We start from the raw sequence: 55,616 nt of genomic DNA, 5'->3' as shown, positions 1-55,616 counted from the left end.
GACGAGAAGCGCATGGTGACCGCGATCACCAGTGGCCGTGCCGCCAGCGACTTCGACCTGAGCCAGGTGCCGCGTGTACTGGGGGCTGGCGAGCTGCTGGAACTGCAACGTGCGACCGCGGCGATCACCGTCGATGACGAAGTGATCGACTACGCGGTGCGGATTGTGGCGGCGACCCGGCAGTGGCCGGGCGTCGCGGTCGGCGCCGGCCCACGCGGCAGCATCGCGCTGGTGCGTGCCTCGCGTGCGCAGGCGGTGCTGGCCGGCCGTGACTTCGTCACGCCCGACGACGTGCGCGACATCGCACGCCCGGCGCTGCGTCACCGCATTGCACTGGCCCCGGAGCTGCAGATCGAAGGCCAGGACGCCGACGACGTGCTGGGCGCACTGTTGGCCAAGGTGGAAGCACCGCGCCGATGAGGCCTGCCCCGCTGCTGCTGGCGCTGCTGCTGGCCTGGGCCGCCCTGGGCGGCCTGGTGCTGGGCGGGTTGCTGCCGCGCTGGAGCTGGGCGCTGGCCGCGGCGGCCATCGCGTTGCCTGCGCTGTTCGACCTGTGGCGGCAATCGCGGCGTCCGTCGCCTCAGGTACAGCGCGAACTGCCCGAAGCGCTGGCGCTGGGCGTGCGCCGCGAGGCGGCGCTGCGGCTGCAGGCCGAGCAAGCGATGACGGTGCAGGTGTTCGACCTGGTCCCCGGCGGCTGGCCGCTGGAATCGCTGCCACAGCGCGTGCGCCTGCGGGCCGGTAGCGCCTCCACGCTGCACTATCACCTGCAGCCGCTGCAGCGCGGGCACTTCCGTTTCGAAGGCGTGCACCTGCGCATGCGCTCGCCGTGGCGCCTGTGGTGGCAGCAACGCACGCTGCCGCCCGCACTGGACGTGCGGGTCTATCCGAATTTCGTGCCGCTCACGCGCTTTGCATTGTTCAGTGCCGACCAGGCCTCGCGGCTGGTCGGTGCACACGTGAAGCGCCGCCGTGGTGAAGGCACCGACTTCCACCAGATGCGCGAGTATCGCGTCGGCGACAGCCTGCGCCAGCTGGACTGGAAGGCCACCGCGCGTGCGCGCAAGCTGATCTCGCGCGAGTACCAGGACGAGAAGAACCAGCAGTTGCTGCTGATGCTCGACAGTGGCCGGCGCATGCTGGCCAGCGAAGGCGGGCTCTCGCACTTCGACCATGCCTTGAATGCCTCGCTGGTGGTGGCCTACCTGGCGCTGCGCCAGGGCGATGCCGCCGGCCTGTTCGCTGCCGGTGGCGAACGCCGCTGGGTCGCGCCGCAGCGCGGCATGGGCACGGTCGAGCACCTGCTGCGCGCCAGCTACGACCTGCAGCCACGCGCGGTGGCCACCGACTACCTGGCCGCCGCCACCGAGGTATCGCTGCGCCAGCGGCGGCGTGCGCTGGTGATGCTGGTCAGCAACGTGCGCGACGAGGACATCGAAGACCTGCTGGCGGCGGTGCGCCTGCTGCAGCGGCGCCACCTGGTGTGCGTGGCCAGCCTGCGCGAGCGCGAGCTGGACGGCGTGCTGGAGGGCGAAGTGCAGACACTGGAAGACGCCACCCAGGCCGGTGCCGCCGCGCTGTACCTGCAGCAGCGCGCGAAGGCGCACGAAGCGCTGCGCAGCGAGAAGGTGATGGTGCTGGACGTCACCGCCGACGCCCTGCCCGGCGCGCTAGTGGAGCGCTACCTGGCGGTGAAGCGCGAAGGGCGGCTCTGAGCCGAGCGCGGGCTCGGCTCTACAAGAATCGGGTTGTCTGTAGCGCCGAGCCCATGCTCGGCTGCCGGCCAGCGGCCGGCACTACCTACCCCTGCAGCAAGCGCCGCTGCAACCGCTCCACCGCACGCTGCAGCAGCACCCGGTTGCGGGCCAGCTTCATCCACTGCGGCAGGCGCGAGAACATGGATCGATGATGGCCGCGGCCCTCGCGCAGCGTCGCGCCCGCGTATTCGTGCAGTGCCTGCAGATGTTCGGCGTTGTAGGCCCACAGCAGGCCCGCGCGGGTCGATTCGACCAGGCGCAGCGGCAGACCGAAATGCGGATCGGCAGGCTCGGCGTCACGCAGGGGACGCGTCAACACCGTGACCTCGGTGCTGCGATCGCACTGTGCGCATCGGGCGGGGACGGAGGCAGGCGCGGGGATGCCGGCGGGAATCGGCCGACACACATGCAGCCACTGATGCCCGCAGAATCCACAGGGCTGGCGGCCCAGAATGCGGACTGCACCCACCCAGTCGCCGCTGTCCAATGCAGCGCTGCAAGCGGTGCAGCGGAAACGCGCGGTCCATCGATAGGGTTCCCAGCGGGCGATCACCCAACCGGGGGCATCGCAGCGGTGGCAACGCACCGCGACGCGGTCCGCGAAGGCCTGCAGGCTGCGCCCGTCATCGAAATGCCGGCCCGGCGCGGGCGTGGCACGCCCATGCCGGCCAGGCCAACGCCGCACCGTCATCAGACGTAGATCCGCGTCGGCGCCTCGTCGACGATCGCGTGCGGCACGAACCGCGCACTGTCGCGGGTGATCGCGCTGTCGTCCTCGCGGATGCCGATGCCGCAGGCGTGGTCACCCACCACCCAGCTGCCGATCAGCGGGTAACCGCCTTCGAAGCGGGTCAACGGATGGGCGCGCTGGATGATCGCCGGGCCGTCGTAGGGACCGTCGCTGCGCTGGGTGCTGCCATCGGCCAGGTGCATCTCGATGTTGGCACCTTCGCGCGAGAACAGCGGCTTGCGCACCCAGCCCGACGCCAGCGCGCTGCCGTCATCGAAGTGCGCCTCCAGCAGGTTCGGATGGCCCACGTTGCGCTGCCACAGCAGCGGCAGGATGCCCTTGTTGCTCAGCACCGCCTTCCACGCCGGCTCCAGCAGCTGCACGCCCGAACCGGGCAGCGCGCGGCCGAATTCCTCGGCAATCAGGTCTTCCAGCGGATACAGCTTGAACAGCGTGCCGATCACCGAATCATCCAGCGCGGTGAAGCGGCCATCCTCGGACAGGCCGATGTCCTCGATCGCGATGGCCTGGCCATGCAGGCCGGCCTGCGACGCGCAGTCGCGCAGGTACTCGACCGTGCCGCGGTCTTCTTCCGAGCTTCCCACCGCGCTGAAGTACAGCGGCGGCGGCAGCTGCGTGGCCAGTTCGCCGAAGCGCTCGACCAGTGCCTCATGGATCGCATTGAACTGGTCGGCATGCTGCGGCAGGCGGCCGGCGTTGCGCTGGTCTTCCAGCCACTGCCACTGGAAGAAGCTGGCCTCGAACAGCGAGGTCGGCGTGTCGTAGTTCAGCTCGTACAGCTTGGCCGGACCGGTGCCGTCGTAGGCCAGGTCCAGGCGGCCGTAAAGGTGCGGCTGGCGCTGGCGCCAGCTGTCGGCGATCCAGTCGCGGTAATGCGACGGAATCGCCAGCTGGTCCATCAACCGCTCGCTGCCGATGACATCACCGACCAGATCCAGCGCCATCTGGTGCAGCTCGGCACTGGGGTCTTCGATGTCCTGTTCGATCTGGCGCAGGGTGAACGCGTAGTACGCGCTTTCATCCCAGTAGGGCTGGCCATCGATGGTATGGAAACGGAAACCCGCTTCCTCCGCGCGTGCCCGCCACTGGGCACGCTCGGCAATCCGGATGCGCTGCATGGGTCGATCAGCCGCCGTAGCTGCCGCTGGTGCTGCGGCGTGCGCTGGTGTTGCCGAAGCCACCACGGCTGGCAGTGACCGCACGGTTCGGCTCGCTGGTGACCGGCGCCAGGCCGGCCTTGCCGGCACCGATGCCGCTGGCGGTGTTCAGGCCACCGGTGCCGCCCGGTGCCGGGCGCGCCCAGCCAGCGTTCTTGTCCTGGTATGCCGGTGCCGACGCCGGCGCCTGCGGGGCGAGGCCGCCGCGGTTGCTCAGCATCTGCGACATGAAGAAGCCCATCATCATCGGGCCGATGAACGAGGTGCCGGCCGAGGTGTGCTGCTGCACGCACTGCTCCGGCTTGTAATCCTTCTCGCAGGCTTCCTTGCTGGCGTACTTCGGCGCCGCATCGGCGGCCTGCTTCTGCGCTTCGGCAAAGGCATTGCGGCACGACGACGGATCACCGGTGGCCTCGGTGCAGGCCTCGACCGAGGTGTACAGGCCTTCCTGCACCTTCACCTCCGGCTCCTTCTGGCAGGCGGTGAACAGCAGCGGCGCAGCGCTCATCAGCAGCAGCGCGGTGGTGCGGGAACGTTTCATGGCCTTCTGCCCTGTCGACGGATCAATGCCCCAATGATGCCAAATCCTCACCAACAACCGGAATCGGCAAAGTGGGAAAGATGAACGGAATTTCATTTTCGTCGTTCCGCATCAGCCACGCATGACGTGGATCCATCGTGTCGACCAAGGTCGACACCTACCAAGGGCAGAGCGCCGGCCCCAACAGATCGCAGCAAACTGTCGAAGGCGGGGTGGGTCCGGTTGCGGGGGCGTGAGCGCCATGGATGGCGCGACCGAGGCTACATGGATGTACTTGCGCCGTCCCCCGCAACCGGACCCACCCCGCTGTCCCACGGAATGCCCGCCTTTGACGTTGACGTTGCCTCTGCGGGTGCCGGGCGCAGCCCGGCCGGACCATCTCCGGTGGTTGCAGCAGCAACCGAAAAAATTGGCCATGATCGGCTGACCCCCACGTCGTACGGCCCGCCCGTTCCGCCCGCCATGCCCGAATACCGTTCCCGCACCTCCACCGCCGGCCGCAACATGGCCGGCGCCCGCGCCCTGTGGCGTGCCACCGGCATGAAGGACGGCGACTTCCACAAGCCGATCATTGCCATCGCCAACTCCTTCACCCAGTTCGTGCCCGGCCACGTGCACCTGAAGGACCTCGGCCAGCTGGTCGCGCGCGAAATCGAACAGGTCGGTGGCGTCGCCAAGGAATTCAACACCATCGCCGTGGACGACGGCATCGCGATGGGCCACGACGGCATGCTGTATTCGCTGCCCAGCCGCGAGATCATCGCCGACGCCGTGGAGTACATGGTCAACGCGCACTGCGCCGACGCGCTGGTGTGCATCAGCAACTGCGACAAGATCACCCCCGGCATGCTGATGGCTGCGCTGCGCCTGGACATCCCGGTGGTGTTCGTCTCCGGCGGGCCGATGGAAGCGGGCAAGACAAAGCTGTCCGAGCACAAGCTGGACCTGGTCGATGCGATGGTGGTGGCCGCCGATGACAGCGCCTCCGACGAGAAAGTCGCGGCGTTCGAGCGCAGCGCCTGCCCCACCTGCGGCTCCTGCTCGGGCATGTTCACCGCCAACTCGATGAACTGCCTGACCGAAGCGCTGGGCCTGTCGCTGCCCGGCAACGGCACTACGCTGGCCACCCATGCCGACCGCGAGGCGCTGTTCCGCCGCGCCGGCCGCCTGATCGTCGAGCTCTGCCATCGCTGGTACGGCGGCGAAGACCCGAGCGCGCTGCCGCGCGGGATCGCCACCCAGGCCGCGTTCGCCAACGCGATGACCCTGGACATCGCCATGGGCGGCTCCACCAACACCATCCTGCATCTGCTGGCCGCAGCGCAGGAAGCGGAGGTCGACTTCGACCTGACCCACATCGACGCGCTGTCGCGACGCGTCCCGCAGCTGTGCAAGGTGGCGCCGAACACACCGAAGTACCACATCGAGGACGTGCACCGCGCCGGCGGCGTGTTCGGCATCCTCGGTGAACTGGATCGCGCCGGCCTGCTCGATACCACAGTGCCGACCGTGCACAGCGCCAGCCTGGCCGAAGCGCTGGAACGCTGGGACGTGGTGCGCAGTGACAACGACACCCTGCATACCTTCTTCAAGGCCGGCCCGGCCGGCATCCCCACGCATGAGGCCTTCAGCCAGGCCACGCGCTGGCCCGCGCTGGACCTGGACCGCGCCGAGGGCTGTATCCGCTCGCTGCAGCATGCGTATTCGCTGGAAGGTGGCCTGGCTGTGCTGCGCGGCAATCTGGCCGTCGATGGCTGCGTGGTGAAAACCGCCGGCGTGGACGAATCGATCCATGTGTTCGAAGGCCCCGCGCGCGTCTATGAAAGCCAGGACGCCGCCGTCGCCGGCATCCTCGCCGACGAGGTACAACCGGGCGACGTCGTGGTGATCCGTTACGAGGGCCCGAAGGGCGGCCCTGGCATGCAGGAGATGCTGTACCCGACCAGCTACCTGAAGTCGAAAGGACTGGGTAAGCAATGCGCGCTGCTCACCGACGGCCGCTTCTCCGGTGGCACCTCGGGACTGTCGATCGGCCACGTTTCGCCGGAAGCGGCCAGTGGCGGCGCGATCGGGCTTGTGGAAGACGGTGACCGCATCCGCATCGACATCCCGGCCCGCCGCATCGACCTGTTGCTGGATGAGACCACGCTGGTCCAGCGCCGCAGCGAGGCCGATGCACGCGGCTGGAAACCGCGTGCGCCGCGCCCGCGCAAGGTCACCAGCGCGTTGAAGGCCTACGCCCTGCTCGCCACCAGTGCCGACAAGGGCGCCGTACGCAACACCGCCCTGCTCGGCGATTGATCCCGATCCGGTAGTGCCGGCCGCTGGCCGGCATCTGCACGCCGCGTCCCACATCATTGAGGTTGCCGGCCAGCGGCCGGCACTACCCGTCGTGATCCGTTATGGTGGCCAGGAGGTCATCAACACGGAGGTTGAGAGGATGTTGCTTTTCTTTGCACTGGCCGCTGCCATGGGCACGTCAGCAGAACCACCCAAAGCACCCGACTGCAGCTACGACCGTGCAGCGATGCTGGCGATGGAACCGGATGCGTTCGATCAGGACCTGGAAGGTGGCTGGCGCACGCTGGCCGACCGTGGCTGCCACCGTGAAGCCGCTGATCTGCTCGCCGCCTATGCTGTGCTGCCCAAGGCTGCGGGCAACACCATGATTCTGTGGCATGAAAGCCAGATGCGTGCGGAGGCGGGCCAGTACCCGGAGGCGGTGGCGCTGATGCAGCGCACCTACAAGCCCACCGCCACCGACCCCGGTTACTGGAACGCCTACGTGGACGGCACGATCGCCTTCCTGCAGCGTGATCGTGCGGCGCTGGAGAAAGCGCGAGCAAGGTTGATTGCGATTCCTGCGCCGGAGCAGATTGCCAAGGCGCTGAAGGATGGGCGTTATCATTTCACGACCGCCGGCGGGCAGAAGGTGGATGTGCCGTGGCCGCCCAACCTGGACGTGCTCGATGGCTTCCTGCGCTGCTTTGATCGCGATTACCACAATGCGATGGGCAACCAGGCCTGCCGGAATCCGGAGGGCGATTGAGCGACAGAGGGCGTGGTCGGGTCAGAGCCCTTCCTTCGGAAGGGATCCGACCCCGTCTCAGCCGATCACGCGCTTGAACGGCGGCAGCGCGTCGATGATGCGCTTGCCGTAGCGGCGGGTCAGCAGCCGCGAATCGAGGATGATCACGCGGCCGGTGTCGGTGGAGGTGCGGATCAGGCGGCCGGCGAACTGGGTCAGCGTGCGCAGCGCGTGCGGGATGGCGATCAGGTTGAAGGCATTCAGCCCACGCCCTTCGAACCACTCGCTGAGGGTGGCGGTCTGCGGGTCGGTCGGCACCGCGAACGGCACCTGGGTGATCACCACCGTGGTGCAGGCTTCGCCGGGCAGGTCGAGGCCTTCGCCGAACGAGTTCAGGCCGAACAGTACCGAGCCTTCGCCGGCAGCGACGCGGCGCAGGTGCTCTTCGATCAGGCGGGTCTTGGACATCTCGCCCTGCACCAGCACCTGCTTGCGCCGCGCGGCCGGCATCAGGCCGGCCACCTTTTCCATCTTCCAGCGTGAGGTGAACAGCACCATCGAGCCCTTGGCCCAGTCCAACTCGGTGTCCAGGTAGCGCGCCACTTCGCGGGGATGGCCTTCGCGATCGTCGGGGGTGACCGGAAACTTCGGCACGATCAGCTCGGCCTGGTTGGGCAGGTCGAACGGCGACGACAGCGAGACCATCTCGGCCTCCTCGGGGATGCCGTTGTCGATCGCCAGCGACTGGAAATCGCCACCACCGGTCAGCGTCGCCGAGGTCATCACCACCGAATCCACTTCATCCCACAGCAGCTTGCGCAGCACGTGCGCGGCCGACACCGGCGAGCCGTGCAGCACCAGGTCGCCGTCGCGGGTGGCGGTGACCCAGCGCGCCATCGGCGGCGCGCCATCCTTGTCCTCGCGGCGCCACGCCTGCCACAGGCTGTACTGTTGCTCGATCATTTCCAGCGCCATGCCCAGGTTGCGCTGCAGGCGCTCGCGCGCGGCATCGTCCGGCTTGCCCTTGGCCACCTGCGCGGTGGCGGCGTGCGCCCAGTTGTAGAGGCTGCGGGTCTCGTCGGCCAGTGCCTCGATCGGCTCGCGCCAGGCCTCGGGCAGGCGTCCATTGGCCGCACGCCACATCGGCTCCTCGTCCGCCGGCGCCGGCATCCACACCCGCTCGATGTGATCGCGGAACGCGCGCAGCTGCTTGGCGACGTTGCTGGCCACCTCGATCGCTTCGTTCGGCAGCAGGTTGCCGAGGCGGTCCTTGTCGACCGCGCGGTAGGCACCGGCAATCAGGATCTGCAGGCGGCCGGTGCGCTTGGCCATTTCATCCAGCGCGAGGCTGGCCGCGCCCTGGTCGATCGCCACGTTGCCGATGTGATGGCCTTCGTCCAGCACCAGCAGCATGTCCGACGGCGGTGCGATCAACGGCTGGCCATTGTCGCTGTCGCCGATCGACAGCGCCGACAGCAGCAGCGCGTGGTTGGTGACCACGATCTGCGCATCGCGCACGGTGTTGCGCGAACGCAGTACCGCGCACTGCGCCGAATACGCACAACGGCGCCCGGCGCAGCCCGAAGCCGGCGTGGTGATGCGGCTGCGCAGGCCGGGGCTGATGGTCTCCGGCGCATTGTCGATATCGCCGTCCCAGCTGCCGCCGGTAAAGGCATCGGTCAGGCGCTTGGCGATGTCCATCTCGATCGGCGCCAGCGGCCGGTCGAACAGTGGTGCATCCTCCTCGAACATGCCGCCCTGCGAGCCCTCGCCCTGTGCTTCGGCCGCGTTGCGCGTGCACAGGTAGCGGGTACGGCCCTTGGCCAGCGCCACGGTTGCTTCCAGGCCGGTGGCCTTGAGGAAATTCGGGATATCCCGCTCGACCAGCTGCGACTGCAGCGCCACGGTGCCGGTGCTGATCACCAGCTTCTTCCTGGTGGCCAGCGCAATCGGTACGCCCGCGGTGAGGTAACCCAGGCTCTTGCCGACGCCGGTCGGCGCCTCGACCACGCCAACGCCGCCGCTCTTCGACAGCGCGCGCGACACCACGCCGATCATCTGGCTCTGCGAGCGGCGGGTGGAGAAGCCGGGAGTATTGGCCTGCAGCGTCGTGTACGCCTTGCGGATCGCGTCCTTCAAGGTGTCATCGAGCGTGCGCGGAGCGGCGACGGTTTCGGTCACGCCGGGAATTACCGTGGCTGGATCGGGCCGGTCATTGTCGCATGGCCGGCCATGTCCGCCGCCGCTGGCTGCCTGAACGGGGCAGCGGCGACGCCCGGCTGCTGGATGAACACACCGTACGCTGCTGGCGACGGCCCTGGGCCGTCACCGGGGTGTCACTGCACCGCGTTGCCGCGCAGCCGCAGCAGGCGCACCAGCGCCCACACCAGCAGCACCACGCCGATGGCCTCGACCATCGCCAGCGCGAAGTGCAGCACGCCGAAGATGGCGCTCATGCCCGAGATGGCGCTGAAGTTGCCACTGCTGACCAGCCACATCGGCAGGAGGCCCGCGGCCAGGCCGCCCAGGCTGGACAACAGCAACAGCAGCAGGCCGACCAGCGCGCCGGTGCGGGTGGCATCGCGCGGCGCACCGACCACCCAGACCAGGCCGACGCACAGCGCGATCAGCACCGGCAGGCGCACACCGACCATGCTCAGCACGGTCACCATCAGGGTCGTGCCGTCCATCGATCAGTCCTCGCCGGCCAACACAGCCGGGCCCTGGCGCAGCGCCTGGTAGACCTCGTCGGTCTGCGGGCGTACGCCGTGCCACTGCAGGAAGCTCTCGGCAGCCTGCTCGACCAGCATGCCCAAGCCGTCGACGGTGTTACGGCACTGCGCCGCACGGGCCCAGGCCAGGAAGGCGATGGCGGCCTCGCCGTAGTTCAGGTCGACGGCAGTGGTCATCGAATTGACCAGCGACAGCGGCAGCTTGAACTCGACGTCGCGGTCGCGGCCGGCCGAGGTGGCATTGACGATCAGTTCGAAGTCGCCCAGCTCGCGCAGGTCTTCCCAGTAGCGGCTGATCGCGCGGCCCGGCTCGCCCATCGCGTCGATCAGTTCATCGGCGCGCTCCGGTGTGCGGTTCACCACCACCAGTTCGGTGATGCCGGCATCCAGCAGCGCCGGGGCGACGCTGCGCGCCGAGCCACCGGCGCCGATCATCAGCACGCGGCGGCCACGCAGGTCCAGGCCGTGGCGGTCGGTCAGGTCGCGCACCAGGCCGATGCCATCGGTGGTGTCGCCGTGCCAGCGGTCGCCCTTGCGCAGCAGCGTGTTGACCGAGCCGGCGCGGCGCGCCCGTGCGGTCAGCGTGGTGCATGCCGAGAACGCGGCTTCCTTGTGTGGCAGGGTGACGTTGGCGCCGACACCGCCCTCGGCAGCGAAGGCCTCCAGGCCGGCCAGGAACGCCTCCGGGGCCAGGTCGATCGCGCGATAGTCGATGGCGATGCCTTCCTGGCGACCGAACGTCGCATGGATCTGCGGCGACTTCGAATGGGCGACGGGGTGTCCGAAGACGGCGTAACGGTCGGTCATGGAATCCTCAAGCTGGCTAGACTGATGCTCTGTTCGTGCATGGAACCGGATGATGCGCATCACCCCGCCCCTGCTGGTGCTTGCCGCCAGTCTACTCTCTGCCCCCGTGGCGATGGCGTTGAACGAGTACGGCATCGAAGGCATGGGCGTGGTCTCGACCCGCGCCGACGAGGGCCGCGCCGCGATCAGCGCCGATGGCCAGCGCATCGTGTTCGCCCGCCGCGGCGAAGCCGGCTGGAGCCTGTGGGAGGCACGCGTGGTCGACGGTCGTTGGCAGCAGGCACAGGCACTGCCGGTCGGCGTGGCCGGTGAAGCCCGCGATCCCTACTTCAGCCGTGACGGCCGCTGGCTGCTGTTCGCGGCCGGTCGCGAGGGCGCGCTGGCGCTGTACCGCGCTGCGCTGGCCTCCGATGGCCGGCTGGGCCCGGCGCAGCCGCTGGCCGGTGACGGCGGGCGCCGGGAAGAGCGCGGACCGGCCCTGAGCGCGGATGGCAAGCAGCTGTTGTTTGCCCGCCAGCAGGGCCATGGCGCCGGCTGGGACCTGTTCGTGGCGACGCTGGATGCGCAGGGCGTGCGTGGCCCGGCCACCGCACTGAGCGCGCTGAACAGCGCCGACGACGAGACCGACGGCGACTGGCTGGGCCATGACGGCGCCGTGGTGTTCAGCCGCGGCCACGGCAGTACCGCGCAGGTCTGGAGCAGCGGCTGTGCGTGGAGCGGTGTGGCGCTGCAGCCGCTGGGACTATCGTTCAACCAGGCCGGCGGCTGGACCGGCGCGCCGGTGATCGACAACGCCAGGCCCGGCGAGATGATGGTGGCCAGCAGCGCGGCAAAGGCGCCGCGCGCCGGTGGCGTGGACGTGTACCGGTTGGCGGTGCCGAAGGTGGCGGCGGTGGCCGGGTGCGTGCGGTAGATCCACGCCGCGCGTGGATGATCGTTTGGTAGATGCCAACCTTGGTTGGCATGCGGGAAAGTGCCAACCAAGGTTGGCACCCACCCGTCAGCGCGACAGCACCTTGGCGCGCAACTGCTCGTACTCCATCTCGCTCAGCTGGCCGTTGTCCTTGCGCTGGTTCAACGCAGCCAGCTCGGCCTGCACGCTGTCCGGCAGGGCCTGCTCACGGGCTACGTGGCGAGCGGCGGAAAGCTGCTCCGGCGGGCGCTTGCCCGCCCGCCAGGCAGCGATGAAGACACCGACGATGATGGCACCGAACACCAGGACACCGGTACCCCAGATCAGCCATTGCATCCATCCCAGTTCGGGTCCCATCGCGCAGTCCTCCGTCTATCGTGGCGCTATTGTCAGCGCTCGCGCAGCCATCGCGCCACCTGCGGCGCGAAATAGGTCAGCACGCCATCGGCACCGGCCCGCTTGAAGCCCAGCAGCGACTCCAGCACGCAGGCGCGCTCGTCCAGCCAGCCGTTGGCGAAGGCGGCCTTCATCATCGCGTACTCGCCACTGACCTGGTAGGCGAAGGTCGGCACGCCGAACGTCTCCTTCACCCGGCGCACCAGGTCCAGGTACGGCATGCCCGGCTTGACCATCACCATGTCGGCGCCCTCTTCCAGGTCCAGCGCGATCTCGCGCAGGGCCTCGTCGCCGTTGGCCGGGTCCATCTGGTAGGTCTTCTTGTCGGCCTTGCCGAGGCTGGCCGCGCTGCCCACCGCATCACGGAACGGGCCGTAGAACGCCGAGGCGTACTTGGCCGAGTAGGCCATGATGCGCACGTTGATGTGGTTGTCGGCATCCAGCGCACGGCGGATCGCGCCGATGCGGCCGTCCATCATGTCCGACGGCGAGACGATGTCCACACCGGCCTCGGCGTGCGACACCGACTGCTTGACCAGCGCTTCGACCGTGATGTCGTTCAGCACATAGCCCTTGTCGTCGATGATGCCGTCCTGGCCGTGGGTGGTGTACGGGTCCAGCGCCACGTCGGTCATCACGCCCAGTTCCGGGAAGCGCGACTTCAGCGCGCGGATCGCACGCTGCGCCAGGCCGTCCTCGGCCCACGCCGCCGACGCGTCCAGCGACTTCAGCGACGGGTCGATCACCGGGAACAGGTCGATCACCGGAATGCCCAGTTCCAGCGCTTCTTCGGCCACCTTCAGCAGCTCTTCGATCGACAGCCGCTCCACGCCCGGCATCGACGGCACTGCGGTGCGGCCCGCCAGTTCGTGCACGAACACCGGGTAGATCAGGTCGTCGGTGGTCAGCGTGTTCTCGCGCATCAGGCGGCGCGAGAACTCGTCGTGGCGCATGCGGCGCGGGCGGTAAAGCGGATGGGACATGGCAGGCTCCGAGGAGTGGCTATTGCAACAGGTAACCCTGCGGCAGCAGGGGTTCGGGCAAGGGGCGTTCGCCGAGCGCGTCGAGCTGGTCGATCTCGATCGTGCGCACCAGCGCGTCCAGCGGCAGGTCGTTCGGCTCCAGGCCGAACGGGTCTTCCATTTCTTCGCCCAGCTGGTCCAGGCCGAAGAAGGCATAGGCCAGCACCGCCGACAGCACCGGCGTGCCCCAGCCCAGCGAACTGGCCAGGCCGAACGGCAGCAGCACGCAGAACATCCACGCGCAGCGATGCAGCAGTAGGGTGTAGGCGAACGGCAGCGGCGTGGTGAGGATGCGCTCGCAGCCGGCCTGGATCGACGACATCGCGTGCAGGCGCTCCTCCAGCTGGGTGTAGAGAATCGGATCGAGCTCGCCGGCGCGCAGCGCCTGGGCCAGCTCGGCAGCGATCATCGACAGCAATGCATCCGGCACGTTCTCGCGCTGGCCCAGCTGCTCGCGTTGCGGCTTGTCCAGCCATGGCAAGGCGGCCAGGGCCACGATGCGTCCACGCAGGCGCGCGGCCAGCGCATGGGCGAACGCGGTGGTGAGGTACGCGATGCGGCGACGGCGGCCGCCGTCATCGGCCAGCAGCAGGTGCACCTGGCGGGCCAGCGAACGTGATTCGTAGACCAGCTGGCCCCACAGCTTGCGGCCTTCCCACCAGCGGTCATAGCAGGCGCTGTTGCGGAAGCTGAGGAAGATCGACAGGACCAGGCCGAGCAGGGTGAACGGCGTGACCGACACGCGTTCGATGCCGGTCGGCGGGGCCAGTTCCACCACGGCCGCCACGGCAATGGACAGGATCAGGATGGCCAGCACCTTCGGCGCGATCGCTTTGACGATCGAGCCGCGCAGGATGTACAGCAGTTGCCAGCCGTGGGGACGGGGTCGGATGATCATCGGGCAGCCGCGCCAGGCGCGGAATCACAGGCACGCGGGGGGCTCGCGCAGCCGCTCATTGTACGCCCCTGCCCGGCCACCGGCCGTGCGCCTGCGACGCCCTGTCGCACCCGGCGCCGGGATTCAGATCACGCCGCCGCCCAGGCCCAGGCGCAGGATGCCGACCACCACCACGATGCCGTTCAGCACCAGCCCGGCCCAGGCCCGACCGCGCTTGGTCGGGTGGGTAAACAGGATGCCCAGCGCGGCGATCACCGCGCCGACGGCGGCGAACGGGATCAGGAACCAGTTGCCCCAGCCAAGCAGCGGAATCAGCGCCAGGATCATCCACAACAGCGCCAGTACGCCCCACAAAAGACTGATCACGCCCATTCCGCTCTCCCGCAGTTGGTTCCTGTCTGTCCACCATAGTCGTTCACGCGGTCGCCGCCTACTGCCGTTGGCGGGGCTGTCACCCGACGCGTGCTAGCGTGCTGCCGTGGGTGCCCGGGCCCGGGTGTTGGCGCCGATTCAGAGTGGCCCACCGAAGATCGCAACCAGTCCTACAGGGGTCGTGCCATGAACATCCGTTGGGCCGCGCTGGCGGCCATCCTGCTGGTCGCCGCCGGTTGTGCCAGCACCTCCAAGGTCATGCTGGGGCGCGCCCGCGCGCCGATCGATCCGGCACTGGTGCAGATCTATTCCACGCCACCGGCCGGCTCGCAGGAAATCGCGCAGCTGGAATCGGCATCTGCCGTGGGCTTCGGCACGCAGGGCCAGACCGACGCCGCGGTGGCACGCCTGAAGCGTGAAGCGGCGGCACTGGGCGCCAATGGCGTGGTGCTGATGGGCGTGGGCAGCAGCGGCTCGCCGGTCGGCATGTCGGTGGGTGCCGGCACCTTTGGCTCGCATGTGGGGGGTGGCGTCGGCATCGGTATTCCGACCACGCAGAAGCGCGCCGCCGGCGTGGCGATCTGGGTACCCAATCCGGAACCGCCGGCACGGTTGCCGACCCAGGTGATCACGCCGCAACCGCAGCGGTGACGCGGCAGCCTCACCGCGGGTAGTGCCGGCCGCTGGCCGGCAACCTCAGGAATCCTCTCTACGCCAGGGGAATGCCGGCCAGCGGCCGGCACTACCGGAGGGGTTCAGCGCTTGTACTTCGGCACGAACACCTTGTTCACCGCATCGGCCAGCTGGTCCGGCGGCAGCAGGCCCTGGTCGAGCAGGAAGTTGTTGAACGCCAGGCGGTCGAACTTCGCGCCCAGTGCCAGCTCGGTCTGCATGCGCAGTTCCAGGATACGGGTGTAGCCATAGAAGTAGCTGCCCGCCTGGCCCGGCATGCGCACCATGTAGCGGTCCAGTTCCTGGGTGGCCATCGCCTTGGACAGGCCGACCTGCTCCATCAGCACGCGCTCGCCGTTGGCGCGGTCGGTCAGGCCGAGATTGAGCATCGGGTCAAGCATTGCGCGTGCGGCCCGCAGCAGGCGGAACTGCAGGGCGATCATCTGCCCGTCCAGCGGCTCGTACGGCACCATCTCGGCCTCGGCATACAGCGCCCAGCCTTCAACGTTCACCGAATTGAACGCGAACATGGTGCGCGCCAGCGAGACACCACGCTCGACCATCGCGGTGAACTGCAGCTCGTGGCCGGGGCGGCCTTCATGCGCGCTCAGCGTCCACGCCGCCGCACCGAAGTTGAAATCGTCGTATTGTGCGCCCGGGCCCGCCGCCGGGTTGCCCAGCGGCAGCACGAAGGTGCCCTGCTGCCCGGTGTTGTTGACCAGCGGCGCCGGCAGGAAATGCGGGGCCGGGCTGGCCGCGCTCTCGGCGGCCGAACCCAGGCGCATCTGCATGGCGCGCTTGGGTACATCGACGATGGCATGCTCGCGGATCAGCGGATCGATCGCATCGATCACCTTGCGGTAGTGGCCTTCCAGCTGGTCGTCGGCGATCTTGTCGGCCTTCAGCGCGCGGATCACCGCCACCGGGTCGCTCGGATCGGCCACCTTCAGGCCCTTGTCCTTCACCACCAGCGGCGCCAGCTGCTGCATCGCCGAGCGGGTTTCCATGAACTCCAGCTGCGCGCGCTGCATCAGCAGCTTCGGGTCGATATCGATGCCGACCTGCTTGAGCTGGTAGGCGTACAGCGGCGCCGGCAGGCGCGCGTCGGTGCGTGCCTTTGGCAGCACGGTCGTGCGCGTCCAGCTGGCGTAATCCTTCATCTGCCCGGCTAGGGCCTTCATTGCCTCATCGGCGCCGGCGATCTGGTACTTCTTCAGCAGCGACTCGATGCCGGTGATGTACGTCTCGACGTTGTCCAGCGATTGCTGCACTTCGATCTTCGTCGGCTGCAGCAGGCTGCCGTCCTTCAAGCGCTCTTCGTAACGCTGGCGGGCCAGCGTGGTGAACGCGGTGCCACCCGGCTGCAGCCCGGCGTAGGCCTTGAGGCGGTCGATCGCCTTGGCCCGGCGCTCGGCCGGCACCTGGTCGGACAGCAGCAGGTTGAGGCCGCTGAAGATGGTCTGCGGCGCGTCACTCCATGGCAGCAGGTACTTCTCGTTGAGCTCACTGCCTTCGATGTTCTGGTTGGCGGCGTGGATCATGATCTCCAGGTCCTGGCGGACGTTGGGATCCTGCTCGGTGGCCAGCTTCGCCTTCAGTTCGTCGCGCGCCTTGGCCATCGCCGCGCGGTAGCGCTTGCCGTTGTCCGCACCGAGGTCGGCCACCTTGTCGTCATAGCCGGGCACGCCGAAGAAGCCGGTTTCTTCCGGCTGGAACGGGCCCTGCGCATCGAGCAGGATCTGCGCCAATGCGTTGCTGCGGGCCACCCAGGCCGGGCTGGCCGGAGTAGCGGCCTTGGTGGCGGGTGCCGCCAGCGCCGGCGGTGCGGACATCAGCGGGGCGGCAGTCAGGGCCAGGGCAACGGCCAACGCGATCGGCTTCATGGTGCACTCCAGGACAGGGTTGCCCGCACCCTACGCGCTCAGCGCTGTGGCGACAATCGGCCGGAGGTCACAACGCCGCGGCCAGCGGGCATTCGCCGCGTTCGCGGCAGGCCTGCAGCTCGCATTCCTGCGCGGCCTCATCATCATCCAGCGCGGTCAGGTCGAACGTCTGCTTGTTCTCGCCCAGCACATACATCACCGGATAGTCCCAGACGTCGTCGCTGCGGGTGCCCTTCACGAAAAGCCGGCCGTGCGCGCGCGGGCCTTCCAGGGCCACGGTCAGGCCGACGTCGCGCTGGCCATTGATCGCGGTCTGCATGCTGCCCAGCGGCATCGATTCGGCACGCAGCGGCTCGCCGAAGGCTTCCACCAGTTCGATGCTGCATCCGGCGCGGCGCATCGCCTCGCGCATCGGCGGGCTCTCGCGTGCCGCCTCGCTCCAGCGCAGCACGCTCCAGGCCACCACGCCACCGGCACCGGCCAACACCAGCAGCACGGCCAGCGGCATCGCCCAGCGCCAGTGACGGGACCACCAGCCGGCAGGCTTCGGGCCATGGGTGGGAATCGGCGGCGGCAGTGTCATCGGCGGGCTCCTTCCCGTTTGTGCATCAGGGCTTCAGGCAGCGTCCCAGGAAGGCTTCGGCCACACGGTAGCGATGCAGGGCATCGGCGCCGGACAGGCCATGCTTGGCACCCGGATAGGTCATCAGCTCGAACGGCTGCCCGCGCTTCTGCAGCGCGCTCATCAGGCTGGTCGAGTTGGTGAACAGCACGTTGTCATCGGCCATGCCGTGGATCAGCAGCAACGGCGAACGCAGGCCGTCGATATGGGTCAGCACGCGCGCTTCGCGGTACCCCGCTTCGTTGCGCGCCGGCAGGTCCATGTAGCGTTCGGTGTAGTGGCTGTCATACAGGCCCCAATCGGTGACCGGTGCGCCGGCCACGCCACAGGCGTACTGGTTCGATGCCTTGGCCAGCAGCATCAGGGTCATGTAACCGCCGTTGGACCAGCCCTGCACGCCGATGCGCGCCGGGTCCACCCACGGCTGCTGCTTCAGCCAGGCCACGCCGCGCAGCTGGTCGGTCACTTCCACCGTGCCCTGCTTCCCGTACAGCGCACCACCGAAGTCGCGGCCGCGGCGCGGGGTGCCGCGGTTGTCCAGCGAGAACACCACGTAGCCCTGCTGGGCCAGGTACTGGTTGAACAGATGGTCGCCACGGCCGGGCCAGCTGTCAGTGACGGTCTGGCTGGCCGGGCCGCCGTAGACGTACACCGCCACCGGGTAGCGCTTGGACGGATCGAAGCCGGCCGGCTTGATCAGGCTGTAGTTCAACGGGGTCTTGCCGTCGGCAGCCATCAACGTGCCGAACTCGACCGGGCGCTGCGCATCGCGGTAGCGCGCATACGGGTGCTTGGGATCGGCCAGGTCGTTCTCGACCAGCGTGGCGATCTTCTCGCCGTTGGCGCGGAACAGTTCGATCTGCGGCGGCGTGGTGCTGTTGGACCAGCTGTCCACGTAGACGCTGGCATTGCGGGCGAAGCTGGCGCTGTGCATGCCCGGCGCCTTCGACAGGCGCTGCGGCTCACCGCCCTGCAGCGACACCGCGTAGATCTGGCTTTCGCGCGAGGTCTCGATGCCAGCACGGAAGTAGGCCTTGCCGGCCTTCTCATCGACCGCCAGCAGTTCGTCCACCGGCCAGTTGCCATGGGTAAGCGCAGTGGCCTTGCCCTTGCTGTCGATGCGGTACAGGTGCTGGAAGCCGGTGCGCTCGGACGACCACAGCACGCTGCCATCTTCAAGGAAGCGCAGGCTGTTGTGCAGCGGCACCCAGGTCGGGCTGGTCTCGTGTACGAGCACGCGCTGGCGGTTGGAGTCGAGCGCCACTTCGACCAGGTCCAGCTGCTTCTGGTCACGCGACTGGCGCTGGAAACTCAGGTGCTGCGCATCGCGCCAATCGACGCGGGCCAGGTAGATGTCCTGTTCCTTGCCCAGGTCGATCCAGCGCGGCTGCGCATCGGCGGCCGGTGCGATCACGCCCAGCTGCACGCGAACGTTGGCGTCGCCGGCGGCCGGGTAACGCTGTTCGATCACATCGGTGCGGTCGGCGTAGACCTCGTAGCGCTTCTGCACCGGCACCGGCACCTCGTCGATGCGGGCGAAGGCGATGGCCGAATCATCCGGCGCCCACCAGTAACCGGTATGGCGATCCATTTCCTCGTCGGCGACGAACTCGGCCACGCCGTTGCCGATGGTGGTGCTGCCGTCGCGGGTCAGCTGCAGCTGCTTGCCACTGGCCAGATCGATCACCCACAGGTTGCGGCCGCGGATGAAGCTGACGAAACCGCCCTTGGGCGACAGCTTGGCGTCGGTGGCGAAGCCTTCACCGTGGGTCAGCTGGCGCACGGCCGCCTGGCCCTGCTGCTTGAGGTCGTACAGGTAGAGTTCGCCGCCCAACGGGAACAGCAGGCGCTGCGCGTCCGGCGACCACTGGTAATCGACGATGCCGGTCATCGCGGCGATGCGCTGGCGCTCGCGTCGGGCCTTTTCCTCATCGCTGAGGGTCTCGGTGCCGGGCAGCACCACCTTGGAATCAACCAGCAGGCGGGTCTGGCCGCTGCCGATGTCGTAGGTCCACAGGTCCAGCTGGTTGCGGTCGCTGTCCTTGCCGCGCAGGAAGCTGACCTGCGAACCGTCCGGCGCCACCTTGGGCTTCATCAGGGTCGGGCCGGACAGCGGCAGCGGGCCGGTGATGGCTTCCAGGGTCAGCTTTTCGGCGTGGGCGGCGGTACTGGTGGCGAGCATGAGGGCGAGCGAAGCGAACAGATGGCGCATGGAGGATCCCGGCAAACGGCAGGTCCGCCTCCACGCGGGGCGCGGGACGGTCGTCCCTCATCCTAACCAAGCCCGTGCGGGAAGGCAGCATGACCTTCTGCCCATAAGCGGTGCGGACGAGTGCCGACCAACGGTCGGCACCCACCTTCAGATGCCGGGGTCAGCGCTGGCCGAACAGGTGCTTGCGTTCTTCGTCGCTGAGCGGCTTGCCGGCGTTCGGGTTCACCTGCTGGCGCAGCGCATAGGCGCGCTGGGTGGCCGGGCGCGCGGCGATGGCCTCGTGCCAGCGCTTGAGGTTGGGGAACGCGGCGAAGTCCACCGGCAGCGTGTCGTAGGCGCCGACCCACGGGTAGCTGGCCATGTCGGCGATGGTGTACGCGTCGCCGGCCAGGAAGGCGTGCTGGGCCAGGCGCTTGTCCATCACCCCGTGCAGGCGGCGCACTTCGTTGTCATAGCGCTCGATCGCATACGGGATCTTTTCCGGAGCATACACATTGAAATGCCCCATCTGGCCGCTCATCGGGCCCAGGCCCGCCATCTGCCAGAACAGCCATTCCAGTGTGGTGACGCGGCCGCGCGGATCGCTGGGCAGGAAGCGGCCGGTCTTCTCGGCCAGGTACAGCAGGATCGCACCGGACTCGAACACGCTCTGCGGGGCGCCGCCGTCGGCCGGGGCGTGGTCGACGATGGCCGGCATCTTGTTGTTGGGCGAAATGGCGAGGAATTCCGGCTTGAACTGGTCACCCGAGCCGATGTTGACCGGGTGGATGCGGTATTCCAGGCCGGTTTCCTCCAACAGCAGGGTCACTTTATGGCCGTTCGGGGTGGGCCAGTAATACAGGTCGATCATGGCGTCGGCTCGGGGTGTGGAAAGGAACCTGAAGTCTAGTGCGTGAGTTGGGTTGGCACCGTCATGGCGGGCCGGTAACCTCGCCTCTCCCCCGAAACGCAGCATCCCCCGCATGAGTGCAAACCGCCCGCCGCTCTCCCCGTTGTCCACGCTGATCTTCGCCTCGCGCTGGCTGCAGCTGCCGCTGTACCTGGGCCTGATCGTGGCGCAGTGCGTCTACGTGTTCCTGTTCGGCAAGGAACTGTGGCACCTGATCTCGCATTCGGTGTCGATGGGCGAGCAGCAGATCATGCTGATCGTGCTGGGCCTGATCGACGTGGTGATGATCTCCAACCTGCTGGTGATGGTGATCGTCGGCGGCTACGAGACCTTCGTCTCGCGCCTGCGCCTGGAAGGCCACCCGGACCAGCCGGAATGGCTGAGCCACGTCAACGCCAGCGTGCTGAAGGTGAAGCTGGCGATGGCGATCATCGGCATCTCCTCGATCCACCTGCTGAAGACCTTCATCGCCAGTGGCGCACTGAATGGCATCCCGCTGTGCACGCCGGAGCAGATGAGCGTGGCCGCCGCCAACATCGGTGTCGCCCGCTGCTCGATGCTGACTCAGGAAGGCGTGCTGTGGCAGACCATCATCCACTGCGTGTTCATCCTGTCGGCGATCGGCATCGCCTGGACCGACAAGCTGATGTCCAACGGCCACAGCAAGTCGCACGACAAGGCGCACGACCACTGAGGTCGGCGCCGGCAACGGCACGGCCGCCGTTGCCCATCCCGGCCACTGCTCTTGTACGCGGCGGCGGCCGGGATGCTAGATTGCACCCTCGCCGTTGCCGGCGGTGGCGTCGGGAAACGTCACCCTGCCGCGCCCGGACCGCAGGTCCCGGCCATGCATATCAATGATTTACGTCACGTCGTCTTCTAGAGGGGAGCAGGATGTCGCACGTCTCAACGATCACCGCCGCGCGCCGGTGGCTGCCGGTTGCCCTGGCACTGGCACTGGCTGCCTGCTCGGGCAAGGAGGAAACCGCCGCACCGGCCCCGGCCGCCGCACCCACCGCCGCTGCACCGGCCGCACCGGTGGTTGCCGCCAAGGTGCAGTCGATGGGCACCGAGCAGCTGCGTGAGTCGGCCAGCCAGGCCCTGCGCGAGAACCGCATGTACGCGCCGGCCGGCGACAACGCCATCGAGTACTACCTCGCCCTGCGCGACAAGACGCCGGACGACGCCTCGGTGAAGAGCGCGCTGACCGACCTGCTGCCCTACACCCTGATCGCCGCCGAACAGCACCTGGGCCGCGAGGACTACACCGAAGCGCAGCGCCTGGTGGCACTGATCGAGAAGGTGGACGCCTCTGCGCCGGCGTTGCCGCGCCTGAAGGACGGCCTGGCCAAGGGCGTGCAGAACGCGGCCAAGCGCACCGAGGCCGAAGCCGAGAAAGCGAAGAAGGACGCCGAGGACCGCAGCAAGCAGCAGACCGAACAGCAGCGCCTGGCCGAGCAGCGTGCCAAGGAAGCCGACGCAGCCAAGCAGATCGCTGCCCAACAGGACGCTGCCCGCCGCGACAACGAGCGCCAGGAAGCCGAGCGCCAGGCTGCGGCCCGCCGCGAAGCCGAGCAGAAGCAGCAGCAGGCTGCCGCCCAGCAGGCCAGCGCCGCACGCCAGGCTGCGGCTCCGGCGGCCGCTGCGGCGCCCAACCTGCGCCCGGTCAGCACACCGGCGCCGCGCTATCCGTCCGAGGCGCTGCGTGCAGGCACCTCCGGCGAGGTGCTGGTGGAGATCACCGTCGGCACCGACGGTTCGGTGACCAACGCCCGTGTGCTGCGCGCAACACCGTCGCGCGTCTTCGATCGCGAGGCCATGAACGCGGTCAAGCGCTGGCGCTTCGAGCCGGTCAGCGCACCGGTCACCACCCGCCGCACCCTGGTGTTCGCCCCGGGCGGCAGCTGACCACGAAAAGGGGACGGAGGGGATTAAGTCGTTTCCGCCCCGCAATGACCACACGGCCCGGCATGTCCGGGCCGTGTTCGTTTCAGGAGAGGCTGTCGATCAGGCGTTGCAGTGCCGGATCACGCGCGGCCAACACCTGGAACAGGCCCAGCGCATGCAGGCCCGGCAGCAGCGCACGCAGGTCGGCTTCGGCGGTGGCGCGGGTGGCGTCATCGCTGGCGGGGTCCTGCCAGTCACGGACGCTGGCGAGGAAGGCGCCGACGCTGCCCTTGCGCACGGTGAGGCCGTTCACCTGCACCTCGTTCTGATGGTCGGGAAGGATGTCGTGTGGCTGCATGGGTGATGCTCCGGTGGGATCGGAAACCCAGTGTGCCGCCCAGCCAGCGGCACTTCTGCCGTATAACTGCCATTGGATATGGCAGATCAGACATCACCCATGTTGATTGACCCCGCATTGGCGAACGCCGAAGGCGGTCCACTCGTCCTGGCCTCGCAGCTGCGGGTGCCCGGACGGCGCCGCACCGCGCGCCACCAGCACGTGCGCGGCCAAGTGCTGGGTGCCCACCACGGCCTGCTGCGGATCGAGGCCGGCGATCTGCACTGGTTGCTGTCGGCGGGGCACGTTGCCTGGATACCGCCCTTGCTGCCCCACGCCCTGGTAGGGGCAGAGGCATTCGATGGCTGGAGCCTGTACTTCAACGCCGAAGCCTGTCTGGAGCTGCCCGCCGTGCCGCGCATTTTCCAGCCGAACGTGCTGTTGCAGGCGGCGATGATGCGCGCACTGAGTTGGCCACATCAGGCGCTGGACGCCGCGCAGGCACGCCTGGCCGGCGTGATCACCGATGAGATCGCCGCCAGCACGCCTTTGCCGCTTGCCTTGCCACAACCGCAGGATCGACGGTTGCGGCGGATCGCGGCGGCGCTGGCACGGTCGCCGGACGACCTTCGCAGCGTCGAAGCGTGGGCAGCCGCCAACGGACTGTCCGGCCGCAGCCTCGCCCGCCGGTGGCAGGCCGAAACAGGCATGACCCTGGGCCATTGGCGGCAGCGCCTGCGCGTGCTGCTGTCGCTGCCACGCCTGCTGGCCGGCGAGCCGGTGATCAGCGTTGCGCTGTCGATGGGCTACGACACCCCGAGCGCGTTCATCACCGTGTTCAAGCGCGAGATGGGGGTGACGCCTGCGCGGTACGCAAAAGACGCAAAAGGGGACGGAAGGGATTAAGTCGCTTCTGACTCATCCGACGCGGCTTCGCGGCGTTGCCTGATGTCCGGCTTCGCGGCCGCAATGACAGGCTGAAACCCCGTCCAGTCTCCAGATCCCATGCCCCGACAAGCACGCCTGATGCTGGCAGGCCAGGCCTATCACGTGATCCAGCGCGGCGTGAACAAGGGCGCGATCTTCATCGACGACGTCGACCGCCAACTGTTCCTGCATCTGTTGCACAGCGCATTCCTCAAGCACCACGTCGCACTGCATGCCTATGTCCTGATGGGCAACCACATCCATCTGCTCGCCACGCCGTCCACACAGCAGGGACTGGCGGGCGCAATGCGCATGCAGGGCAACAACTACGTGCAGGCGTTCAACCAGCGGCACGGACGCAGTGGGCCGCTGTGGCAGGGTCGCTTCCATTCCTCGATGATCGACAGCGATGCCTATCTTCTCAGCGTATACCGCTACATCGAACGCAATCCGGTTCGTGCCGGAATTGCGGTCAGCGCCGAAGATCATCCGTGGTCCAGCGTGCACGGCAACCTTCAACGACGCGATGATCCGATGCTGACACCGCATCCTGCGTTCAAAGCACTGGCAGCGACCGCTCGGAAAAGGGCGTCGTTGTATGCCGAGTTCCTGCGCGACGTGAATGCATCCGCCGACGTACCTGCGATCCGCAACCACAGTGCCAGGCAAAGCCCAATGGGGGACGCTGCATTCCTGCGGATGGTGGAACAGACGCTGGGACGCCCCGTGGTGATGCGCAGACGAGGGCGCCCGCGCAAGCAGGGGACGGGAGAGGCAGAAACGACTTAATCCCCTCCGTCCCCTTTTTGGTCAGCCAGAGATGGCCAGGCGCTCGTTGTGATAGCGGCGCACGGCGGCGAACCACAGCACGGCGGCCAGGCCGAGGCTGGCGCCAAGGTAGATCGCCCAGACCGCCGGGGTGATGATCTCGTGGCGGATCACTTTCAGCAGCATCTGGTTCTGCGACAGGAACGGCACGGCGTACTGCCACAGCTCGCTCTTCAGCGGATAGGCCACCAGTGCGTAGCCGGGCAGCATCGGCAGCAGCATCAGCCAGGTCATGTGGCTCTGCGCTTCCTTCATGCTCTTGGCCGCGGCCGACAGGAAGGTCAGCAGCGAGGTGCCGATCAGCAGCATCGGCAACATCACCAGCAGCATCTGCAGCATCGAGCCGACGTTCATGTTGAACTGGCGGCCGATGTTGCCGGGTGCGATCTGCGCGCTCACCTTGAACGCGACCAGGGTCAGCAGCAGCGACACGAAACCGACCACGCAGGCGGCGGCGATCTTGCCGCTGACGATCGCGCTGCGCGAACCCGGCGTGGCCAGCAGGGGTTCCAGCGACTGCCGCTCGCGCTCGCCGGCGGTGGCGTCCATCACCAGGTAGGCGCCACCGATGAACGAGGTCAGCGTCAGCAGTACCGGCAGCAGCATCGACAGGATCATGCCGCGCTTGGCCTCGGCACTGGCCAGGTCCTGGCGCGCCACGTCCAGCGGGCGTGCCACCTGTGCGTCGATGCCGCGTGCCATCAGGCGCAGTGCACCGACCTGGCCGTTGTAGGTGGCCAGCGCCGCTTCCAGGCGTGCACTGGGTACTTCGGCCGCGCGACGCGTGCTGTCCTTGATCACCTCCACCAGCGCCGGCTTGCCCTCGGCCCAGTCCTTGCCGAAGTCATCGCTGATGCGCAGCGCCACATCGATGTCCTGGGTGCGGATGGCCTCGGCCAGGTCCTTCGGTGCCGGTGCGGCATTGAGGCCCTGTGCGGCGAGGAAGCGCACCAGGTTCGGCGCGTTCCCGGCGCCGATGGTCGGGATCTGCAACGGCTCTTCGATCTGGGTGCGTACCCGGCTCTCGGCCAGCTTGCCCATGCCCAGCAGCAGCACCGGGTACAGCAGCGGCCCGAACAGCAGGGTCAGCAGCAGCGTGCGGCGGTCACGCGACAGGTCGCGCAGTTCCTTGCGCATCACCGTCATCAGGGTCGACATCATGCTCATGCGTGCAGGCCCTCTTCGCTGCCGATCAGTTTCACGAACGCGTCCTCAAGATTGGCTTCGCCGGCCTGCGCACGCAGCTCGTCGGCGCTGCCGGCAGCCATCACCGTGCCCTTGGCGATGATCACGATGTGGTCACACAACGCGCCCACCTCCTGCATGATGTGGCTGGACAGGATCACGCAGCGCCCCTCTTCGCGCAGGCCCAGCAGGAAGCGGCGCAGCGCGCGCGTGGTCATCACATCCAGGCCGTTGGTCGGTTCGTCGAGGATGACGTTGCGCGGGTCGTGCACCAGCGCGCGGGCAATCGCGGTCTTGGTGCGCTGGCCCTGCGAGAAACCATCGGTCTGCCGGTCGAGGATGTCCCCCATGTCCAGCGCGTGCGACAGCACCTCGATGCGTTCGCGGATGCGCTCGGCAGACAGGCCATGCAGTTCGCCGAAGTAGGCGATGTTCTCGCGCGCGGTCAGGCGCTTGTAGACGCCACGCGCATCGGGCAGCACGCCCAGGTGGCGGCGCACCTCCACCGGATTGAGGGCGGCATCGATGCCATCGACAGTGATGCTGCCCTGGTCGGGCGTCATCAGTGTGTACAGCATGCGCATGGTGGTGGTCTTGCCGGCACCATTGGGGCCGAGCAGGCCGGTGATCTGCCCATCCCCGGCGCGGAAGCCGACGTTGGCGACCGCCTGGATGCGGCCCGTGCGGGTATCGAAGGCCTTGTGCAGGTTGTCGGCGACGATCATGGTTCCCATCCGTTGAACGAGGTGAACGCCGGCACGTAGCTCAGCGTGTCCAGGCAGCCGGCATCCAGCGCCTTGGCATCGGTCTTGTCGATGAACTGTCCGAGCAGCCGCGGCATGCAGCCGGCGGTCAACGTGCCATGGCCCTGGCCACGGGCGACCAGCGCACGGCCGTTGGGCAGGCCCTTGAGCACCTGTGCGGCGTAGCGCGGCGGCGTCACCGGGTCCAGCTCACCGGACAGCAGCAGTGCCGGCACGTCGCTGCGCAGCGGCACGGCATCGGTTGCCGGCGCCGGACGGTGCGGCCACACCGGGCAGGCCGCGAAGAACGCGCTGGCGACCTCGTTGCCGAACAGGCGTTCGGGATCTTCGGCCGGCGCGTGGTAGCGCGGCGCATCCTCGCTGCAGATCACCGACCATTGCATGCCGCGGTTGATCTGGAAATCCATGCTGCGGTTCGCGCCGCGCGCCAGCGATGCCAACGGGGCATAGCGCCCCTGTGCGGCTTCATCCAGCACCAGTGGCAGCAGCGAGGAATACTGCGGCACGTAGGAGAAGGCGAAGGCAAGGCCGACCACGCTGTCCGGCGTCAGGACATCCTGCCGGGGTGCGTTGGTACCCGGGTCGCGATACTCGAGCGAGACCGGTGCACGGCGCAGGGAGTCGACCACGCTGCGCAGCTGCGCGCGGGTATCGGTCGGGAAACGCTTGCTGCACGCGGCATCCTTGCGGCACTGCGCCGACTGCAGGGCGATCGCATCCTCGAAGGTGGTTGCGAAGTCGCCACCGACCACCAGCTCGTTCGGTACCACGCCATCGATGACGATGCTGCGGGTGTGCTGCGGGTAGGCCCCGGCATAGCGCTGGGCCACGCGGGTACCGTAGGAGCCGCCAACCAGGTTGAGCTGGTCCACACCGAGCGCCGCACGCACCGCATCCAGATCGGCGATCGCCTCGGTGGTGGTGTAGAAGCGCGCATCGGCACGCCCCTGCAGCGATGCGGCGCAGCGCTGGGCGTAGTCGCGCAACGCTGCCTCGGAAGGCGCGGCATCCTCGTCCACCTGCAGCGGCTTGCCGTCCGCGCCCAGGCAGCTGAGCGGGTTGGAGCCGCCGGTGCCGCGCTGGTCGATCAGGAACACGTCGCGCTGTTTGCGGACCTGGCGCAGTGCAGTGTCGACGATGACCGCCACCTCGCTGGCCGCCTGGCCGGGGCCGCCGGCCAGGAAGAACACCGGGTCCGGCTGGCTGGCGCCGCTGCTGCCCGATTCCAGCCAGGCGATACGCAGGCCGATCCGGCGACCGCCGGGCTGGGCCCGGTCCTCCGGCACCTGCAGGGTGGCGCACTGCGCCTCCACGTTGGCGCTGGCGCCTTCGGTAGACAGCGTGCAGGGCTGGAAGTCGATCGTGCCGAAGCGGCGGCTGGGTGCATCGCTGGCGCTTCCGGCGTCGGCCGGCGGCGGCTGGCTGCACCCGGCAAGCATCAGGCTGGCCAGCATCCCGGCCAGCGCGAGGTGGTGTCTTTGCATCGTGCTCGTTTCCCCTGGAGGACGTTCCTGTCGACCACGACGGGCTGCCGCGGAAGATGTGACCCAACTTACACGGGCAGCGCGCCGACGGCGATGGGCAATGACGAATCCGCCGCCAACGGCGCGCAGACCAGGCGGTCCCGCCCCTCGGCCTCGGCCGGCACAGGGCGGCATCGGCGGCGGACCGCAGCGCCCCATGGGCCATTGCCCCGGCCCGACGGCGATGCGGGGTCTGAAAACGGCGAGCACGGCCGCCGGCGCGCGCGCAGAATCCGCCGCAGACCCAGGAGACGCCCATGCACACGTGGTACCTCGGTGGCATCGACCATCGCCCCTTCCTGCACCTGTTCGAGATGAGCGACAGCGCGCTCGCCGCGCTCGGCATCCAGCGTCGCTGGGCCGGCGCCAACGGCGGACATCCCTGCCGGATCAGCCTGAGCGATCCCGCGCCTGGCAGCGAGCTGCTCCTGCTGTCCCACGTCCACCTGCCGCTGCATTCGCCGTACCGCGCCGCCGGCCCGATCTTCGTGCAGCGCGGCGTGACCCGTTGCGTGCTGACGCCGGGCGAGGTGCCCCCGTATGTGCAGCGCCGGATGATTTCGATGCGTGCCTATGACCACGCCGCGCTGATGTGCGGTGCCCAGGTCTGTGCGGGCACCGAGGTGGCCGACCATCTGGATGCACTGTTTGCCGACCCGTCGGTGGCATTCGTCCAGCTGCACAACGCGGCGCATGGCTGTTTCTCATGCCAGGCAGATCGGGTGGGTACCGGGACCGCGTAGCGTGATCTCCATGACGTGATCGATGCCACGCCGATCACGTGACATACAGCGCATCCGTTCAGCCCTGCGTGAAGCCTGCGGGAAGGGCTTCACATGCGCAGTCACGGATCGGCACTTCGATGGTTCCGTCGCCTGCATCGCGACTCGATACTCGCCGTGGTGCCGCCGGAAGTCCGCCGCGCAGCGCAGCGCCTGCGGTCACCGTTCCCTTTCGACGACCACAAGGATGCGCCATGTCATTCCGATCCACACCGCTGTTGCTGGCCACCTCGTTCGTGGCTGCGGGCCTGTGCCTGGCCGGCAACGCGTTCGCCCACGGCACCATGACCACGCCTGTCAGCCGCGTCTACGCCTGTTTCCAGGGCAACCCCGAGAACCCGACCAACCCGGCCTGTGCCGCCGCCAAGGCCATCGGCGGTTCGCAGGCGTTCTACGACTGGAACGGCATCAACCAGGCCAACGCCAATGGCAACCACCAGGCCGTGGTACCCGACGGCAAGCTGTGCAGCGGCAACAACCCGACCTTCCGCGGGCTGGATGTGAACCGCAGTGACTGGCAGACCACGCCGATCCAGCCCGATGCCAATGGCAGGTTCACCTTCGTGTTCAAGGCGACCGCACCGCACGCCACCCGTGACTGGCGCTTCTTCGTCACCCGCGAAGGCTGGCAGCCGGGCGGCCCGCTGCGCTGGGCCGACCTGCAGGAGTTCTGCACCCTGGGCAATACACCGCTGTCGGCCGATGGCACCTACAAGCTGCAATGCACGTTGCCGCAGCGCAGCGGCCAGCATGTGATCTACAACACCTGGCAGCGCTCGGATTCGACCGAGGCGTTCTATACCTGCATGGATGTGCGCTTCCAGGGCGGCGGCGGAACGGCACCGGCAACACAGTGGCAGGATGCCGGCCCGGTCACCGCGCGCGGCGAGCTGCCGGTCGGCACCACGTTGGCGCTGCGCGTGTTCAATGCCAACGGCAATGATGTCGAACGCGTGGAAGCCACGCTGGCCAGCGGCCAGACTGCCGCCGCACAGTGGCCGCTGGTGCTGGCACGCAAGGTCAATGCCAGTGCGCAGCACGCACGCGTGGGCGTGCTCAGCAACGGCGTGATCACGCCGGCGGCCTCGGCCACCGACAACCGGGTGTACCTGAAGGACGGCAACCGCTTCCAGCTCGACACCCGGGTGCCCGACGCGGGCACGCCGTCGCCGGGCGGTGATTTCGACCACGTGTACCCCGCAGGCATTGGCAGCTACGTCCCCGGCCAGACCGTGGTAAAGGGCACCGACGGCAAGCTGTACGCCTGCCGCCCGTTCCCGGAAGGGGCGTGGTGCAACGTCAATGCCGAGGCATATCGCCCCGGTATGGGCAGTGCATGGCGCGATGCTTGGGTGCCCTACTGACCCGTTGTAGAAGGCGGTGCGCATCGCGCCGCCTTCTGCCTGAGCCGCAGTGCTTTGAGCAGCGTGCTGCAGATCAGGCACGACAGCCACTGAAATCAAACTTGTCCGATATTGCCGGCCTGTCTGCATGTGAAGACTTCATGGGGTTTCCCATACCTCGCAAAGGAGTCTCTGCATGCACCTGTCCCATCGGGCAGTCCTCGCACTGTCCGTCGTTGCCGGCCTGGCCCTGTCCGGCAGCGCCTTCGCCCACGGCACCATGACCAAGCCGCTCAGCCGCGTGAAGCAGTGCCACGAGGGCAATCCGGAAAACCCGACCAACCCGGCCTGCGCCGCCGCCAAGGCCATCGGTGGTTCGCAGCCGTTCTACGACTGGAGCGCGATTGCCCACGGCAATGCCAATGGCAACCATCGCGAACTGGTGCGCGACGGCGAACTGTGCAGTGCCAGCATTCCCAAGTACCGCGGGCTCGACCTGAACCGCACGGACTGGCCGACCACGCCGATCCGCGCCGACGCCCGTGGCCGTTACACCTTCGAGTTCCGCGCGCCGGCGCCGCACGCCACCCACGAATGGAAGTTCTACGTCACCCGCGATGGCTGGCAGCCGGGCAGCCCGCTGCGTTGGGCCGACCTGCAGGAATTCTGCACGCTGGGCAACACGCCGCTGTCCGAAGGCGGTGTCTACAAGCTGGACTGCCCGCTGCCCAAGCGCAGTGGCCAGCACATCATCTACAACACCTGGCAGCGCTCGGATTCGCAGGAGGCGTTCTATACCTGCATGGACGTGCGCTTCGAAGGCGGCGATGGCGTGGTTCCGCCGCCGCAGTGGCAGGATGCCGGCGCTGTGACCGCCAACGGTGCACTGGACGTGGACAGCACCGTGACCCTGCGTGTGTTCAATGCCAACGGCAATGACCTGGAGCGCGTGGAGACCACGCTGGCGGCCGGCCAGACCGCTCCCGCACAGTGGCCGCTGGCGCTGGCCCGCAAGGTCAATGCCAGTGCGCAGCACGCCCGCGTCGGTGTGATGAAGAACGGCGTGATCACGCCGGTCGCCTCGGCCACCGAAAACCGCGTGTACCTGAAGCCGGGCAATCGCTTCCAGCTGGAAACCCAAGTGCCGGGCCCGGTTGATCCGGTCGACCCGCCGGGTGGCGATTTCGACTTCGTGTATCCGGCCGGCCTCGGCAGCTACACGCCGGGCGAGACCGTGGTGAAGGGCACCGACGGCAAGCTGTACGCCTGCCGCCCGTTCCCGGAAGGCGCGTGGTGCAACATCAATGCCGGTGCCTATCGCCCGGGCACCGGCTATGCCTGGCGTGATGCCTGGGTCGCGTACTGAGGCAGGCACCGGGGGCGGCAGGGTGCCGCCTCCGGTTCGCGGGGTTGCCGGCCAGCGGCCGGCACGCCCCGCCTACTTGCTGCTGACGTACTTCTCGCGGCGGATCTGCGGGTTGCCCAGGCCGGCGGCCTTCAGCAGCTCGGCGCAGGCATCGACCATGTCCGGGTTGCCGCACAGGTAGGCGATGTCGGTGGCCGGGTCCGGCGTGAAGCCGGCCAGCGCCTGCTGCACGTAGCCGTGCTGTACGTCCGGGTGCGGATCAGCCGGGAGTTCACGCGACAGGCACGGAACATAGCGGAAGTTCGCGTGCTTTTCGGCGAAGCTGTAGAAATCTTCGCTGTACAGCAGCTCGCCCGGGCTGCGCGCGCCCTGCAGCAGCACGATCTGCACGCCGCGTTCGGCCATGGCCTTCTCCAGCAGCGGCAGCATGGAGCGGTACGGGGTAACACCGGTACCGGTGGCGATCAGCAGGTAACGGGCGTTGTGGTCACCGGGATTCAGGCAGAACCGGCCATAGGGGCCGGACGCACTGATCTGGCTGCCCTGCTCCAGTGCCTCGAACAGGGCCGTGGCGGCGCCACCGGGCACGAAACTGACCGCGATGTCCACCGCCTCGCCCGGGCCCAGCGCATGGTCGTGGATGGTCGCCAGCGAGTAGCTGCGCTTGGTTTCGGTGCCGTCGGCGTAGCTGAAATGGACCTGGATGAACTGGCCGGGCTGGAAATCCAGCGGCTGCCCATCGTCACGCACGAACTGGTAATGGCCGACGGTCGGGGCCAGCATGCGGCAGCCGACCAGCTTGAGGGGGAATTGAACAGGCACGACTTTTCGGGACAGTGTGTAGCCGGGGCAAGCCCTCGGGGTCTTCTATAATAGCCCCTCCCCGCCCCTCTCCAGCGCCAGCCCATGGGCGCGAAGGCTTCGAGCTTGGCATCCCAGAACGATACGGCGCCCGCCCTGCGCGTGCGCGACCTGCGCAAGACCTATGACAACGGCACCCAGGCCCTGAAGGGCGTTTCCCTGGAAGTGGCCCCGGGCGACTTCTTCGCCCTGCTCGGCCCCAACGGGGCGGGCAAGTCGACCCTGATCGGCATCATCAGCTCCCTGGTCAACCTCAGCGAGGGCCAGGTGGAAGTGTTCGGCAGCGACCTGGTGCGGAACCGCAGCGCCACCATGCGCCTGATCGGCCTGGTGCCGCAGGAAATCAATTTCAACCTGTTCGAAAAGCCCTTCGACATCCTGGTGAACTACGCCGGTTTCTACGGCGTGCCGCGCGAGGAAGCCGAGCAGCGCGCCGAAGAAGAACTGAAGCGCGCGCACCTGTGGGAAAAGGCGCAGGTGATGAGCCGCACGCTGTCCGGCGGCATGAAGCGCCGGCTGATGATCGCCCGCGCGATGATGACCCGCCCGCGGCTGCTGATCCTGGACGAACCCACCGCCGGCGTGGACATCGAGATCCGCCGCGACATGTGGCGCGTGCTGAAGGAGATCAACGGTGCCGGCACCACGATCATCCTCACCACCCACTACCTGGAAGAGGCCGAGTACCTGTGCCGCCACCTGGCGATCATCAACCATGGCCAGATCGTCGAGCAGGGGCCGATGCGCACCCTGCTGGCCAAGCTGGACGTGGAAGGCTTCCTGCTGGACATCGACGGTGACCTGCCGGCGCAGCTGCCGGTGATCGAGGGCGCGACGCTGACCGCGCCGGATCCGCACACGCTGGACATCGACATGCCACGCGCGATGGACCTCAACCGCGTGTTCGCCACGCTGAACGAGGCGGGTATCCGCGTGCGTTCGATGCGTACCAAGAGCAACCGCCTGGAGGAGCTGTTCGTGCGCCTCACCGGCAACATGGAGAAGCCTGCATGAGCACCACCGAGCTGACCGACGGCCAGCGCAACCGCATCGCGCTGATGACCATCGTGCGCCGCGAAGTCGCCCGCATCATGCGCATCTGGGGCCAGACCCTGGTGCCGCCGGCGATCACCATGACCCTGTACTTCCTGATCTTCGGCAACCTGATCGGGTCGCGCGTGGGTGACATGGGCGGCTACACCTACATGCAGTTCATCGTGCCGGGCCTGGTGATGATGAGCGTGATCCAGAACAGCTACGGCAACATCAGTTCCTCGTTCTTCGGTGCCAAGTTCGGCCGCCACGTCGAAGAACTGCTGGTCAGCCCGATGCCGAACTGGGTGATCCTGTGGGGCTACGTGGCCGGTGCCGTGCTGCGCGGCCTGATGGTCGGCGTGATCGTGCTGATCATCGCGATGTTCTTCACCCCGGTGCGAATCCCGCATCCGATCGTGATGCTGACCACGGTGATCCTCGGCGCGACGATCTTCTCGCTGGCCGGATTCATCAATGCGGTGTATGCGAAGAAGTTCGATGACGTGGCGATCGTGCCGACCTTCATCCTGACCCCGCTGACCTACCTGGGTGGCGTGTTCTATTCGGTGAAGCTGCTGCCGGGCTGGGCCGAAGCGGCCACGCACGCGAACCCGATCTTCTACATGGTCAACGCGTTCCGCTATGGCCTGCTGGGTAGCAGCGATGTGCCGCTGCCGGTGGCCTACGGCCTGATGATCGGTTTCGTGGTGGTGCTGACGGCGCTGGCCCTGTGGCTGCTGCGCCGTGGTGTGGGCATGCGCAGCTGAGACCTGCGTGGTAGTGCCGGCCGCTGGCCGGCAACACCAGATCCACGCCATGCGTGGATGCAGCAGTCTGTAGAGCCGAGCCTATGCTCGGCTCTTTTTTGCCTGCAATCTCCGGCACAATCGCAGTTCTGATTCCCCCCAGAAAACGGTGAACGTGCAATGCGCATCCTGATCCTCGGCGCCGGCGGTACCGGCGGTTACTTCGGTGGCCGCCTGGCCCAGGCCGGCGTGGACGTGACCTTCCTCGTGCGCCCCGCGCGCGCCGCGCAGCTGGACCATGATGGCCTGGTCATCCGCAGCCCACTGGGTGATGCGCGTTTCCCGGTTCAGCACGTCACTGCTGATGCACTGCCCGCACTGGCCGCGCAGAAGCCCTTCGATCTGGTCATCCTCAGCTGCAAGGCCTACGACCTGGACAGTTCGATCGATGCCATCGCCCCGGCAGTCGGAGCGAACACCACCGTGCTGCCGATCCTCAACGGTCTGCACCACTACAACGCACTGGATATGCGCTTTGGCCGCGACGCGGTGCTCGGCGGCCTGTGCTTCATCAGCGCCACCAAGGCGCCCGATGGCGCGGTGCTGCATCTGGGCAAGCCGGCCAAGCTCACCTTCGGCGAGCGCGACGGCGGCGCGATCTCCGCGCGCGTGCGCGCCTTGGCTGCGGTCTGCGCGAAGGCCAACCTTGATCACCTTGCCAGCGAACGTATCGGCCAGGAACAGTGGATCAAGTACACCTTCCTGACCGCGCTGGCCGCAGCCACCTGCCTGCTGCGTGCGGATATCGGCACCATCGTCGCCACCGATGATGGCGAGGCGATCGTACGTGGCCTTTACGACGAGTGCCTGGCCGTCGCCGAAGCCGCCGGTGAACCGGTTCCGGAGGCAGCGCAGGACACTGCGCGCGGCACGCTGACCCAGGCCGGCTCGGCGTTGAAGGCCTCGATGCTGCGTGATCTGGAGGCCGGCCAGCAGGTGGAGGCCGAACAGATTGTTGGCGACATGCTGGTGCGTGCGCGCAGGGCTGATCAGGAAGCCCTGCTGCTGCAGGTTGCCTACAGCAGTCTGCAGGCCTACCAGGCACTGCGGGTCGCGTGAGTCCCGCCTTGCAGGCCAGCCTATTGCCCGCGCGGGTACTGATTCTCGGGCTGGGCTGGAGCGGACGCGTGCTGGCCGCGCAGCTGCAGGCGCACGGCATAGGCGTGGCCGGCACAGTGCGCGATCCCTCGTTCGCGCCGGACGATGGCCTGCCACGGCATCAGCTGCACGCCGACACGCCACCGTCGCCTGCCCTGCTCGATGTGATCGCGCAGGCCGATGCCGTGCTGTGCAGCGTGCCGCCCGACGCGGAGGGCGACCCGGCACTGCGCCTGCTGCTGCCCGCGCTGCAGGCCAGCCCGGCATTGCGCTGGGTCGGCTATCTGTCGTCGACCTCGGTGTATGCCGACCGCGCCGGCGGTTGGATCGACGAGCGCAGCGCGGCCGACGCCACTGAAGCGGCTGGCGTGCAGCGCCTGCTCGCGGAAGCCCAGTGGCGCGCACTGGCCGGACAACGCGGCATCGCCTCGGCGGCATTCCGCCTGCCCGGCCTGTACGGGCCGGGTCGCAATGCGCTGGTGCAGTTGGCGCAGGGGCGTGCGCGCCACGTGGTTCGCCCGGGCCAGGTGTTCAACCGACTGCACGTGGATGACCTGGCAACCGTCATCATCGCCGCAATGCGGCGCCCGGCCCGGCAGGGTCTCTACCTGCCCAGCGACGACGAACCGGCGCCGCCGCAGGATGTGCTGGCCTTCGCCGCGAAGCTGGGCGGGTTTGCGCTGCCGCCCGCCGTGGCCTGGGATGACCCGGTACTGAGCCCGACGCTGCGGCGCTTCTACGAGAGCAACAAGCGCATCGACAGCCGTGGCACGCGTGAAGCGCTGGGGTGGCAGCCGCGCTTCCCGAGTTACCGTGAAGGCCTGACGGACCTTGCCGCTTCGCTCGCCGGGCATGGCCCGGCGCTACCGGACAGCGCTTTGTAGAGCCGAGCCCATGCTCGGCTGCTCTTTGCGTCTTTCGCGCTGCGCGCGATAAGCCGAGCATGGGCTCGGCTCTACGGATCAACCCGCGTCGGGCAGGCGGAAGAACGCGCGGGCGGCCGCCGTGGCATTGGCCGCGGTCACCGCAACGTCCTCGCCACGGTCACGTGCCAGCTCTTCCACGATGTGCGACAGGAACATCGGCTCGTTGCGCCGGTCCTTCGGCATCGGCTTCAGCGTGCGCGGCAGCAGGTACGGCGCGTCGGTCTCGATCATCAGGCGGTTGGCCGGGATGTTCTTCACCAGTTCGCGCAGGTGCGCGCCACGGCGCTCGTCGCACAGCCAGCCGGTGATGCCGATGTACCAATCCTGGTCCAGGTAATCGAACAGCTCACCGCGTTCGCCGGTGAAGCAATGCACCACCGCCGGACCGATGCGACCTTCGAAGTTCTTCATCTGTGCCATGAAGTCGGCATGCGCATCACGCTGGTGCAGGAACAGTGGCTTGCCGTTGTCTGCCGCCAGCTGCAGCTGGCGCTCGAACGCGCGGTGCTGGGCCGGGCGCGGCGAGAAGTCACGGAAGTAGTCCAGCCCGCACTCCCCCACCGCCACCACTTCCGGATGCGCGTGCAGCGCGCGCATCTCGGCATCGCATTCCTCGGTGTATTCCACCGCGTGGTGCGGGTGCACGCCGGCGGTGGCGTACAGGAAGCCGGGGTGCTGCTGGGCCAGCTGCAACGCCAGCGGCGAGTGCTCGCGGCTGGCGCCGGTGATGACCATCTGCACCACGCCGGCCTGGCGCGCGCGGTCCAGCACGGCATCGCGGTCGCGGTCGAAGGAGTCGTGGGTCAGGTTGGCGCCGATATCGATCAGGTGCATGGTCATCGCGGGGGAAAAGTGCCCGCGCATTGTACCTGCGCCCGCCGTGCCCCCTTATCCTTTGCACATGAACGCCCCGCTCTTCCCGATTTCCCCGCTGCTGCCGCAGATCCAGCAACATCTGGCCGCGCATCAGCGACTGGTGCTGGAGGCCCCGCCCGGTGCCGGCAAGACCACCCAGGTGCCACTGGCACTGCTCGACGCACCGTGGCTGCAGGGCCGCAAGATCATCCTGCTGGAACCACGGCGGGTCGCAGCCCGCAGCGCCGCGCTGTTCATGGCGCGGCAGCTGGGCGAGGAGGTCGGTGGCACGGTCGGCTACCGCATCCGCTTCGAAAACAAGGTTTCGGCGCGCACGCGCATCGAGGTCGTCACCGAAGGCATCCTGACCCGCGTGCTGCAGGACGACCCGATGCTGGAAGAGGTCGGTGCGATCCTGTTCGACGAATTCCACGAGCGCCATCTCAGCGGCGACCTCGGCCTGGCGCTGGCGCTGGATGTGCAGGCGCAGCTGCGCGATGACCTGCGCCTGGTGGTGATGTCGGCCACGCTGGACGGCGAGCGGCTGGCACGTTTTCTCGATGCGCCGCGGCTGAGCAGCGAGGGCCGCAGCTACCCGGTGGCGATCAGCCATTTCCCGGCGCGCCGCGATGAGGCGCTGGAACTGCAGGTGCGCCGCGCGGTGCAGCAGGCCCTGGCCCAGCACCCCGGTGACCTGCTGGTGTTCCTGCCCGGCCAGCGCGAGATCGCGCGGGTGCAGGCGGGCCTGCAGGAATCGCTCAATGGCGATGTCGAGGTCCTGGCGCTGCACGGTGAACTGCCGGTGGAACAACAGGCGCGCGTACTTCAGGTGGCCAGCGATGGCCGCCGGCGCGTGGTGCTGGCGACCAACGTCGCCGAGTCGTCGGTGACGTTGCCCGGCGTGCGCGTGGTGATCGACAGCGGCCAGGCACGCGAACCGCGCTACGACCCCAACAGTGGTTTCACCCGGCTGGACGTGGTGGCCATCGCGCAGGCATCGGCCGACCAGCGCGCGGGCCGCGCCGGCCGCGTCGCCGAGGGCGTGGCCTGGCGGCTGTGGCCACAGTCGCAGCGGCTGGAACCGCAGCGCCGCGCCGAGATCGACCAGGTGGAACTGGCCGGACTGGCACTGGAGCTGGCGGCCTGGGGCAGCAGCGATCTGCGCTTCCTCGATCCGCCACCGGCCGGCCCGATGGGTGCCGCGCGCGAACTGCTGCAGCGGCTCGGCGCCCTGTCCAGCAGTGGCGCGATCACCGAACTGGGCCGGCGTGTGCTGGCGCTGGGCACGCATCCACGGATGGCGGCGATGCTGCTGGCAGCGCCCGATGCCCGCGCCCAGGCGCTGGCTGCCGACCTGGCCGCGCTGCTGGAGGCGCGCGACCCGTTGCGCCAGGGCGGCGACGCGCTGGCGGCCCGCTGGCGCGCACTGGCCGCGTTCCGCAATGGCCGCACACCGGGCGATGCCAACCGCAGCGGGCTGGCCGCGATCGATGCCGCCGCCAAGCAGTGGCGTAGCCGCCTGCGCTGCGAAGCCACGCCGCCGGCCAGCATCGAGGCCCATGAGCTGGGCGACCTGCTCGCTCATGCCTTCCCTGACCGGATTGGCTTCCAGCATCCCAGCGATCCTCTGCGCTACCTGCTGGCCAATGGCCGCAGCGCGCGCCTGCACGAGCTGAGCGACCTGCGCGGTGAGCCGTGGCTGGTGGCCAGCGAACTGCGCTTCGAGGCGCGCGATGCACTGCTGCTGCGCGCCGCACCGGTGGACGAGGATCGGCTGCGCAAGGCGTGGCCGGAGCGCTTCGTCACTGAAGACGTGGTGCGCTGGGACAGCGAACGACGCGCCCTGGTGGCGCTGCGCGAGACCCGTTTCGACCGCATCGTGCTGGACAGCCGCTCGGCCGGCCGGGTCGATCCGCAGCACGCCGCGCAGGCACTGACCGACGCGGTGGCTGAACTCGGTCTGCAGGCGCTGCCGTGGACCGAGGGCCTGCGCCAGTGGCAGGCGCGCGTCGAGTCACTGCGGCGCTGGATGCCGGAGCTGGACCTGCCCGACTGCAGCGACGCGGCCCTGCTGGCCAATCTCACGCAGTGGCTGCAACCCGCGTTCGCCGGCAAGAGCCGCTTGGACGCGCTGGATGAGGCCAGTTTCGGCGAGGCACTGAAGTCGCCGCTGGAATGGTCACAACGGCAGCTGGTCGAGCGCAATGCGCCGACCCGCATCACCGTGCCGTCCGGGCTGGAGCGGCCGATCACCTACGCGTTGGACAGCGAGAGTGGTGATCCGCTGCCGCCAGTGCTGGCGGTGAAACTGCAGGAACTGTTCGGCCTGGCCGACACGCCGCGCATCGCCGATGGCCGCGTGCCGCTGACCCTGCACCTGCTCTCCCCCGGCGGCCGCCCGCTGCAGGTCACCCAGGACCTGCGCAACTTCTGGGAAAACACCTACGCCGAAGTGAAAAAGGAAATGAAGGGCCGTTACCCGCGCCATCCGTGGCCGGACGATCCGTGGACCGCGACAGCCACGCACCGCGCCAAGCCGCGTGGAACCTGACGGGTAGTGCCGGCCGCTGGCCGGCAATGCATTCCACAGGGTGCCCGGGACTGCCGGCCAGCGGCCGGCTACCGGTTTGGGACCCTGCCTGATCCTGAATGGCTGCGGTAGAGTCACACCACGTGCGTCCCCGACTGACATACCGTTTACGGGCAACGCGCGACACTGGACTTCGACCCGAGGCAAAGGACCCCCGCATGAGCAAGCTGACCGTAATCACCGACCGCGCTCTGGAGCGCGCCCTGGAGCTGGCCCACACCGCTGGCGATGGCCTGAAGAGCGCCGGTGGCAGCCTGCGCAACGCGGATTGGATCAAGACCGGCGCCGCCCTCGGCGCAGTGAAGACCGGCGGCAAGGTCGCCACCAAGTTCGTGCGCCGCAATCCGGCCGTGGCCGTGGCCGCTGCTGCGGTGGGTGTCGGCCTGCTCGGCTATGCGCTGTACCGCAAGCAGCAGAAGAAGAAGGCTGCCAATGGCCATGTGGTGAATGGGCAGGCGCAGCGCATCAGCGCGCGTGACCGCCGCAACGACACCGTCGTGGACGAGCACAGCGATATCGGCAGCGACGCCTGAGCCTGCCGGGGTCGGATCCCTTCCACAGGAAGGGCTCTGACCCCAAGGCACTCCATGAGGGCCGGATGCCGCGAGGTATCCGGCCCTTTCTGTTTCAACCGATCTGCCGCCACTGTCCGGGCTGCAGGTCCTCCAGCCGGTACGGTCCCATCGACACCCGCACCAGCCGCAACGTCGGCAGGTTCACTGCCGCTGTCATCCGCCGCACCTGGCGGTTGCGGCCTTCGCGGATCGTGATCGCCAACCAGCTGTCCGGCACGGTCTTGCGGAAGCGTACCGGCGGATCGCGCGTCCACAGCAATGGTGCTGGATCGAGGCGCTCGATCTTCGCCGGCAGGGTCGGCCCATCGTTGAGTACCACGCCGTCGCGCAGCTGTTGCAGCTGCTCGTCACTGGGCGTGCCTTCCACCTGCACCCAGTAGGTCTTGTCGGCCTTGTGCCTGGGGTCGGTGAGCTTGTGCGCCAGCGTGCCGTTGTCGGTCAGCAGCAGCAGGCCCTCGCTGTCATGGTCGAGCCGGCCAGCGGCGTACACGCGCGGCGGCAGGCCGAACCCGGCCAGGGTCGGCCGCGGCGGCACGCTGCGGTCGGTGAACTGGCAGAGCACGTTGAAGGGCTTGTTGAAGGCGATCAGCATTGCAGGCACGGCGGGCGGCGGGTGGGGCATTGTCCCACGCCTCGCGCCCAGGCAACTGTAGAACCGGAGGCAGCGGCAGGAGCCGCTGCCAACGTCGCGTGCGACGGTCCGAAGGGTGCCGGTCAGGACGGCCGGCATTGCCCGCGCTCGGCTGCTGTTGTACTCCGTCGCGCTGCGCGCAATGAGCCGAGCATCGGCTCGGCTCTACGGGGCACTCCGCGCTGGCAACAGGGCGTGCCGGCTTACGGCTTGATGAAACGCAGGGTCATGCGGTCGCTTTCGCCGATCGCCTGGTACTTCGCATCATCGGCCTTGTCGTGCTGGTTGGTCGGGGGCAGCGTCCACACGCCATTGGGGTGGTCCTTGGTGTCGCGCGGGTTGGCGTTGACCTCGCTGCGCGCGTCCAGCTTGAAACCGGCGGCCTCGGCCATCGCGATCACCTGCTGCTGGCCGACATAGCCGGTGTCATCGTCGTCGGCCACGTCGGTCTTGGCGCGATGCTCGACCACGCCCAGCACGCCACCCGGCTTGAGCACGTTGAAGAAGCCCTGGAACATGCCCTGCGCCTGGCCGGCCTTGCGCCAGTTGTGCACGTTGCGGAAGGTCAGCACCACGTCGGCTGAATTGGCCGGGCCGAACACCGGCTTGGCCGGATCGTAGGCGACCACGGCGGTCTTGCCGAACTGCGCGGGTGCACCGGCGTACTTCTTTTCCAGGCTGTCGCGGCTGCGCTGCTGGTAGTCACGGCCACGGCCTTCGGGCACCGCCATCGGATCGACCACCGCAGCGACGTAGTGGCCCTTGTCATGCAGCAGCGGCGCCAGGATTTCCGAATACCATCCGTTGCCGGGGGTGATCTCGATGACGGTCTTTTCCGGCGCTACCTTGAAGAACGACAGCGTCTGCGCCGGATGGCGGAAGCCATCGCGCTTGACGTTGTTGGCATCGCGGGTGGGCGCCTTCACCGCCGCGTCGATGGCCGGCAAGACCTCGATCTTCGCCGGTGCCACCGTGGCCGGTGCGGCGAACGCGGGAACAGCAGCAAGCAGGGCCGAAGCAAGCAGCAGTCGGCAACCACGCAGGGACGAAGCAGGCATCATCGGGACGACTCCAGCGGAAGATGCGGCGAGACTAGCAGTCGCAGCGTCCCAGGTGTTCACAAAACGTTAGCGGCGTGCGCGTCGCGGAACACTGTTTTGTGGTCGTCGCCGCAGCACGGTCACACATCGCGTTCTATTCTGGAACACTTCCCCCAAGGAGTCCGTGCCCATGACGGCAACCCGCGAACTGGGCCGTTCCGGCCTGCATGTACGTCCGCTCGCCTTCGGTGGCAACGTGTTCGGCTGGAGCGCCGATGAGAAGGCCAGCTTCGCCCTGCTCGATGCCTTCGTCGATGCCGGCTTCAACCTGGTCGACACCGCCGACGTTTACTCGGCCTGGGTGCCGGGCAATTCGGGCGGGGAATCGGAAACGCTGATCGGCAAGTGGTTCGCCCGCAGCGGCAAGCGCGACAAGGTGGTGCTGGCGACCAAGGTGGCCAAGTGGGCCGAACGCCCCGGCCTGACCCCGGACAACATCAATGCGGCGGTCGAGGATTCGCTGCGCCGGCTGCAGACCGACGTGATCGATCTGTACCAGGCCCACGAGGATGACGAGTCGACGCCGCTGGAAGCCACGCTGGCCGCGTTCGGCCGCCTGATCGAGGCCGGCAAGGTGCGTGCGATCGGTGCTTCCAACTACAGCGCCACGCGCCTGGCCGATGCGCTGAAGGTGTCCACCGACTACAAGTTGCCGCGTTACGAAACCCTGCAACCGGAGTACAACCTGTATGACCGCGCCGGCTACGAAAAGGAACTGGAACCGCTGGTGCAGCGCGAGCAGATCGGCGTGATCGGCTACTACGCGCTGGCCAGTGGCTTCCTCAGTGGCAAGTACCGCACGCCGGCCGATGCAGCCAAGAGCCCGGCACGTGGCGAGACGGTGGTGAAGCGCTATCTGAACCCGCGCGGCCTGCGCATCCTGCAGGCGCTGGATGACGTAGCCAGCAAGCACAGCGCCAGCGCTGCGCAGATCGCACTGGCCTGGCAGATCGCGCGGCCGTCGATCACCGCGCCGATCGTCAGCGCTACCAGCGTCGAACAGCTGCACGACCTGCTGGCCGCAGCCAACGTATCGCTGAGCGTGCAGGATGTCGCGCAGCTGGATGCCGCCAGCGCCGAATCATGAGACCCGGTTGTGCCGGCCGCTGGCCGGCATGACACGTACATCGAAGAAAATAATTCAACAAAATGGTTGCACGCGACTAAATCGTGGTTTATCGTGCGCACCTCGTTTCAACACCCACTGGAAACTTCCCTTGAACGCGCATTCCGTCGCCATCGCCAAACTGCTGCCATGCCTGCGCATGGACCGGCCGGCGCGCGCGTTCGGCAAGGAAGACCAGCTGACAACGGCCTGATACCCGCCCTGCGGAGATCGGCCACCCCGATCTCCGAGGCCTGACGACGCCCTCGGAACGCAAGTCCCGGGGGCGTTTTCGTTTGCGTCGGCACAAGGACCCGCGATGCCAGAACTGCACCCCGCGCGGCAACCCGCCGCTCACTGATCCAGGTTTTTCTGCCGCGCCGGAGGATTTTCTCCGCGTGCACGGCAACGCCTGGACATTATCTGCATTGCAGCCAAACATTATCGCTCGCCGATAATGTCGGTGGCCTGCACCCTCGATTCTCCAACGGTCCCGTTTCCACCACGGGCTGGTGCGCGCGGCGTTGCCGTGGCGTATGCCGGAGGTCGCGGACAAGCCATCGCCTGGATCGCCTGCTGGAGGCAGGCGCCGGTTCGCCGGTACGCGGTTCGATTCCGCGCGGTTCACCACTGGATAGCTCAGTCGGGTAGAGCAACGGATCCTGATTCCGTCTGTCGTGGGTTCGACTCCCACTCCAACCACATGACCTGTCACGTCATGAATTGAAGCAACACCCGGGGCGCAAGCCCCAGCGGCCATCGTCGCCGTCCACGGTCACTGCCTTCGGGCGGGGGCGTGGAAGGCAGCGGACCGCACGCCGGGCCTCGGCCCGCCGTCACTGCCAGCCACGTTCCGCCCCGGTGCTGCCTGCCGGGAACGACGATGGCAGCACTGCCGGTGCACCGAAGGCTCCGCGCGCGGACCGTCCGCCGATGGCCGCCCTCTTCCGCTGCCTGCACGTGGTGTGCAGGCGGCCTCGCCACGACCTGATCGACCCGGGTCATGGTGATTCATCCGCAACGGGTCGAACCACCAGAGCCATACAAGGAGAGACTCCCATGTTCTGGACCATCAAGGTCGTGATCGGCGACGGCGAGCGCGGCCTGGTGTATCGCAACCGTCGTTTCCAGCAGATCCTGCTGCCGGGCGTGCACCGCCTGTCGCCGTTCGGCGGCCGCCCGCAGGTGGACATCCACACCGCATCGAAGGGCGCGGCCTACACCGGCAGCGACCAGGACAGCCTGATCGAAGCACTGGGCGCGCAGTTGGAGACGCACTTCGTGCTGGCCAACGTCGGCGCCAGCGAAGTTGGCCTGTTGCTGCGCAATGGCCGCATCGATGAAGTGCTGCCGCCGGGCAGCCGTCGCCTGTACTGGCGCGGTTCGGTCGACACCCAGGTGCGCGTGATGGCGCTGGGTGACGAGCCGCGCATTCCGGCGGACGTGCAGCAGCGCCTGGGCCAGCTGGGCGTGCTGCCGCGTGTGGCGGTGATCAGCAGCGTGCCGAGCGAGTCGGTGGGCCTGCTGTTCATCGATGGCACGCTGCGGCAGACGCTGGACGCCGGCCTGCACGCGTTCTGGAACTTCAACGGCAACGTGTCGGTGGAGCGTGTGGAGCTGCGTGCGCGGTCGCTGGACGTGTCCGGCCAGGAGCTGCTCAGCCGCGACAAGGTGACCCTGCGGGTGAACCTGGCCGCGACCGTGCAGGTGGTCGACCCGGTGCGGGCACACCGCACGCTCAGCAATGCCGATGAGTTTGTCTACCGGCAGCTGCAGTTCGGCCTGCGCCAGGCGATTGCCGCGCGCAGCCTGGACGAGCTGCTGGGCGACAAGGCAGCACTGGACGGTGAGATCGCCGCCCATGTGCAGGCGGCGATCGAGGGCCACGGTGTACGTCTGCTTGGCGTGGGCATCAAGGACGTGATCCTGCCGGGCGAGATGAAGGAGATCCTCAACGGCGTGGTGCTGGCCGAGAAGCAGGCCCAGGCCAGCGTGATCCGCCGCCGCGAGGAGGCCAATGCCACCCGTTCGCAGCTCAACACCGCAAAGCTGATCGAGGACAACCCGGTGCTGATGCGCTTGAAGGAGCTGGAGGCGCTGGAGAAGGTCACCGAGAAGATCGACACGCTCACCGTGTTCGGCGGCCTGGACGGCGTGCTGAAGCAGCTGGTGACGATCAGGTAGGGGGTCGCGGTGGCGCAGGGACGCGCCGCCGGCCCATCAAGGACATACACGAAGACATGGACACTCAACACAATTATCAATGGCTGCATGCCGAGGGCAGCACGCCGATCAAGGGCTGGGTCAACGGCGTGCCACTGGAGGCGCAGGCGCATGAGCAGCTGCGCAACATCGCCGCGATCCCGTTCGTCGGGCCGTGGGTGGCGGTGATGCCGGACGTGCACCTGGGCAAGGGCGCGACCGTCGGCTCGGTGATCCCGACCCGCGGTGCAATCATCCCGGCGGCGGTCGGCGTCGACATCGGCTGCGGCATGGCGGCCGTGCGCACCACGCTGCGCGCCAACGACCTGCCCGATGACCTGCGGCAGCTGCGCAACAGCATCGAGCGCAGCATCCCGGTCGGCAACGGGCGCGGCGGCGAGCATCAGCGCATGCCCGACAGCATCCATACCCGGCTGGTGCAGTCCGGGCTGGCCGCCGGCCTGGAGAAGATCAAGGACAGGCACCGCAGGATCCGTACCGACAAGCTCGACCGCCAGCTCGGGACGCTGGGTGGTGGCAACCACTTCATCGAACTGTGCCTGGACGAGACCGACACGGTGTGGGTGATGCTGCACAGCGGGTCGCGCGGCACCGGCAACCTGATCGGTACCTACTTCATCGAGAAGGCGCGCGAGGAACTGGCCCGGCGCGTGCTCGGCTTCCACCTGCCGGACAAGGACCTGGCGTTCTTCATGGAAGGCGAGCCGCTGTTCGATGACTACGTCGAAGCCGTGTCGTGGGCGCAGGACTACGCCCGGCAGAACCGCGAGGCGATGATGTCGCGCGTGCTGGCCGAGATGCGCCACCGGCTGCCGAAGTTCCAGCTGGCGGCGATGGCAGTGAACTGCCACCACAACTACGTGCAGAAGGAAACGCACCACGGGCAGGAGCTGCTGGTGACGCGCAAGGGGGCCGTCAGTGCCCGCGAGGGTGAGCTGGGTATCATTCCCGGCAGCATGGGCACGCGCAGCTACATCGTGCGTGGCAAGGGCAACGCGGACAGCTTCCACAGCTGCAGTCACGGTGCCGGCCGGGTGATGAGCCGTGGCGCCGCGCGCCAGCAGATCACGCTGGCCCAGCACCGCGAGGCCACCGCGCATGTGGAATGCCGCAAGGACAGCGGCGTGCTGGACGAGTCACCGGCCGCGTACAAGTCGATCGACGATGTGATGGCCGCGCAGCTGGACCTGGTCGACGTGGTGCACACCCTGCGCCAGGTGTTGTGCGTGAAGGGGTAAATGGGGCGGTGCCGGCCAAGGCCGGCACCCACCGCACCCAATTGCAGTAGATCCACGCCATGCGTGGATGGAACGGCGCCGACCAGGGTCGGCCTCTACCTGTGCAACGTTCAGCGCACGACGCTGTCTTCGGCCACCAGCGCGTGGTGCACGCCGATGCCCGCGCGCACGCCTTCGGCCATGGCCAGGGTGATGTTGCCGACCGTCGTCGCATCGCCTGCGGCATACACGTTCGGCACCGAGGTCTGCTTCATCATGTCGACCTCGATCAGCTCGCCCAGCGGGCTCTCGGCCAATGTGCAGCCCAGCTGCTGCACCAGCGGTGTGGCCATCACCTGGGTGGCCGGCACGAACAGCGCCCGCTGGGCGATGCGGCGGCCGTCGGCCAGCTCCACCTCCAGCCAGGTCGGCTGGTCGCCCTGCACGCGCAGCACCGGTGACGTCTCGATCTGCACGCCGCGCTGCTGCATGGCAGCCCGTTCCTCATCGGTGATCGGCAGGCCCTGGCTGAAGAAGGTGACATTGCCCCAGTCGGCAAACAGCGGCGCCTTGCTGGCGGACATCGGATGGCCACCAAGCAGGCCGATGGCGCCGCCACCCACTTCGTAACCGTGGCAGTAGGGGCAGTGCAGCACGGTGCTGCCCCAGCGCTCGGCCAGACCCGGCAGCGCCGGCAGCTGGTCGGCGATGCCGCTGGCCAGCAGCAGCTTGCGCGCGGCCAGCACCTGGCCATCGGCGGTACGTACTTCCACGGCCTCTGCGCTGGCGTTGGCCTGCACGGCCTCGGCATGCACCCAGCGCACGCTGGGGTAGTCCAGCAGCTGCTGGCGCGCGGCCTTCAGCAGCTCGGCACCGCTGATGCCATCCAGCCCCATCACCCCGTGCGAATGGCTGGCGAAACGATTGCGCGGCAAACCGGCGTCGATGACGGTGACCGGGCGGCGGGCACGGGCCAGGATCAGGCCCGCAGCAATGCCGGCATAGCTGCCGCCGACGATGAGCACATCAGGATTCATGGTGACCTTCCAGGGAACGGTGATGGGCGAGATGGCGGGCGAAGTCGGCGCCGAGCTTGTCCAGCGTGGTCGCCCGCAGGCGCTGTTCGAGCAGGCGCTGTGCTTCGCGTGCACCCTCCAGCAAAGCGCTGTTGACCAGCTGCTGGATCGGGCAGCCACCGCCGGAATCACGGGTACCGACCTGCACCAGCGACGGTGCGCCCACCGCCAGGTAGACGTCATGCAGGGTGATGGCTGCGGCATCGCGGGCCAACTGGCTGCCACCGCCATGACCACGGGCGCTGTGAACCAGGCCCGCCCTGTGCAGCTGCGCCAGCAGGCGGCGGATCACCACCGGATGGGTCGGCAGGCAGGACGCCAGCTGCTCGGAGGTGCGCGGGCCGTCCTGGCCGACCAGGTGCGCCATCACGTGCAGGGCGTCAGAGAGCAGGTTCGCGGATTTCATGTAACTACATTAGTTACATTTATATCCCCTGTCCAGGGTCCGTATTCGTTCCATATGGACACATTTGTCCTATGAAACACTTTCTTCACATCACTAAACGAAACGCTAATGTGATGTTCGTCGCACTTCAGCGGGAGCTTGGCGGGTCGATACCGCATTGCCCCTTCCCGAGAGTGCTTCCCGATGAATGCGTCTGTCCGTGCTCCGCGCCTGCAGTCCAAGCTGCTCGGCGCGGTTTCTGTTGGCTTGGCCGTGGTCCTGCTGTGCGCGCTGGCTGGCCTGGCCTCCGCCTGGTTCAAGTTGTCCACCGAGGTTCCACCCGAAGTCGCGCACAGCCGCGACGCCGAACGCCTGCAGCGTGAGTTCCGCGGCCAGGTGCAGGAATGGAAGAACGTGCTGCTGCGTGGTCACGACGACGCGTTGCGTCAGCGCCATCTGGACGCCTTCGACAACGAAGGCCGCCTGGTCGAACGGCTGGCCAAGGGCCTGGTGACCAGCCCGGACGCGCGCACGCGTGAACTGGCGCAGGCGTTCATCGGCCTGCACGCGCAGCTGCAGCAGGACTATCACGCGGCGCTGCAGGCATTTGCCGCGGCCGGCTACGATCCCGCCGTCGGCGACACCCTCGTGCGCGGCAAGGATCGCGCGGTGGCGACCGCACTGGATGCATTGAGCAGGCATGCCACGCAGGTGGCCGAAGCGGCGCTGGCGGCACGTTCGCAGCAGGCGCGGCAGACCCTGCTGCTGTGCGCGTCACTGACGGTGCTGGCCGCCGTGCTGTTGCTGATCGGCCTGTCCTGGTGGCTGCGGCGCGCCGTGGTGCAGCCGGTACTGGCGGTGGAAGCCGCTGCACGCGCAGTGGCTGCCGGCGACCTGCAGCACGTGGTACAGGTGCGCAGCCGCGACGAGATCGGACGCCTCGCCCAGGCGATGCAGGCGTTGCAGTCCACGCTGCGCGGCGTGCTGGATGCGCAGGCCGCGATGGCCCAGGCGCACGAGGCCGGCACCATCAGCCATCGCATGGACGCCGCTGCCTTCCCGGGCGCGTTCGGCACCATGGTGGCCGACTGCAACACGCTGGTCGACGCGCACATCCGGGTGAAGATGCGCGCGATCTCGATCATGGGCCGCTACGCCGTCGGCGACCTCAGCCAGGACATGGAACGCCTGCCCGGCGAGAAGGCAGTGATCACCGAAGCGCTGGATGCGGTCAAGCACAACCTCGGGGCGATCAACGGCGAAATCCGCCGCCTGGCCGAAGCGGCGGCCGCCGGTGACTTCAGCCAGCGCGGCGACAGCGCGCGCTTCGAGCATGACTTCCGCGCGATGGTCGATGGCCTGAACCGCCTGATGCAGACCACAGAACTGAACCTCGGCGAAGTCTCGACGATGCTGCGCGCGATCGCCGATGGCCGCCTCGGTGCACGCATGCACGGTGATTTCCAGGGTGTGTTCGCGCGTATCGCCGGCGATGCCAATACCACCGCCACGCAGCTGGCGACCATCGTCACCGACATCAAGCACGCCTCCGGCAACATCCACACCGCCGCCGCGGAGATCGCCGCCGGCAACAATGACCTGTCGCGCCGTACCGAGCAGCAGGCCGCCAATCTGGAAGAGACCGCGGCATCCATGGAAGAGCTGACCTCCACCGTGCGCCAGAACGCCGAACACGCGCGCCAGGCCAACCAGCTGGCGATCGGTGCACAGGGTGTCGCCTCACACGGTGGCAGCGTGGTCGGGCAGGTGGTGGCGACCATGGGTGCGATCGAAACGTCGTCGCGGCAGATCGCCGAGATCATCAGCGTGATCGATGGCATCGCGTTCCAGACCAACATCCTGGCGCTGAACGCTGCGGTGGAAGCGGCACGCGCCGGTGAGCAGGGCCGCGGATTCGCGGTTGTCGCCAGCGAAGTGCGCACCCTGGCGCAGCGCTCTGCGGCGGCGGCAAAGGAGATCAAATCGCTGATCGAGGCGTCGGTGGAACAGGTCGGTGAGGGTGCGCAGCGCGTGCGCGAGGCCGGTGACACCATGGCCGAGATCGTCGCCTCGGTGCAGCGCGTGACCGACATCATGGCCGAGATCTCCGCGGCGTCGCAGGAGCAGAGCGCAGGCATCGAACAGGTCAGCCAGACGGTGATCCAGATGGACGGCACCACCCAGCAGAACGCCGCGCTGGTGGAGGAAGCCAGCGCCGCGGCGCGCAGCCTGGAACAGCAGGCGAACCGGTTGATCGATGCGGTCGATGTGTTCGACCTGTCGGCCACGGCGACAGCGAAGGACGCGTTGGCGCGCGCGGCCTGAGGGATCCGGTTGCCGGCCAGCGGCCGGCACCACCGTGGAGCGCGGACTGGGGTAGTGCCGGCCGCTGGCCGGCAGCGTCCAACGCTACATGGGTGGCGGCATGAACAGTGCGGACCAACGTTCCGCACTCATTACGGCCTGTGGTCGTACACGGCAGTGCAATGCACCGTTGCCGGCATGCACACGGCCGCTGGCCTACCCTTTCGTGGATAGTCCCGTCTCCCTCCCCCACTGCTGGAGCCCCTCATGACAGTCCCCGCCTTCGGTCTTGGCACTTTCCGCCTCAAAGACCAGACCGTGATCGATTCCGTGCGCAACGCGCTGGAGGTCGGCTACCGCGCCATCGATACCGCGCAGATCTACGGCAACGAAGCCGAAGTCGGCCAGGCCATCGCCGATTCCGGCGTGCCGCGCGATGAGATCTACCTGACCACCAAGATCTGGATCACCGAGTTCAAGCGCGAAGCGCTGCTGGCCAGCCTGCGTACCAGTCTGGAAAAGCTGCGTACCGATCATGTGGACCTGACGCTGATCCACTGGCCGTCGCCGAACGGCAAGGTCGACGTGCCGATGGAGGAGTACCTGACCGCACTGGCCGAGGCCAAGGCACAGGGCCTGACGAAGGAGATCGGCATCTCCAACTTCACCATCGCGCAGACCCGCAAGGCGATCGGCATCCTGGGTGCCGGCGCCATCGCCACCAACCAGATCGAGATCCACCCGTACCTGCAGAACCGCCTGCTGGTGAAATTCCTGCAGGACAACGGCATCCACATCACCGCCTACATGAGCCTGGCCTATGGTGAGGTAATCAAGGACCCGGTGATCCAGGCCATTGCCGGCCGCCACCAGGCCACGCCGGCGCAGGTCGCGCTGGCCTGGGCGCTGCAGCAGGGCTTCTCGGTCATTCCGTCCTCGACCAGGCGCGAGAACCTGGCCAGCAACCTGGAGGCAGCAGCGATCCGCCTGACCGACGAAGACATGGGACAGATCGCCAAGCTCGACCGCGGCCATCGCCTTGCCAACCCCGAAGGCATCGCCCCAGCCTGGGATTGATTCCAACGACGGCGCGCAACTGCTCTGGTAGACGCCGACCCTGGTCGGCGCAGACGTCTGACCGATCGATGAAACGCCGTGCCGACCAAGGTCGGCACCTACCAGAACGCGGGGATCATCCCCTGCCCTGCAACAACCACCGACGCATTGCCGCACTGACCTCGTCCGGTTTCTCCATCGGCGCCAGGTGCCCGCAATCGGGCACCACCACCAGCTGCGAGTGCGGCACCATCGCGTGCATTTCCTCGCTCACCGCGAGTGGCGTAATGCGGTCGTTGGCGCCACATACGATCAGCAGCGGATCGCGATAACCGGCCAGCACATCATGGCCATCGCGGCGTTCCAGTGCGCTCTGGCGCAGGAACACTTCCGCGCCCAGGCGAGCGGTCATGTCGCGCACGCGCTGCACCAGCACGTAGTCGTCCAGCCGCGAGGCGTCGATGTAGCTGCGCATCAGCACATCGCCGAAGCCGTGGAACTTCCCCGGCAGACGCACGCTGGCGCGCTGGCTGCGCCGCTGCTCGGCGCGCTCCGGCGAGTCGGCGTGGATCGAGGTGTCAATCAGCGCCAGCTGCAGCACCCGTTCCGGCGCGATGCGCAGGATCTGCTGGGCCACGAAGCCGCCCAGCGAGAACCCGGCCAGCGCAAAGCGCTCCGGTGCCTGCGCCAGCACGTCTTCGGCCACCGCCTGCAGGGTCTCGCCACGGGTCTGGTCGCCCACGGTGCAGTCGGCGATATCGGCCAGGTCGGCCAGCTGCGCGCGCCACAGCTCGGCATCGTTGAGCAGGCCGGGCAGCAGCAACAGGGGGATACGGTCGGTCATGGGGATATTGTCGCGCCAGCACGGTGACGGAACCATGCCGCAACGGGCGATTGCGTTGTAGAGTCGCGCCATGCTCGACTGCAGCACAGCCCGTCGAGCATGGCTCGACTCTACAGAAGGCAGCGACACGGACGCGACCATGGCAGACCCCTACAACAGCGGCACCCCTTCCCCGCCGGCACTGCGCTTCGACGATGCGCTGGTCACCACCGCCTTCGAGCTGCCCGGCCATCGCGTCGTGCGCAACCTCGGCGTGGTGCGCGGCATCACCGTGCGCTCGCGTTCGATCGTCGGCAACTTCCTGGGCGGCATCCAGACGCTCTTCGGTGGCAACATCACCATCTACACCGAGCTGTGCGAACAGGCTCGCGAGGAAACCTACCGCGACATGGTCAAGCACGCGCGGCAGCTGGGTGCCAACGCGATCATCGGCATGCGCTACGACGCCACCGATGTGATGACCGGGCTGACCGAAGTGCTGTGCTATGGCACGGCGGTGGTGGTAGAGCCGGTGCGGTGATGCAGCCGCCAAGCGTACGCAAAAGCAGCCGAGCGTAGGCTCGGCTCTACTGGAATTACGCCACCGGCGGCACGTCGGGCACCTCGACCTGCTGCACCGGCAAGGTCACCATCATCACCGTCGGGTCGTCCGGGTCCAGCCTGGTCTTGAATCCCAGGCTCTGGCACATCGCCAGCATGGTGCTGTTTTCGCGCAGCACCTGGCCTTCGACCACGTCCAGGCCCAGCCACTTCGCGTACTCGATCATGATCGCCATCAGCCGCCAGCCGATGCCGTGGCCCTTCAGGTCCGAGCGGATCAGGATGCCGTACTCGCCACGGTGGTAATCGGCATCGGCGTGCAGGCGCACTGCGCCCAGCATCTCGCCGCTGCGCGGTTCGATCGCTACCAGCGCGATCGAGCGCGCGTAGTCGAGCTGGGTCAGGCGCGCGATGAATTCGTGGCTGAAGTGCTTCACCGACTGGAAGAAGCGCAGGCGCAGGTCCTCGTCGCTGACACGGGCGAAGAACGCACGGAACAGCGCGTCATCCTCCGGCCGCACCGGGCGCACGAAGGCCCGGCCGCCATCGGACAGTTCGATGGTGCGCTCCCACTCCTTCGGATACGGAAACACCGAAAAGCGCGGATGGCCACGGCCCTTGTGCAGGATGCGCGACGGTGCCACTGCCACGCGCGCGTCGAGGGCGAGGATGCCCTTGCTGTCGACCAGCAGCGGGTTGATGTCCAGCGTGCGCACTTCGGGAATATCGGCGGCCAGCTGTGCCAGCTTGACCAGCGCCAGCGCCAGTGCGCGCTCGTCGGCGGCGGGCACATCGCCGTAGGCCTTGAGGATGCGCGAAGCGCGGGTCTGGCCGATCAGCTCGTGGGCCAGGCGCAGGTCCAGCGGCGGCAGGGCCAGCGCCTTGTCGTTGATCACTTCGACGGCGGTGCCGCCACGGCCGACCACGATCACCGGGCCGAACGTCGCGTCATCGGCGATGCCGACAATCAGTTCGCGCGCCTTCGGGCGGACGATGGTCGGCTGCACCAGCAGGCCATCGATGCGCGCATCCGGCCGCAGCTGGCGCGCACGCGACAGGATCGCGTTGGCCGCGCTCTGCACCGCCGGCAGCGTGGACAGGTTCAGGCGCACGCCGTCCACTTCCGACTTGTGCGGGATGTCCGGTGACAGGATCTTCAACGCGACCGTGGCACCGCGTTCCAGCAGCGGCTGCGCCAGGTCCATCGCCTCGTGCGCATCACGCGCGTGCATCACCGGCGCGGACGGGATGCCGTAGGCCTTGAGCAGCTCATGCGTGGCCAGCGGGTCCAACCACTGCTGACCATTGGCCAGCGCAGCATCAACCAACGCTCGCGCGGCCGCCGCATCGACATTGAAGTCCTGCGGCAGGCTGGGTGGCGTTTCCATCAGGGCGTTCTGCGCTTCGCGGTAACGCACCAGATGCTGGAAGCCGCGTACGGCCTCCGCCTCGGTCGGATAGGTCGGCACCCGCGCCGCGTTGAGCGTGGCGGTGGCCTGGTCATCGTTGCCCAGCCAGACCGCGAACACTGGCTTGTCGCGATGATGGCGCGGGCGCAGGCCGAGCGTGCGGGTCAGTGCCTGCGCAGCGTCTGCGGACGAGGTGAACGCGGTTGGCACGTTGACCACCATCACCGCGTCGTTCTCGTTGTCGGCCAGCAGCGCTTCGATGGCCGCGGCATAGCGCTCGCCATCGGCATCGACCACGATGTCGACCGGATTGCTGCGCGACCAGCCCTGCGGCAATACCGAATCGAGCTTCTGCACCGTGCTGTCGGACAGGGTGGCCAGCGTGCCACGCAGCGCGATCAGCTGGTCCACGGCCAGGCGGCCGACACCGCCGCCATTGCTGAGAATGGCCAGGCGACGACCGGGGAAGGTACCCAGCCGCCCCAGCGATTCGGCGGCGGTGAACAGCTCGTCCAGCGCGCCGACGCGCAGCAGGCCGGCGCGGTTGAAGGCCGCGCCGTACACATCATCGGCACGCGCCAGGGCCTGCACATGGGTGTCGCGGCTGCCCGGCTGCACGCGCTCGGCGCGGCCGGACTTCACCACCACCACCGGCTTGGCGCGGGCGGCGGCACGCGCGGCCGACATGAATTTGCGCGCGTCCTTGATCTGCTCGACATAGAGCAGGATGGCGCGGGTGCGGTAGTCGGTGGCGAAGTAATCGAGCAGGTCGCCGAAGTCGACGTCCATCGTGTCGCCCAGCGAGACCACGGCGGAGAACCCGACCGAGCGCGCCACGCCCCACTCCACCAGCGCGGCGGCGATCGCCGAGGATTCGGAAATCAGCGCGAGGTCGCCTGCCTGCGGGAAATGTGCGGCGATACTGGCATTCAGTCGCGCGTGCGGCGCGATCACGCCCAGGCAGTGCGGCCCGAGGATGCGCAGGCCATGCTTGCGCGCCACCGCCTCTACCTGTGCGGACAACGAACCCGGGCCTTCGCCCAGGTGCGCGGTGAGGATGATCGCCGCCTGCACGCCGCGCTCGGCGGCGGTACGCACCACCTGCGGCACGATCGCCGCCGGTGCGGTGATGACGACCAGGTCCGGTACCCAGTCCAGATCCTTCAAGCGCTTGACCGTGCGGATGCCATCGATTTCGGCATGCCGCGGGTTGATCCACGCCACCTTGCCGGGGAAACCGGTGCCGCGCAGGTTACGCATCACCGCGCGGCCGGCCGAACGCTCACGCGGACTGCCGCCGATCACCGCGACCGACTGCGGACGGAACACAGACTGCAGGTGGTAGGTACTCATGCGCCTACGGTACCCAAAAAAGGGGACGGAGGG

General features: G+C 68.0%; 51 protein-coding genes and 1 tRNA gene (1 of these 52 running past the window's edge). 26 read left to right on the top strand and 26 right to left on the bottom strand.

Annotation, left to right across the window (positions count from 1 at the left end):
- Both A7X97_RS19840 and A7X97_RS19835 read left to right on the top strand, forming a co-directional pair.
- Positions 1-420: the 3' end of an AAA family ATPase gene (locus tag A7X97_RS19840; RefSeq protein ID WP_072168020.1), read on the top strand. It extends 567 nt beyond the left edge of the window; the window shows 420 of its 987 coding nt (coding positions 568-987); its start codon lies beyond the left edge, outside the window; the stop codon is at positions 418-420.
- Complete coding sequence (locus tag A7X97_RS19835) at positions 417-1,715, top strand: DUF58 domain-containing protein (protein WP_111008349.1); 1,299 nt, start codon at positions 417-419, stop codon at positions 1,713-1,715. Before A7X97_RS19840 ends, A7X97_RS19835 begins: the two co-directional genes overlap by 4 nt.
- 85 nt (positions 1,716-1,800) lie before the next feature.
- Here the strand turns inward: A7X97_RS19835 and A7X97_RS19830 are convergent, their stop codons facing one another.
- Genes A7X97_RS19830 through A7X97_RS19820 form a run of 3 tightly spaced genes read right to left on the bottom strand, consistent with a single transcriptional unit; the run spans position 1,801 to position 4,206 of the window.
- Positions 1,801-2,448, bottom strand: coding sequence for a hypothetical protein (locus A7X97_RS19830; RefSeq protein WP_111008348.1), 648 nt, complete (start codon positions 2,446-2,448; stop codon positions 1,801-1,803).
- Positions 2,448-3,626, bottom strand: coding sequence for a glutathionylspermidine synthase family protein (locus A7X97_RS19825; protein WP_111008347.1), 1,179 nt, complete (start codon positions 3,624-3,626; stop codon positions 2,448-2,450). Before A7X97_RS19825 ends, A7X97_RS19830 begins: the two co-directional genes overlap by 1 nt.
- A 7-nt stretch (positions 3,627-3,633) precedes the next feature.
- Positions 3,634-4,206 (bottom strand): DUF1190 domain-containing protein, encoded by a 573-nt coding sequence (locus tag A7X97_RS19820; protein ID WP_005420172.1) that lies wholly within the window; start codon positions 4,204-4,206, stop codon positions 3,634-3,636.
- Between the two features lie 462 nt (positions 4,207-4,668).
- Between A7X97_RS19820 and ilvD the strand changes: the two genes are divergently transcribed.
- Positions 4,669-6,507, top strand: coding sequence for a dihydroxy-acid dehydratase (gene ilvD, locus A7X97_RS19810; RefSeq protein WP_111008346.1), 1,839 nt, complete (start codon positions 4,669-4,671; stop codon positions 6,505-6,507).
- Positions 6,508-6,646: 139 nt separating this feature from the next.
- Positions 6,647-7,255, top strand: coding sequence for a hypothetical protein (locus tag A7X97_RS19805; protein WP_058979311.1), 609 nt, complete (start codon positions 6,647-6,649; stop codon positions 7,253-7,255).
- Positions 7,256-7,312: 57 nt separating this feature from the next.
- On the opposite strand, the gene dinG is transcribed toward A7X97_RS19805, so the two are convergent.
- From dinG to aroE, 3 genes are all read right to left on the bottom strand, one after another.
- Positions 7,313-9,415, bottom strand: coding sequence for an ATP-dependent DNA helicase DinG (gene dinG, locus A7X97_RS19800; RefSeq protein WP_088497021.1), 2,103 nt, complete (start codon positions 9,413-9,415; stop codon positions 7,313-7,315).
- Positions 9,416-9,570: 155 nt separating this feature from the next.
- On the bottom strand, positions 9,571-9,924 hold the full coding sequence (locus A7X97_RS19795) for a hypothetical protein (protein ID WP_049439388.1): 354 nt from the start codon (positions 9,922-9,924) through the stop codon (positions 9,571-9,573).
- A gap of 3 nt (positions 9,925-9,927) precedes the next feature.
- Positions 9,928-10,773: a shikimate dehydrogenase gene (gene aroE, locus A7X97_RS19790; protein WP_088497020.1), complete on the bottom strand. Its 846-nt coding sequence runs from the start codon at positions 10,771-10,773 to the stop codon at positions 9,928-9,930.
- Positions 10,774-10,822: 49 nt separating this feature from the next.
- Here aroE and A7X97_RS19785 point away from each other — a divergent pair, with 49 nt between their 5' ends.
- Complete coding sequence (locus A7X97_RS19785) at positions 10,823-11,686, top strand: TolB family protein (RefSeq protein ID WP_111008345.1); 864 nt, start codon at positions 10,823-10,825, stop codon at positions 11,684-11,686.
- 87 nt (positions 11,687-11,773) lie between these two features.
- Here the strand turns inward: A7X97_RS19785 and A7X97_RS19780 are convergent, their stop codons facing one another.
- From A7X97_RS19780 to A7X97_RS19765, 4 genes are all read right to left on the bottom strand, one after another.
- The gene (locus tag A7X97_RS19780; protein ID WP_005420179.1) at positions 11,774-12,043 is read right to left on the bottom strand and encodes a hypothetical protein; all 270 of its coding nucleotides are present in this window, start codon (positions 12,041-12,043) and stop codon (positions 11,774-11,776) included.
- A gap of 32 nt (positions 12,044-12,075) precedes the next feature.
- Entirely contained in the window at positions 12,076-13,065 is a 990-nt protein-coding gene (gene hemB, locus A7X97_RS19775; protein ID WP_006400669.1) for a porphobilinogen synthase, read from the bottom strand.
- A 19-nt stretch (positions 13,066-13,084) separates the two neighbouring features.
- Positions 13,085-14,002: a bestrophin family protein gene (locus A7X97_RS19770; protein ID WP_069138806.1), complete on the bottom strand. Its 918-nt coding sequence runs from the start codon at positions 14,000-14,002 to the stop codon at positions 13,085-13,087.
- Between the two features lie 123 nt (positions 14,003-14,125).
- Positions 14,126-14,374, bottom strand: a complete 249-nt coding sequence (locus A7X97_RS19765; RefSeq protein WP_005420185.1) for a hypothetical protein — start codon at positions 14,372-14,374, stop codon at positions 14,126-14,128.
- A 186-nt stretch (positions 14,375-14,560) separates the two neighbouring features.
- Between A7X97_RS19765 and A7X97_RS19760 the strand changes: the two genes are divergently transcribed.
- Positions 14,561-15,025, top strand: coding sequence for a hypothetical protein (locus A7X97_RS19760; RefSeq protein WP_049439393.1), 465 nt, complete (start codon positions 14,561-14,563; stop codon positions 15,023-15,025).
- A 104-nt stretch (positions 15,026-15,129) separates the two neighbouring features.
- On the opposite strand, the gene A7X97_RS19755 is transcribed toward A7X97_RS19760, so the two are convergent.
- From A7X97_RS19755 to A7X97_RS19740, 4 genes are all read right to left on the bottom strand, one after another.
- Positions 15,130-16,929 (bottom strand): DUF885 domain-containing protein, encoded by a 1,800-nt coding sequence (locus tag A7X97_RS19755; protein WP_088497018.1) that lies wholly within the window; start codon positions 16,927-16,929, stop codon positions 15,130-15,132.
- A gap of 67 nt (positions 16,930-16,996) precedes the next feature.
- Entirely contained in the window at positions 16,997-17,512 is a 516-nt protein-coding gene (locus tag A7X97_RS19750) for a cytochrome c oxidase assembly factor Coa1 family protein (RefSeq protein ID WP_049414402.1), read from the bottom strand.
- A 25-nt stretch (positions 17,513-17,537) separates the two neighbouring features.
- Positions 17,538-19,763: a S9 family peptidase gene (locus tag A7X97_RS19745; protein WP_088497017.1), complete on the bottom strand. Its 2,226-nt coding sequence runs from the start codon at positions 19,761-19,763 to the stop codon at positions 17,538-17,540.
- A gap of 160 nt (positions 19,764-19,923) precedes the next feature.
- Positions 19,924-20,613: a glutathione binding-like protein gene (locus A7X97_RS19740; protein WP_061479000.1), complete on the bottom strand. Its 690-nt coding sequence runs from the start codon at positions 20,611-20,613 to the stop codon at positions 19,924-19,926.
- Positions 20,614-20,725: 112 nt separating this feature from the next.
- Between A7X97_RS19740 and A7X97_RS19735 the strand changes: the two genes are divergently transcribed.
- Together A7X97_RS19735 and A7X97_RS19730 are read left to right on the top strand one after the other, a co-directional pair.
- On the top strand, positions 20,726-21,346 hold the full coding sequence (locus tag A7X97_RS19735; protein WP_065177871.1) for a TIGR00645 family protein: 621 nt from the start codon (positions 20,726-20,728) through the stop codon (positions 21,344-21,346).
- Positions 21,347-21,546: 200 nt separating this feature from the next.
- Positions 21,547-22,560, top strand: a complete 1,014-nt coding sequence (locus tag A7X97_RS19730; RefSeq protein WP_061478999.1) for an energy transducer TonB — start codon at positions 21,547-21,549, stop codon at positions 22,558-22,560.
- Between the two features lie 82 nt (positions 22,561-22,642).
- Here the strand turns inward: A7X97_RS19730 and A7X97_RS19725 are convergent, their stop codons facing one another.
- A complete protein-coding gene (locus A7X97_RS19725; RefSeq protein ID WP_061478998.1) occupies positions 22,643-22,897 on the bottom strand; it encodes a hypothetical protein in 255 nt (84 codons plus the stop codon).
- Between the two features lie 78 nt (positions 22,898-22,975).
- On the opposite strand from A7X97_RS19725, the gene A7X97_RS19720 reads away from it, so the two are divergent.
- The gene (locus A7X97_RS19720) at positions 22,976-23,782 is read left to right on the top strand and encodes an AraC family transcriptional regulator (protein ID WP_088497016.1); all 807 of its coding nucleotides are present in this window, start codon (positions 22,976-22,978) and stop codon (positions 23,780-23,782) included.
- A 99-nt stretch (positions 23,783-23,881) separates the two neighbouring features.
- A complete protein-coding gene (locus A7X97_RS19715) occupies positions 23,882-24,592 on the top strand; it encodes a transposase (protein WP_072168033.1) in 711 nt (236 codons plus the stop codon).
- Positions 24,593-24,613: 21 nt separating this feature from the next.
- Here the strand turns inward: A7X97_RS19715 and A7X97_RS19710 are convergent, their stop codons facing one another.
- Genes A7X97_RS19710 through A7X97_RS19700 form a run of 3 tightly spaced genes read right to left on the bottom strand, consistent with a single transcriptional unit; the run spans position 24,614 to position 28,064 of the window.
- Positions 24,614-25,798 carry an ABC transporter permease gene (locus A7X97_RS19710; protein WP_069138817.1) on the bottom strand — a complete coding sequence of 395 codons (1,185 nt, stop codon included), beginning with the start codon at positions 25,796-25,798 and terminating at the stop codon, positions 24,614-24,616.
- Positions 25,795-26,541, bottom strand: a complete 747-nt coding sequence (locus tag A7X97_RS19705) for an ABC transporter ATP-binding protein (protein WP_072168034.1) — start codon at positions 26,539-26,541, stop codon at positions 25,795-25,797. Before A7X97_RS19705 ends, A7X97_RS19710 begins: the two co-directional genes overlap by 4 nt.
- A complete protein-coding gene (locus tag A7X97_RS19700; RefSeq protein WP_111008344.1) occupies positions 26,538-28,064 on the bottom strand; it encodes an alpha/beta hydrolase in 1,527 nt (508 codons plus the stop codon). The genes A7X97_RS19705 and A7X97_RS19700 overlap by 4 nt, the downstream gene beginning before the upstream one ends.
- A 296-nt stretch (positions 28,065-28,360) precedes the next feature.
- On the opposite strand from A7X97_RS19700, the gene A7X97_RS19695 reads away from it, so the two are divergent.
- The 3 genes from A7X97_RS19695 (at position 28,361) to A7X97_RS19685 (ending at position 31,594) form a co-directional block, all read left to right on the top strand.
- The gene (locus A7X97_RS19695; RefSeq protein WP_061478993.1) at positions 28,361-28,846 is read left to right on the top strand and encodes a DUF1203 domain-containing protein; all 486 of its coding nucleotides are present in this window, start codon (positions 28,361-28,363) and stop codon (positions 28,844-28,846) included.
- Positions 28,847-29,079: 233 nt separating this feature from the next.
- Entirely contained in the window at positions 29,080-30,249 is a 1,170-nt protein-coding gene (locus A7X97_RS19690) for a lytic polysaccharide monooxygenase (protein ID WP_088497014.1), read from the top strand.
- A gap of 175 nt (positions 30,250-30,424) precedes the next feature.
- The gene (locus A7X97_RS19685; RefSeq protein WP_088497013.1) at positions 30,425-31,594 is read left to right on the top strand and encodes a lytic polysaccharide monooxygenase; all 1,170 of its coding nucleotides are present in this window, start codon (positions 30,425-30,427) and stop codon (positions 31,592-31,594) included.
- Positions 31,595-31,666: 72 nt separating this feature from the next.
- Here A7X97_RS19685 and A7X97_RS19680 read toward each other — a convergent pair whose 3' ends face one another.
- Positions 31,667-32,416, bottom strand: a complete 750-nt coding sequence (locus A7X97_RS19680) for a ferredoxin--NADP reductase (protein WP_072168039.1) — start codon at positions 32,414-32,416, stop codon at positions 31,667-31,669.
- Between the two features lie 84 nt (positions 32,417-32,500).
- Between A7X97_RS19680 and A7X97_RS19675 the strand changes: the two genes are divergently transcribed.
- The 4 genes from A7X97_RS19675 (at position 32,501) to A7X97_RS19660 (ending at position 36,278) form a co-directional block, all read left to right on the top strand.
- A complete protein-coding gene (locus A7X97_RS19675; protein ID WP_072168040.1) occupies positions 32,501-33,469 on the top strand; it encodes an ABC transporter ATP-binding protein in 969 nt (322 codons plus the stop codon).
- Positions 33,466-34,257, top strand: coding sequence for an ABC transporter permease (locus tag A7X97_RS19670; RefSeq protein WP_005420226.1), 792 nt, complete (start codon positions 33,466-33,468; stop codon positions 34,255-34,257). Before A7X97_RS19675 ends, A7X97_RS19670 begins: the two co-directional genes overlap by 4 nt.
- Before the next feature lie 159 nt (positions 34,258-34,416).
- Positions 34,417-35,355: a 2-dehydropantoate 2-reductase gene (panE, locus tag A7X97_RS19665; RefSeq protein ID WP_061478988.1), complete on the top strand. Its 939-nt coding sequence runs from the start codon at positions 34,417-34,419 to the stop codon at positions 35,353-35,355.
- Entirely contained in the window at positions 35,352-36,278 is a 927-nt protein-coding gene (locus A7X97_RS19660) for an NAD-dependent epimerase/dehydratase family protein (protein ID WP_088497012.1), read from the top strand. Before panE ends, A7X97_RS19660 begins: the two co-directional genes overlap by 4 nt.
- Positions 36,279-36,356: 78 nt before the next feature.
- On the opposite strand, the gene A7X97_RS19655 is transcribed toward A7X97_RS19660, so the two are convergent.
- Positions 36,357-37,154 carry a TatD family hydrolase gene (locus A7X97_RS19655; protein WP_088497037.1) on the bottom strand — a complete coding sequence of 266 codons (798 nt, stop codon included), beginning with the start codon at positions 37,152-37,154 and terminating at the stop codon, positions 36,357-36,359.
- Positions 37,155-37,221: 67 nt separating this feature from the next.
- Between A7X97_RS19655 and hrpB the strand changes: the two genes are divergently transcribed.
- A complete protein-coding gene (gene hrpB / locus A7X97_RS19650; RefSeq protein WP_088497011.1) occupies positions 37,222-39,726 on the top strand; it encodes an ATP-dependent helicase HrpB in 2,505 nt (834 codons plus the stop codon).
- A 197-nt stretch (positions 39,727-39,923) separates the two neighbouring features.
- Positions 39,924-40,298 (top strand): hypothetical protein, encoded by a 375-nt coding sequence (locus tag A7X97_RS19645; protein ID WP_061478985.1) that lies wholly within the window; start codon positions 39,924-39,926, stop codon positions 40,296-40,298.
- A gap of 94 nt (positions 40,299-40,392) precedes the next feature.
- Here A7X97_RS19645 and A7X97_RS19640 read toward each other — a convergent pair whose 3' ends face one another.
- Entirely contained in the window at positions 40,393-40,932 is a 540-nt protein-coding gene (locus tag A7X97_RS19640; protein WP_072168044.1) for a pseudouridine synthase, read from the bottom strand.
- Between the two features lie 242 nt (positions 40,933-41,174).
- A complete protein-coding gene (locus tag A7X97_RS19635; RefSeq protein WP_061478983.1) occupies positions 41,175-42,032 on the bottom strand; it encodes a class I SAM-dependent methyltransferase in 858 nt (285 codons plus the stop codon).
- A gap of 169 nt (positions 42,033-42,201) precedes the next feature.
- Here A7X97_RS19635 and A7X97_RS19630 point away from each other — a divergent pair, with 169 nt between their 5' ends.
- From A7X97_RS19630 to A7X97_RS19615, 4 genes are all read left to right on the top strand, one after another.
- On the top strand, positions 42,202-43,158 hold the full coding sequence (locus tag A7X97_RS19630) for an aldo/keto reductase (RefSeq protein ID WP_053496774.1): 957 nt from the start codon (positions 42,202-42,204) through the stop codon (positions 43,156-43,158).
- Between the two features lie 649 nt (positions 43,159-43,807).
- Positions 43,808-43,878: transfer RNA gene (locus A7X97_RS19625), tRNA-Gln, on the top strand.
- A gap of 357 nt (positions 43,879-44,235) precedes the next feature.
- A complete protein-coding gene (locus tag A7X97_RS19620) occupies positions 44,236-45,360 on the top strand; it encodes a slipin family protein (RefSeq protein WP_088497010.1) in 1,125 nt (374 codons plus the stop codon).
- A gap of 56 nt (positions 45,361-45,416) precedes the next feature.
- Positions 45,417-46,637 (top strand): RtcB family protein, encoded by a 1,221-nt coding sequence (locus tag A7X97_RS19615; protein WP_005420260.1) that lies wholly within the window; start codon positions 45,417-45,419, stop codon positions 46,635-46,637.
- Positions 46,638-46,747: 110 nt separating this feature from the next.
- Here the strand turns inward: A7X97_RS19615 and A7X97_RS19610 are convergent, their stop codons facing one another.
- Positions 46,748-47,653 (bottom strand): NAD(P)/FAD-dependent oxidoreductase, encoded by a 906-nt coding sequence (locus tag A7X97_RS19610; RefSeq protein WP_088497009.1) that lies wholly within the window; start codon positions 47,651-47,653, stop codon positions 46,748-46,750.
- Entirely contained in the window at positions 47,643-48,098 is a 456-nt protein-coding gene (locus A7X97_RS19605) for an Rrf2 family transcriptional regulator (RefSeq protein ID WP_072168047.1), read from the bottom strand. Before A7X97_RS19605 ends, A7X97_RS19610 begins: the two co-directional genes overlap by 11 nt.
- Before the next feature lie 183 nt (positions 48,099-48,281).
- On the opposite strand from A7X97_RS19605, the gene A7X97_RS19600 reads away from it, so the two are divergent.
- Together A7X97_RS19600 and dkgB are read left to right on the top strand one after the other, a co-directional pair.
- Positions 48,282-50,402: a methyl-accepting chemotaxis protein gene (locus tag A7X97_RS19600; protein WP_088497007.1), complete on the top strand. Its 2,121-nt coding sequence runs from the start codon at positions 48,282-48,284 to the stop codon at positions 50,400-50,402.
- A gap of 246 nt (positions 50,403-50,648) precedes the next feature.
- Positions 50,649-51,458 (top strand): 2,5-didehydrogluconate reductase DkgB, encoded by an 810-nt coding sequence (gene dkgB / locus A7X97_RS19595; protein ID WP_088497006.1) that lies wholly within the window; start codon positions 50,649-50,651, stop codon positions 51,456-51,458.
- Between the two features lie 115 nt (positions 51,459-51,573).
- Here the strand turns inward: dkgB and A7X97_RS19590 are convergent, their stop codons facing one another.
- Entirely contained in the window at positions 51,574-52,281 is a 708-nt protein-coding gene (locus tag A7X97_RS19590) for an alpha/beta fold hydrolase (protein ID WP_072168050.1), read from the bottom strand.
- 139 nt (positions 52,282-52,420) lie between these two features.
- On the opposite strand from A7X97_RS19590, the gene A7X97_RS19585 reads away from it, so the two are divergent.
- Complete coding sequence (locus A7X97_RS19585) at positions 52,421-52,801, top strand: YbjQ family protein (protein ID WP_065185897.1); 381 nt, start codon at positions 52,421-52,423, stop codon at positions 52,799-52,801.
- A 55-nt stretch (positions 52,802-52,856) separates the two neighbouring features.
- Here A7X97_RS19585 and A7X97_RS19580 read toward each other — a convergent pair whose 3' ends face one another.
- Complete coding sequence (locus A7X97_RS19580) at positions 52,857-55,583, bottom strand: bifunctional acetate--CoA ligase family protein/GNAT family N-acetyltransferase (RefSeq protein ID WP_088497005.1); 2,727 nt, start codon at positions 55,581-55,583, stop codon at positions 52,857-52,859.
- Positions 55,584-55,616: the final 33 nt, after the last annotated feature.

Origin of the sequence: Stenotrophomonas sepilia (genome assembly GCF_003244875.1) — a bacterium.
GTDB lineage: Bacteria > Pseudomonadota > Gammaproteobacteria > Xanthomonadales > Xanthomonadaceae > Stenotrophomonas > Stenotrophomonas sepilia.
The sequence above is the reverse complement of the archived record's forward strand: the minus strand, read 5'-3'. Positions and strand labels throughout refer to the sequence as shown.

Excerpts from the sequence above, each read along its gene's own strand:
- A7X97_RS19620 (WP_088497010.1), top strand. The coding sequence starts at position 44,236 with ATGTTCTGGACCATCAAGGTCGTGATCGGCGACGGCGAGCGCGGCCTG.
- A7X97_RS19795 (WP_049439388.1), bottom strand. The coding sequence starts at position 9,924 with ATGGACGGCACGACCCTGATGGTGACCGTGCTGAGCATGGTCGGTGTG.
- A7X97_RS19635 (WP_061478983.1), bottom strand. The coding sequence starts at position 42,032 with ATGATGCCTGCTTCGTCCCTGCGTGGTTGCCGACTGCTGCTTGCTTCG.
- hemB (WP_006400669.1), bottom strand. The coding sequence starts at position 13,065 with ATGTCCCATCCGCTTTACCGCCCGCGCCGCATGCGCCACGACGAGTTC.
- A7X97_RS19695 (WP_061478993.1), top strand. The coding sequence starts at position 28,361 with ATGCACACGTGGTACCTCGGTGGCATCGACCATCGCCCCTTCCTGCAC.
- A7X97_RS19725 (WP_061478998.1), bottom strand. The coding sequence starts at position 22,897 with ATGCAGCCACACGACATCCTTCCCGACCATCAGAACGAGGTGCAGGTG.
- A7X97_RS19740 (WP_061479000.1), bottom strand. The coding sequence starts at position 20,613 with ATGATCGACCTGTATTACTGGCCCACCCCGAACGGCCATAAAGTGACC.
- A7X97_RS19630 (WP_053496774.1), top strand. The coding sequence starts at position 42,202 with ATGACGGCAACCCGCGAACTGGGCCGTTCCGGCCTGCATGTACGTCCG.
- A7X97_RS19730 (WP_061478999.1), top strand. The coding sequence starts at position 21,547 with ATGTCGCACGTCTCAACGATCACCGCCGCGCGCCGGTGGCTGCCGGTT.
- A7X97_RS19615 (WP_005420260.1), top strand. The coding sequence starts at position 45,417 with ATGGACACTCAACACAATTATCAATGGCTGCATGCCGAGGGCAGCACG.
- A7X97_RS19585 (WP_065185897.1), top strand. The coding sequence starts at position 52,421 with ATGGCAGACCCCTACAACAGCGGCACCCCTTCCCCGCCGGCACTGCGC.
- A7X97_RS19750 (WP_049414402.1), bottom strand. The coding sequence starts at position 17,512 with ATGACACTGCCGCCGCCGATTCCCACCCATGGCCCGAAGCCTGCCGGC.
- A7X97_RS19690 (WP_088497014.1), top strand. The coding sequence starts at position 29,080 with ATGTCATTCCGATCCACACCGCTGTTGCTGGCCACCTCGTTCGTGGCT.
- panE (WP_061478988.1), top strand. The coding sequence starts at position 34,417 with ATGCGCATCCTGATCCTCGGCGCCGGCGGTACCGGCGGTTACTTCGGT.
- A7X97_RS19745 (WP_088497017.1), bottom strand. The coding sequence starts at position 19,763 with ATGCGCCATCTGTTCGCTTCGCTCGCCCTCATGCTCGCCACCAGTACC.
- A7X97_RS19710 (WP_069138817.1), bottom strand. The coding sequence starts at position 25,798 with ATGAGCATGATGTCGACCCTGATGACGGTGATGCGCAAGGAACTGCGC.
- A7X97_RS19675 (WP_072168040.1), top strand. The coding sequence starts at position 32,501 with ATGGGCGCGAAGGCTTCGAGCTTGGCATCCCAGAACGATACGGCGCCC.
- A7X97_RS19835 (WP_111008349.1), top strand. The coding sequence starts at position 417 with ATGAGGCCTGCCCCGCTGCTGCTGGCGCTGCTGCTGGCCTGGGCCGCC.
- A7X97_RS19700 (WP_111008344.1), bottom strand. The coding sequence starts at position 28,064 with ATGCAAAGACACCACCTCGCGCTGGCCGGGATGCTGGCCAGCCTGATG.
- A7X97_RS19670 (WP_005420226.1), top strand. The coding sequence starts at position 33,466 with ATGAGCACCACCGAGCTGACCGACGGCCAGCGCAACCGCATCGCGCTG.
- A7X97_RS19765 (WP_005420185.1), bottom strand. The coding sequence starts at position 14,374 with ATGGGCGTGATCAGTCTTTTGTGGGGCGTACTGGCGCTGTTGTGGATG.
- A7X97_RS19685 (WP_088497013.1), top strand. The coding sequence starts at position 30,425 with ATGCACCTGTCCCATCGGGCAGTCCTCGCACTGTCCGTCGTTGCCGGC.
- A7X97_RS19760 (WP_049439393.1), top strand. The coding sequence starts at position 14,561 with ATGAACATCCGTTGGGCCGCGCTGGCGGCCATCCTGCTGGTCGCCGCC.
- A7X97_RS19645 (WP_061478985.1), top strand. The coding sequence starts at position 39,924 with ATGAGCAAGCTGACCGTAATCACCGACCGCGCTCTGGAGCGCGCCCTG.
- A7X97_RS19805 (WP_058979311.1), top strand. The coding sequence starts at position 6,647 with ATGTTGCTTTTCTTTGCACTGGCCGCTGCCATGGGCACGTCAGCAGAA.
- A7X97_RS19755 (WP_088497018.1), bottom strand. The coding sequence starts at position 16,929 with ATGAAGCCGATCGCGTTGGCCGTTGCCCTGGCCCTGACTGCCGCCCCG.
- A7X97_RS19715 (WP_072168033.1), top strand. The coding sequence starts at position 23,882 with ATGCCCCGACAAGCACGCCTGATGCTGGCAGGCCAGGCCTATCACGTG.
- A7X97_RS19640 (WP_072168044.1), bottom strand. The coding sequence starts at position 40,932 with ATGCTGATCGCCTTCAACAAGCCCTTCAACGTGCTCTGCCAGTTCACC.
- A7X97_RS19580 (WP_088497005.1), bottom strand. The coding sequence starts at position 55,583 with ATGAGTACCTACCACCTGCAGTCTGTGTTCCGTCCGCAGTCGGTCGCG.
- A7X97_RS19780 (WP_005420179.1), bottom strand. The coding sequence starts at position 12,043 with ATGGGACCCGAACTGGGATGGATGCAATGGCTGATCTGGGGTACCGGT.
- hrpB (WP_088497011.1), top strand. The coding sequence starts at position 37,222 with ATGAACGCCCCGCTCTTCCCGATTTCCCCGCTGCTGCCGCAGATCCAG.
- A7X97_RS19820 (WP_005420172.1), bottom strand. The coding sequence starts at position 4,206 with ATGAAACGTTCCCGCACCACCGCGCTGCTGCTGATGAGCGCTGCGCCG.
- A7X97_RS19600 (WP_088497007.1), top strand. The coding sequence starts at position 48,282 with ATGAATGCGTCTGTCCGTGCTCCGCGCCTGCAGTCCAAGCTGCTCGGC.
- dkgB (WP_088497006.1), top strand. The coding sequence starts at position 50,649 with ATGACAGTCCCCGCCTTCGGTCTTGGCACTTTCCGCCTCAAAGACCAG.
- A7X97_RS19610 (WP_088497009.1), bottom strand. The coding sequence starts at position 47,653 with ATGAATCCTGATGTGCTCATCGTCGGCGGCAGCTATGCCGGCATTGCT.
- aroE (WP_088497020.1), bottom strand. The coding sequence starts at position 10,773 with ATGACCGACCGTTACGCCGTCTTCGGACACCCCGTCGCCCATTCGAAG.
- A7X97_RS19785 (WP_111008345.1), top strand. The coding sequence starts at position 10,823 with ATGATGCGCATCACCCCGCCCCTGCTGGTGCTTGCCGCCAGTCTACTC.
- A7X97_RS19590 (WP_072168050.1), bottom strand. The coding sequence starts at position 52,281 with ATGACCGACCGTATCCCCCTGTTGCTGCTGCCCGGCCTGCTCAACGAT.
- A7X97_RS19830 (WP_111008348.1), bottom strand. The coding sequence starts at position 2,448 with ATGACGGTGCGGCGTTGGCCTGGCCGGCATGGGCGTGCCACGCCCGCG.
- A7X97_RS19655 (WP_088497037.1), bottom strand. The coding sequence starts at position 37,154 with ATGCACCTGATCGATATCGGCGCCAACCTGACCCACGACTCCTTCGAC.
- A7X97_RS19720 (WP_088497016.1), top strand. The coding sequence starts at position 22,976 with ATGGCAGATCAGACATCACCCATGTTGATTGACCCCGCATTGGCGAAC.
- ilvD (WP_111008346.1), top strand. The coding sequence starts at position 4,669 with ATGCCCGAATACCGTTCCCGCACCTCCACCGCCGGCCGCAACATGGCC.
- A7X97_RS19605 (WP_072168047.1), bottom strand. The coding sequence starts at position 48,098 with ATGAAATCCGCGAACCTGCTCTCTGACGCCCTGCACGTGATGGCGCAC.
- A7X97_RS19705 (WP_072168034.1), bottom strand. The coding sequence starts at position 26,541 with ATGATCGTCGCCGACAACCTGCACAAGGCCTTCGATACCCGCACGGGC.
- A7X97_RS19770 (WP_069138806.1), bottom strand. The coding sequence starts at position 14,002 with ATGATCATCCGACCCCGTCCCCACGGCTGGCAACTGCTGTACATCCTG.
- A7X97_RS19825 (WP_111008347.1), bottom strand. The coding sequence starts at position 3,626 with ATGCAGCGCATCCGGATTGCCGAGCGTGCCCAGTGGCGGGCACGCGCG.
- A7X97_RS19735 (WP_065177871.1), top strand. The coding sequence starts at position 20,726 with ATGAGTGCAAACCGCCCGCCGCTCTCCCCGTTGTCCACGCTGATCTTC.